Origin of the sequence: Xanthomonas sp. NCPPB 4037 (assembly GCF_041475695.2) — a bacterium.
Lineage (GTDB): Bacteria > Pseudomonadota > Gammaproteobacteria > Xanthomonadales > Xanthomonadaceae > Xanthomonas > Xanthomonas campestris.
Window position 1 is genome coordinate 2,230,051 of sequence record NZ_CM191261.1, and the last position, 57,671, is coordinate 2,287,721.

General features: G+C 63.9%; 37 protein-coding genes, 2 other RNA genes and 3 pseudogenes (2 of these 42 only partly in view). 12 read left to right on the forward strand and 30 right to left on the reverse strand.

Annotation, left to right across the window (positions count from 1 at the left end):
* Window positions 1-744, forward strand: the 3' portion of a protein-coding gene (locus tag ACCQ01_RS09985) for an alpha/beta fold hydrolase (protein WP_228433358.1). 132 nt of this gene lie to the left of the window's left edge; 744 of the gene's 876 nt are visible here — the last part of the coding sequence; the start codon falls outside the window, past its left edge; it ends in the stop codon at window positions 742-744.
* Window positions 745-791: 47 nt separating this feature from the next.
* Here ACCQ01_RS09985 and ACCQ01_RS09990 read toward each other — a convergent pair whose 3' ends face one another.
* From ACCQ01_RS09990 to ACCQ01_RS10120, 27 genes are all read right to left on the reverse strand, one after another.
* Window positions 792-2,972 (reverse strand): sensor domain-containing protein, encoded by a 2,181-nt coding sequence (locus ACCQ01_RS09990; protein ID WP_228433429.1) that lies wholly within the window; start codon window positions 2,970-2,972, stop codon window positions 792-794.
* A gap of 107 nt (window positions 2,973-3,079) precedes the next feature.
* Entirely contained in the window at window positions 3,080-4,156 is a 1,077-nt protein-coding gene (locus ACCQ01_RS09995; RefSeq protein WP_011037036.1) for a protein-glutamate methylesterase/protein-glutamine glutaminase, read from the reverse strand.
* A complete protein-coding gene (gene cheD / locus ACCQ01_RS10000; RefSeq protein WP_024937701.1) occupies window positions 4,153-4,749 on the reverse strand; it encodes a chemoreceptor glutamine deamidase CheD in 597 nt (198 codons plus the stop codon). Before cheD ends, ACCQ01_RS09995 begins: the two co-directional genes overlap by 4 nt.
* The gene (locus ACCQ01_RS10005; RefSeq protein WP_228433356.1) at window positions 4,746-5,612 is read right to left on the reverse strand and encodes a CheR family methyltransferase; all 867 of its coding nucleotides are present in this window, start codon (window positions 5,610-5,612) and stop codon (window positions 4,746-4,748) included. The genes cheD and ACCQ01_RS10005 overlap by 4 nt, the downstream gene beginning before the upstream one ends.
* A gap of 215 nt (window positions 5,613-5,827) precedes the next feature.
* The gene (locus ACCQ01_RS10010) at window positions 5,828-8,203 is read right to left on the reverse strand and encodes a methyl-accepting chemotaxis protein (RefSeq protein WP_228433353.1); all 2,376 of its coding nucleotides are present in this window, start codon (window positions 8,201-8,203) and stop codon (window positions 5,828-5,830) included.
* An 81-nt stretch (window positions 8,204-8,284) separates the two neighbouring features.
* Complete coding sequence (locus ACCQ01_RS10015) at window positions 8,285-8,668, reverse strand: hypothetical protein (RefSeq protein WP_003486337.1); 384 nt, start codon at window positions 8,666-8,668, stop codon at window positions 8,285-8,287.
* Window positions 8,669-8,981: 313 nt separating this feature from the next.
* Complete coding sequence (locus tag ACCQ01_RS10020; RefSeq protein WP_046962576.1) at window positions 8,982-9,464, reverse strand: chemotaxis protein CheW; 483 nt, start codon at window positions 9,462-9,464, stop codon at window positions 8,982-8,984.
* A gap of 121 nt (window positions 9,465-9,585) precedes the next feature.
* Window positions 9,586-10,371: a flagellar brake protein gene (locus ACCQ01_RS10025; protein ID WP_228433351.1), complete on the reverse strand. Its 786-nt coding sequence runs from the start codon at window positions 10,369-10,371 to the stop codon at window positions 9,586-9,588.
* Window positions 10,372-11,094: 723 nt separating this feature from the next.
* Complete coding sequence (locus ACCQ01_RS10030) at window positions 11,095-13,767, reverse strand: methyl-accepting chemotaxis protein (protein WP_228433349.1); 2,673 nt, start codon at window positions 13,765-13,767, stop codon at window positions 11,095-11,097.
* 328 nt (window positions 13,768-14,095) lie between these two features.
* Window positions 14,096-14,168: non-coding RNA, sX9 sRNA (locus ACCQ01_RS10035), on the reverse strand.
* A gap of 61 nt (window positions 14,169-14,229) precedes the next feature.
* A complete protein-coding gene (locus tag ACCQ01_RS10040; protein ID WP_228433347.1) occupies window positions 14,230-16,488 on the reverse strand; it encodes a methyl-accepting chemotaxis protein in 2,259 nt (752 codons plus the stop codon).
* Between the two features lie 753 nt (window positions 16,489-17,241).
* The gene (locus tag ACCQ01_RS10045; protein WP_228433346.1) at window positions 17,242-19,716 is read right to left on the reverse strand and encodes a methyl-accepting chemotaxis protein; all 2,475 of its coding nucleotides are present in this window, start codon (window positions 19,714-19,716) and stop codon (window positions 17,242-17,244) included.
* An 88-nt stretch (window positions 19,717-19,804) separates the two neighbouring features.
* Entirely contained in the window at window positions 19,805-22,051 is a 2,247-nt protein-coding gene (locus ACCQ01_RS10050) for a methyl-accepting chemotaxis protein (RefSeq protein WP_228433344.1), read from the reverse strand.
* 467 nt (window positions 22,052-22,518) lie between these two features.
* A complete protein-coding gene (locus ACCQ01_RS10055) occupies window positions 22,519-24,777 on the reverse strand; it encodes a methyl-accepting chemotaxis protein (RefSeq protein ID WP_228433342.1) in 2,259 nt (752 codons plus the stop codon).
* A gap of 229 nt (window positions 24,778-25,006) precedes the next feature.
* Window positions 25,007-27,385, reverse strand: coding sequence for a methyl-accepting chemotaxis protein (locus ACCQ01_RS10060; protein ID WP_228433340.1), 2,379 nt, complete (start codon window positions 27,383-27,385; stop codon window positions 25,007-25,009).
* Between the two features lie 12 nt (window positions 27,386-27,397).
* Window positions 27,398-28,159: a transporter gene (locus ACCQ01_RS10065; protein ID WP_228433338.1), complete on the reverse strand. Its 762-nt coding sequence runs from the start codon at window positions 28,157-28,159 to the stop codon at window positions 27,398-27,400.
* A 293-nt stretch (window positions 28,160-28,452) separates the two neighbouring features.
* Window positions 28,453-31,239, reverse strand: coding sequence for a methyl-accepting chemotaxis protein (locus ACCQ01_RS10070; RefSeq protein ID WP_228433336.1), 2,787 nt, complete (start codon window positions 31,237-31,239; stop codon window positions 28,453-28,455).
* Between the two features lie 59 nt (window positions 31,240-31,298).
* A complete protein-coding gene (locus ACCQ01_RS10075) occupies window positions 31,299-33,470 on the reverse strand; it encodes a methyl-accepting chemotaxis protein (RefSeq protein ID WP_228433334.1) in 2,172 nt (723 codons plus the stop codon).
* A 759-nt stretch (window positions 33,471-34,229) separates the two neighbouring features.
* Window positions 34,230-34,763, reverse strand: a complete 534-nt coding sequence (locus ACCQ01_RS10080) for an MCP four helix bundle domain-containing protein (RefSeq protein WP_228427323.1) — start codon at window positions 34,761-34,763, stop codon at window positions 34,230-34,232.
* A 237-nt stretch (window positions 34,764-35,000) separates the two neighbouring features.
* Entirely contained in the window at window positions 35,001-37,271 is a 2,271-nt protein-coding gene (locus ACCQ01_RS10085) for a methyl-accepting chemotaxis protein (RefSeq protein WP_228433332.1), read from the reverse strand.
* 228 nt (window positions 37,272-37,499) lie between these two features.
* A complete protein-coding gene (locus ACCQ01_RS10090) occupies window positions 37,500-39,512 on the reverse strand; it encodes a chemotaxis protein CheA (RefSeq protein WP_076036891.1) in 2,013 nt (670 codons plus the stop codon).
* 33 nt (window positions 39,513-39,545) lie between these two features.
* Window positions 39,546-39,911: a response regulator gene (locus ACCQ01_RS10095; protein ID WP_002806565.1), complete on the reverse strand. Its 366-nt coding sequence runs from the start codon at window positions 39,909-39,911 to the stop codon at window positions 39,546-39,548.
* Window positions 39,908-40,216: an STAS domain-containing protein gene (locus tag ACCQ01_RS10100; protein ID WP_011037055.1), complete on the reverse strand. Its 309-nt coding sequence runs from the start codon at window positions 40,214-40,216 to the stop codon at window positions 39,908-39,910. The genes ACCQ01_RS10095 and ACCQ01_RS10100 overlap by 4 nt, the downstream gene beginning before the upstream one ends.
* A gap of 97 nt (window positions 40,217-40,313) precedes the next feature.
* Entirely contained in the window at window positions 40,314-41,543 is a 1,230-nt protein-coding gene (locus ACCQ01_RS10105; RefSeq protein WP_228433330.1) for a chemotaxis protein CheW, read from the reverse strand.
* Window positions 41,540-42,322 (reverse strand): ParA family protein, encoded by a 783-nt coding sequence (locus ACCQ01_RS10110; protein ID WP_011269794.1) that lies wholly within the window; start codon window positions 42,320-42,322, stop codon window positions 41,540-41,542. Before ACCQ01_RS10110 ends, ACCQ01_RS10105 begins: the two co-directional genes overlap by 4 nt.
* A gap of 1 nt (window position 42,323) precedes the next feature.
* On the reverse strand, window positions 42,324-43,298 hold the full coding sequence (motD, locus tag ACCQ01_RS10115; RefSeq protein ID WP_012438310.1) for a flagellar motor protein MotD: 975 nt from the start codon (window positions 43,296-43,298) through the stop codon (window positions 42,324-42,326).
* A gap of 7 nt (window positions 43,299-43,305) precedes the next feature.
* The gene (locus ACCQ01_RS10120; RefSeq protein WP_012438311.1) at window positions 43,306-44,046 is read right to left on the reverse strand and encodes a flagellar motor protein; all 741 of its coding nucleotides are present in this window, start codon (window positions 44,044-44,046) and stop codon (window positions 43,306-43,308) included.
* An 863-nt stretch (window positions 44,047-44,909) separates the two neighbouring features.
* On the opposite strand from ACCQ01_RS10120, the gene ACCQ01_RS10125 reads away from it, so the two are divergent.
* The 6 genes and pseudogenes from ACCQ01_RS10125 to ACCQ01_RS10150 all read left to right on the forward strand — a co-directional run bounded on the left by ACCQ01_RS10125 (window position 44,910) and on the right by ACCQ01_RS10150 (window position 52,220).
* Window positions 44,910-48,011: a TonB-dependent receptor gene (locus ACCQ01_RS10125; RefSeq protein ID WP_228433328.1), complete on the forward strand. Its 3,102-nt coding sequence runs from the start codon at window positions 44,910-44,912 to the stop codon at window positions 48,009-48,011.
* A gap of 80 nt (window positions 48,012-48,091) precedes the next feature.
* Window positions 48,092-48,226 (forward strand): annotated as a pseudogene (locus ACCQ01_RS10130) (TonB-denpendent receptor); the annotation flags it as partial.
* Window positions 48,227-48,542: 316 nt separating this feature from the next.
* Window positions 48,543-49,457, forward strand: a complete 915-nt coding sequence (locus ACCQ01_RS10135; RefSeq protein ID WP_228433326.1) for a DEAD/DEAH box helicase family protein — start codon at window positions 48,543-48,545, stop codon at window positions 49,455-49,457.
* The gene (locus ACCQ01_RS10140; RefSeq protein ID WP_006449292.1) at window positions 49,444-50,250 is read left to right on the forward strand and encodes an IS5 family transposase; all 807 of its coding nucleotides are present in this window, start codon (window positions 49,444-49,446) and stop codon (window positions 50,248-50,250) included. Before ACCQ01_RS10135 ends, ACCQ01_RS10140 begins: the two co-directional genes overlap by 14 nt.
* Before the next feature lie 93 nt (window positions 50,251-50,343).
* Window positions 50,344-51,183, forward strand: coding sequence for a DEAD/DEAH box helicase (locus ACCQ01_RS10145; protein WP_372358870.1), 840 nt, complete (start codon window positions 50,344-50,346; stop codon window positions 51,181-51,183).
* Between the two features lie 231 nt (window positions 51,184-51,414).
* Window positions 51,415-52,220, forward strand: a pseudogene (locus ACCQ01_RS10150) (IS5 family transposase).
* 132 nt (window positions 52,221-52,352) lie between these two features.
* On the opposite strand, the pseudogene ACCQ01_RS10155 reads toward ACCQ01_RS10150, so the two are convergent.
* Window positions 52,353-52,844: pseudogene (locus ACCQ01_RS10155) on the reverse strand (transposase); the annotation flags it as partial.
* A 351-nt stretch (window positions 52,845-53,195) separates the two neighbouring features.
* Between ACCQ01_RS10155 and ACCQ01_RS10160 the strand changes: the two are divergent.
* From ACCQ01_RS10160 to ACCQ01_RS10170, 3 genes are all read left to right on the forward strand, one after another.
* Window positions 53,196-53,465, forward strand: a complete 270-nt coding sequence (locus ACCQ01_RS10160; protein WP_228434355.1) for a hypothetical protein — start codon at window positions 53,196-53,198, stop codon at window positions 53,463-53,465.
* On the forward strand, window positions 53,462-53,878 hold the full coding sequence (locus ACCQ01_RS10165) for a SymE family type I addiction module toxin (RefSeq protein WP_228434352.1): 417 nt from the start codon (window positions 53,462-53,464) through the stop codon (window positions 53,876-53,878). Before ACCQ01_RS10160 ends, ACCQ01_RS10165 begins: the two co-directional genes overlap by 4 nt.
* A gap of 85 nt (window positions 53,879-53,963) precedes the next feature.
* Window positions 53,964-54,581, forward strand: a complete 618-nt coding sequence (locus ACCQ01_RS10170; RefSeq protein ID WP_228434349.1) for a hypothetical protein — start codon at window positions 53,964-53,966, stop codon at window positions 54,579-54,581.
* Between the two features lie 4 nt (window positions 54,582-54,585).
* Here the strand turns inward: ACCQ01_RS10170 and ACCQ01_RS10175 are convergent.
* Window positions 54,586-54,660: non-coding RNA, sX9 sRNA (locus tag ACCQ01_RS10175), on the reverse strand.
* A gap of 237 nt (window positions 54,661-54,897) precedes the next feature.
* Here ACCQ01_RS10175 and ACCQ01_RS10180 point away from each other — a divergent pair.
* Entirely contained in the window at window positions 54,898-55,536 is a 639-nt protein-coding gene (locus ACCQ01_RS10180; RefSeq protein WP_115572950.1) for a hypothetical protein, read from the forward strand.
* Between the two features lie 185 nt (window positions 55,537-55,721).
* On the opposite strand, the gene ACCQ01_RS10185 is transcribed toward ACCQ01_RS10180, so the two are convergent.
* Window positions 55,722-56,520, reverse strand: a protein-coding gene (locus ACCQ01_RS10185) for an IS5 family transposase (RefSeq protein WP_372358808.1) whose coding sequence is annotated in 2 segments (ribosomal slippage) — window positions 55,722-56,250 and window positions 56,249-56,520 — 801 coding nt in all. Because the reading frame shifts where the segments join, the coding sequence is not laid out codon by codon here.
* Between the two features lie 161 nt (window positions 56,521-56,681).
* On the opposite strand from ACCQ01_RS10185, the gene ACCQ01_RS10190 reads away from it, so the two are divergent.
* Window positions 56,682-57,671, forward strand: partial view of an XVIPCD domain-containing protein gene (locus ACCQ01_RS10190; protein ID WP_228432912.1) — the 5' portion only. Its footprint extends 210 nt past the window's final position; the window shows 990 of its 1,200 coding nt (coding positions 1-990); its start codon is at window positions 56,682-56,684; the stop codon falls past the right edge of the window.

The following is a 57,671-nucleotide window of genomic DNA, read 5'->3' on the forward strand; positions in this document are numbered from 1 at the left end:
CACTATCGCGTCGTCGTTCCCGAGTTGTGGGGGCACGGCGCATCGGGGCCGCTGCCGGCCGGCACGCAGACCATCGGTGACCTGGCGCAACAGATGCTGGGATTGTTGGATACGTTGCAGATCGAAGAGTGCGCCGTGGTCGGGCTGTCCGTTGGCGGCATGTGGGCCGCGGAACTGGCGTTGATGGCGCCAACGCGCGTGCGCAGCCTGGTGCTGATGGATACCTTTCTGGGGGCCGAACCGCAGGTGACGCGTGAGCGCTACTTCGGCCTGCTGGATGCCATCGCCACGGCGGGGCAGGTGACGCCGGCGCTGGTGTCGGCGATCGTGCCATTGTTCTTCCGCCCGGCGATCGATCTGGCCTCGCCGCTGCCTGTGGCGTTCGCACAACGCCTGGCGGCGTTGTCACCCGACCAGTTGCGGGACACAATCGTGCCGCTGGGGCGATTGATCTTCGGGCGCGAGGATGCGCTGAAACGCCTTGCACATCTGAATCCGGCCACCACGCTGCTGATGGGGGGCGAGTACGACATTCCCAGGCCGGTGGAAGAGCTGTTGCTGATGGCCGAGGTGATCAACTGCGATTACGAGCTGGTTCCCGATGCGGGCCACATCGCCACATTGGAGAACCCGGCCTTCGTCAATGCGCAGTTGCTGGGCTGGTTGGGACGGACATTGGATCGAGAACGGTTCGTCGCCGCGCGTCGCGCGTCGATCGCCTTGATCCGGCAAGTGGCAAATTAAAGCGCCACCAGTTGCAGCGAGCGCGCGTGCCGGCCAACAGGCAACTGTCAGGGCTGTGCGCCCAGCCAGGCTTCCAGGGCGGCGGCGGGCAGGGGGCGCGAGAACAGATAGCCCTGGAGCACTTCGCAGCCCAGATCGGCCAGCAGCAGGCGTTGGGCTTCGTTCTCCACGCCTTCGGCGACCACGTGCTTGCGCAGGTGCTCGCCGATGCGCAGCACCGAGGTGGTGAGTGCGCGCGCGTCTTCGCTATGTTCGATGTCGCGCACGAAGCTCATGTCGAGCTTGAGTTCGTCGATCGGCAGGCGGTGCAGGTGGCTCAGGCTGGAATAGCCGGTGCCGAAGTCGTCCAGCGACAAGGAGATGCCGGCTTCGCGGATGGCGTGCAGGTTCTCCAGCACGCCGGGCTGGCCGGAGAGCATCACGCTCTCGGTCATTTCCAGCGTGAGGTCCGACGGCTGCACGCCCATGTCGTCGATCAGGCGCAGCAGGTCGGTGAGCATGCGCGGGCTTTCGAAGCTGCTCGCCGACAGATTGACCGAGACCCGCGCCACCGGCACGCCGCGTTGGCGCCAATCGGCGACCTGTTCGCAGGCGCGACGCAGCACCCAGTCATTGAGCTGCGGCATCATGCCTTGCTCTTCGGCCACCGGCAGGAAGCGCGCGGGCGACACGGCGCCCAGTTGCGGGTGGTTCCAGCGCAACAAGGCTTCCACGCCATACAGCGCATGCGGCGCCTGGCTGAGCAGTTGCGGTTGATAGTGCAGCTGCAGTTGATTGCGGCCGATCGCCTGGCGCAGCTCTGCTTCCAGCGCCACGCGCTCCTGCGCCATGCGGTTCATGTCCGCACTGAAGAAGCGGAAACGCCCGCCGCCTTCCTGCTTGGCGCGGTTCATGGCCAGATCGGCATGCCGCAGCAGGATGTTGATGTCGCGCCCGTCCTCGGGAAACATCGCCACGCCGATGCTGGCGGACGGGTGCACGGTCATGTGGCCCACCGGCAGCGGGCCGGCGATGGTGCCGAGCAGGCGTTCGGCGGTGGCGCTGGCCTGCTCGGCGCTGCATTGCGGCAGGGCCAGGGCGAATTCATCGCCGGCCAGGCGCGCCAGCATGGCGGTGGCGGTGAGCTGTTCGCCGATGCGCAGTGCGATGTCGCGCAACAGGCCGTCGCCGGCCGCGTGGCCCTGGCTGTCGTTGATCAGCTTGAAGCGGTCGATGTTGATGAACATCAACGCAGCCGGCTCGCCGGCATATTCGGCATGCGTCAGGGCTTGCTCGGCGCGGGCACTGAACATGATGCGGTTGGGCAGGCCGGTGAGTGCGTCATAGAAGGCCAGTTGATGCACGCGCTGGCGGATCTGTTCGCGCTCCAGCGCCAGGGTGCACAGCTGCTGGCACAGGTCAGTGAGCTTGACGTGCCAGGCATCGGCGCGCCGCACACTGCGGTAATACAGCGCAAAGGTGCCGAGCACGCGCGAGCTGTTGGCGCGGATCGGCGTGCTCCAGCAGGCGCGAAGGCCCATCGGTAACAGCAGATCACGGAAATTGGTAAACAGCGGATCGTTGGCGATGTCTTCCACCATCACCGCGCGGCCGCGCCAGGCAGCGGTGCCGCACGCGCCGGCACCGGGGCCGATCTTCAGGCCATTGACCGCATCGGCATACTCGGGCGGCAGGCTGGGCGCGGCCAGCGAGTGCAGGCAGCCGTCGTTGTCGGCGCTCATCACCGTGGCCAGCACTTCCGGGGCGATGCGTTCCACCTCGGTGCAGATCAGCGTCATCACCTCGATCAGCGGGCGCTCCTGCACCAGCGCTTCCAGCACGCGGTGCTGCAGCACTTCGTGCATCTTGGTTTCGGTGATGTCGGTGAGCACCGCGACGTAATGCGATGGGTTGTGCTGGGCGTCGTAGATCGGGTTGAAGTTGAGCGAGATCCACAGCGGCGTGCCGTCCTTGCGGTACACCAGCAGGTCGGCCTGGGTCTGCTGCAAGGCATCGGCGCGTTCGCGGATGCGCGCAACCTCGGTCTGGTCACTGAGCGCACGGGTCAGCACGTGCGAGGGCCGCTGGCCGACCAGTTCGGCTTCGGTGTAGCCGAACATGCGCTCGAAGCCATCGTTGGCGTACAGCAGGCGCGATTGCAGATCGCAGATCAGGATGGCGCTGCTGCTGCCATCCAACGCCTGGGCGAGCAGACGCGAACGGGTGTCCGACGCGCTCTCTCCCGGCATGGCATCGATCTGTGTCGGCGTTTCCGCATGGCCGGCCGCGGCGGATCCCGGACTGCCGGGGTCCGCCGCGGGGTCGGCTGGATGCGGGGGAGGTGCGGTCATACGCTTCAGCGTGCCTGTGCCGACAACGCGATGAGGCGTTCGGCCACGCGTTCCAGTGGCACCACTTCCTGCGCAGCGCCCAGTTTGTAGGCAGCCCCGGGCATGCCCCAGACCACGCTGCTAGCTTCGTCCTGCACCAGCGTGGGCGCACCGGCCTGCAGCATTTCCAGCAGGCCGCGTGCGCCGTCGTCGCCCATGCCGGTGAGGATGGCGCCCACCGCATTCGGGCCGGCGTTGGCGGCGACGGAACGGAACAGCACGTCCACCGCCGGCTTGTGGCGGTTGACCGGCGGGCCGTCGTCGATACGGCAGCGCCAGCGCGCACCGTCACGGATGATGCGCAGATGCTGGCCGCCCGGCGGCAGGTAGGCGTGGCCCGGCAGAATGGCTTCGCCGTCGCTGGCTTCGCGCACCGACATTGCCGAGTGGCGATTCAGGCGCTCGGCAAACGCGGTGCTGAAGCTGGCCGGCAGATGCTGGGTCATGACCACTGCAGGGGCGTCGGCCGGCATGTGTTCCAGCACCACGCGCAGTGCCTCGGTGCCGCCGGCAGAGGCCCCAATGGCAATCAGGCGATCGGTGGTGCGGAAACGCAGCGCGCTACCCGGCACGGGCGCGGACTGCATGTCCAGGGTGATCTTGGGCGCGCTGGGACGATTGAGCGCGCTCACCTTGGCCTTGGCGGCCATCTTGACCTTGCTGACGATCTCCTCGGCGTAGCCTTCCAGGCCGCGCGCAACGTCGATCTTGGGCTTGGAGATGAAATCCACCGCGCCCAGCGACAGCGCCTGCAGCGTGGTGTCGGCGCCGCGCTCGGTCAGCGAGGAAATCATGACCACCGGGGTGGGGCGCAGACGCATGAGGTTTTCCAGGAACACCAGCCCGTCCATGCGCGGCATTTCCACATCCAGCGTGATCACGTCTGGATTGAGGCGTTTGATCTTTTCGCGCGCCAGCAACGGGTCGGCGGCCGAGCCGACGACTTCGATGCCGGGGTCGCGCGAGAGGATTTCGGTGAGCATCTGACGCACAACCGCCGAGTCGTCGACGATCAACACACGCACAGGAGTTTCCAGCGTCATTCGAACAACTCCACGCCACCGGTGACCGGGGCTTTGGACAGACGGGCGCGCACGGCCGATTCGGCGGCGGCGACTTCGGCTTCGTGTGCGTGCGGCAGACGCTGCACTACAACGCGGCCAGTCGTCGGGAAGAACCACACCTTGCGCGGATGGATGCCGCACAGATCTTCGGCAATGATGGGAATGTGTTCGGCCTGCAGGTACTGGCGGACGAACTCGGCGTTGCGGGTGCCCACCGGGTTGCTGGTGAAGCCCTTGAGCACGTTGGCGCCACCGAAGACCTTGGCCTCGATGCGCTTACGGTGCGCGCCGCGCTTGAGCATGTCGTTGATCAGCAACTCCATTGCGTAACTGCCATAGCGCGCGGGTGCGCCATCCCCGACCTGACCTTCTGGCAGCAGGAAATGGTTCATGCCGCCGATCTTCAGCACTGGGTCGCGAAGACAAGCCGCAACGCACGATCCCAAGGTGGTCGTCAACGCGGTGTCGTCATCGACCACCAGGTATTGGGTGGGCAGCAGCTTGGCGGTGATGGTCTGGAACCGCGAATCGCGGTAGCGCATGACATCGTCGACTTGCACGGCGGTGCTCATGATCCGGCTCCTGCGCGCGGGGCGCGCCGATACAGCGTGCGCCCGCACGGCTGGATCAGGTCGGCCGCATGCAGGTAATTCTCCGAATGTCCGGTGTAGAGCAAGCCGTCGTCGCCCATGTGGGTGACCAGGCGCGACAGGATGCCGCGTTGGGTGGGCTTGTCGAAATAGATCATCACGTTGCGGCAGAACAGCGCCGCATACGGGCCGCCGACGTCGTAGCGTGAGGACAACAGGTTCAACTGGCGGTATTCGATCAACTGGCGCAGTGCGGGAATGACCCGGCACTTGCCTTCGTTGGGGCCGCTGCCGCGCTGGAAATACTTGCGCTTGATCGCCGTATCCAGCGAGGCCACGCGGTCGATGGCGTAGACGCCGCGCGAGGCGGTTTCCAGCACCTGGGTGTCGACGTCGGTGGCGACGATGCTCACCGGCGGGGTGAGCGTGCCGAAGGCTTCGCAGGCAGTGATGGCGATGGAGTAAGGCTCCTCGCCGGTGGAGGCGGCGCACGACCAGATCTTCAGCGGTGCCTGCGAGGCACGCTTCTGCAGTTCTTCGCGCAGCTTGTCGAAGTGGTGCGGCTCGCGGAAGAACGAGGTGAGGTTGGTGGTCAGCGCATTGGTGAACGCCTGCCATTCTTCATCGTCGTTGCCGGATTCGAGCTGGTCCAGGTAGTCGCGGAACGAGCGCAGGCCGAGCACGCGCAAACGGCGCGACAGCCGGCCGTACACCATGTCGCGCTTGGCCGGCGCCAGCGAAATGCCGACGCGCTGGTAAATCAGGTCGCAAACGCGCTTGAAGTCGCGGTCGCCGAAGTCGAATTCGCGCGTGTCTGAAGCAGGAGTCGTAGTCGTCATATCCATACACGTCGTGAGCTATTACTGGATATCGGCCATGTAGTCATGCAACTGAAGCGCCAATCCACCGATCGCTGCGGTTGGGTTCGGTGTCGCATCGACGGTGCGGCGCGGCGGCGTGCAGGGACCACGCGGCGGGGTGAAGACTGCCTGTCGTTGCGAGAGGCACAAACGCAACGCCCCGGCGGTGCCGGGGCGTTGCGGGCGACAGCGGTGAGGTCTTAGAACTCTTGCCAGTTACCGTCGGCCAGTGCGGCCTGTGGCTTGGCAGTGCGCGCTGGCGCTGCGGCCGCACGCACGGCTGGCTTGGCCGCGGTCTTGACCGCAACCGGGCGCGAGGCGACCGGGCGGACACGTGCTTGCGCAACCGCGGCCGACTCGTCCAGCTTGAACACCGACACCGCCTCGGCCAGATGACCGGCCTGCTCTTCCATCGAGCGGGCGGCGGCGGTGGCTTCTTCCACCAGCGCAGCGTTCTGCTGGGTGGTTTCGTCCATCTGGGTGATGGTCTGGTTGACCTGCTCGATGCCGGCCGACTGCTCCTGCGAGGCAGCGGAGATCTCGCCCATGATGTCGGTGACGCGCTGCACGCTGGCCACGATCTCGGCCATGGTCGCACCGGCCTTGCGCACCAGCGCCGAACCTTCGGCCACCTTGTGCACGGAGTCGTCGATCAGGCCCTTGATCTCCTTGGCCGCACCGGCCGAGCGTTGTGCCAGCGTGCGCACTTCCGAGGCAACCACGGCGAAGCCGCGACCCTGTTCGCCGGCACGTGCCGCTTCCACCGCCGCGTTCAGCGCCAGGATGTTCGTCTGGAACGCAATGCCATCGATGACCGAGATGATGTCTGCGATCTTCTTGGACGAGGCTTCGATGCCGGACATGGTGGTGACCACCTGCGACACCACTTCGCCGCCCTGCGAGGCCACACCGGTCGCGCCGATAGCCAGTTGATTGGCCTGACGTGCACTTTCGGCGTTCTGCTTGACGGTGGAGGTGAGCTCTTCCATCGAGGCGGCGGTTTCTTCCAGGTTGGCGGCCTGCTGTTCGGTGCGGTGCGACAGGTCGCTGTTGCCCGAGGCGATTTCGCCGGCTGCCGAGTTGATTGCGCTGGAAGAGAGCTTGATGCGGCCGACGATGTCGGCCAGCTGCTCGGCGGTGGCATTGGCATCGTCACGCATCTGCGCGAACACGCCGCTGAACTGCCCGTGCATGCGCACGGTCAGATCGCCGCGCGACAACGCAGACAACAACGCGGAGATCTGCTCCAGGCTGCCGGCGTTGGCATCCAGCAAGCCGTTGAGCTGCTGCGCCAGCTGCAGGAAGAAGCCCTGCTTGCCGTCGGTGTCGACGCGGCCGCTCATGTCGCCACTGGCGGCGGCGCGCACGATGCGGGCGACTTCTTCTTCGACCTGGACTTCGATGGTGCGGTCGCGCCATTCGCAGACTTCGCCGGTGGTTTCGCCTTGCTCGTTCTTGATGCCGGTGACGGTCTGCGCCAGCACGACTTCGCCGAAGCGCTCCTCGAAGCTGGTGACGCCGTCGCGTTCCAGCGCAGCGATGGCCTTGCGCACGGTCGCATCCGACAGGCCCAGGTAGCTGATGTGCTGGCCGATGACCTTGCTCGCATCGAACTCGGGCGATGCCAGACGGATGCTGCTTTCGTACTGCGTCACGATCTTCTTGAAGGCGTCGTTGGCGTAGATCATCACGCGGTCGGGATCGGTGATGAAGGTGCCGGTGGACGACTTGTCCAGTGCGGTGCGGATGCGCAGGTTCTCGTCGGCAATCTTCTGATCGCGTTCGATGCGCTCCTTCAGGTCGCGCTGCATGCGCTGCATCGAGCGCATCAGTTCGCCCACTTCGTCCTGGCCCTGCACGTTGATCTGACCATCCAGCTTGCCGCCGGCGATCTCGGTGGCGGTGCTTACGGCGCCGCGCATGCTGCGCACGATGGAGCGAGCGAACAGGAACGCCAGGCCCAGGCCGCCGGCGATGCCGATCAACAACACCATCAGGGTCAGGCTGACCGAAGTTGCGTGGACCTTTTCGGCCTTGGTCTTGGCTGCCTGCGCCAGCAGGTTGTCTTCGGCGATCAACGCAGCCAGCGAATCCTTGGCCTTGTTGTGCAGGGTGCGGGTCTCGCCGACAAAGGTGTCGATGGCATCGTCGGGAAGGTTCAGCTCGATCATTTCATCGACGCTGGCGTACGAGGCCGAGGCCTTTTTCCAGTCGGCGACGAACACCTCGAAGAGTTTTTTCTGCTGCGGACTTTCGATCAGGCGGGGGTAGCCCTTGATCGTGGCCTCGATTTCGCCGTGCAGCTTCTTGGCGCGGACCTTGGCTTCCTGCTTGACCGTATCGCTGGCGCGCACCAGATTTTGATAAGACGCATTCCGGTATTCGCCCAGCATGCCGCGCAGATCGCCGGCTTCGCGCACGCTGGACATGGTGTTGCCGGCCAGGTCGCGGGTCACGTTGTTGAGCGATGCCAGCCCCGAGTACGCGATGATCCCCTGCACCAGCATGATCAGCAGCACGATGCCGAACGCCAGCATCAGCCGCGGCATCAATTTCAGATTATTGATCCATTGCATTGACACGATTCCCCATAAAAGTCAGTCCGCATAATCCAGACAGCACATCGCCACGCATGGGCGTGGCGATGTGCGATGCGATTACTTGATGGTGGCGAGCTTCAGGCTGGCCGGGGAGCTGACTTCGATTTCGGCGCGCGAGCTGTCGCGCTGGATCTTGCCCAGAACGCAGACGTCCTTGCCTTCCAGGGTTTCCGGGGCAAAGCTGAACTTGCCGCGGTTGGCGCCGTCGATACGGGCCGAGAAGGTATGGCGCGGGAACATGCCGCCCATGTACAGGAAGGTGGGCTCACCCTCCGAGCTCTGCGCGTACTTGGCCTTTTCGACCTTGCCGCAGACCATGCCGTCCTTGCCGACGAAGCGGGTGGCCATCTCCGGCGGAATCATTTCCTGCGACTGGGCCGACAGCGTGGGAGCAACGATCACGAGAGCAGCGACGGGGAGGAGCGAGAGCAGGAACTTCATTGGGGATTCTCCAGAATCGAAAGTCGAACGGTGACCCGCTTATGAACGCGGGCTTCTATTCAGCTATCGGCTATCCGGGGTTCAACTTGAATCCAAAAAACGTGAAGCGGATCGCACTTCGCTTTAGCGGTGCGCCGCGTGTCGGGAAGCTCCTGACACCGGATGGTGGTATGCGTTTAGGGCATAAATCACTGCGGCCGTCAGAAGGCTGCCGGAGACACAGGCGCGGCGATGCATACCTGTTGCATCGCCGCGCCTGCCGATCACCGCATCCCTCTGACGACCGCCGGTCGCCGCACGCAACCACCCTGAATCAGGCGGCTTCTTCGGTCAGCTGCTGACCGAGCTCGGTGCTGTCCAGCAAGGTCTCGATATCCAGCAGGATCAGCATGCGATCGTCCTGGGTGCCGATGCCCGAGATGAAGCGGGTGTCGACCGAGGCGCCGAATTCGGGGGTGGGGCGGATCTGGTCGTCGTTGAGCGGGATCACGTCCGAGACGCTGTCCACCACGATGCCGACCACGCGGTCTTCGACGTTGAGCACGATCATCACGGTGAAGGCGTCGTAGCGCGCTTCTTTCAGGCGCAGCTTCAGGCGCAGGTCGATCACCGGCACGATGGTGCCGCGCAGGTTGATCACACCCTTGATGTAGTCGGGCGCGTCGGGCAGGCGGGTGACCGAATCGTAGCCGCGGATTTCCTGCACTTTCAGGATGTCCACGCCGTAGTGTTCTTCGCCCAGGGCGAAGCTGAGGAATTCACCACCGGTGCCGGTGGCAGTGCTTTTGTCGTTCATGGAAACTCCGGGCGTTTCGGCTGAGTGTCAGGTTGCGGCACTGGGTTGAAGAGGCTGCCATAGCAACATCGGCGCGGCGCTACGCAACTTTAGGTGCGTGGCTGCCGTGGTATGGTCGGGTTCAGAACACGCCGCTCTTGCGCGCATTGCGTTGGCGGTCGACCCGGAAGATGTAGCGCTGGATGGTTTCGTCGGCGCCACGCGGCAGGTCGCTGAATTGCATGCCCACGCGGAAGCCTTCGCTGCCGTTGGGCAGGGTCTGTTTGTGCTGGCTGCAGACGGTGAGCGGCAGCGAAATCGGCGCGGTGTCTGGCAGCTGCAGGGTGCAGTTGCGGTAGGTGCGCTGCGGTTCCAGCAAGGGCATGCCGGCAGTGAGCGAGACCGCCAGGCCGCCGCTGCTGATATCGATCACGCGCAGCTGCAGGTTGAGATTGCCGCCCTCGGCTTCGTCCTGGCGGATGATGCAGACCGGCGAGTCGGTGATCGGCGTTTCCAGCCGGTACGACTCGCGGCGTTGCATGTGGTACATCGCTTCGGGCAGGTCGGCGCGGAAGGCGACATGGATGTCGCGTTCGATGCGCTCGGCCTTCTCCAGCCGGAAGCGTACGTTGACCCGCTCCAGCTGCGCATAGCAGAGCAGGTACTTGGCATCTTCGATGGCGCGGTTGGAGGTGTCGTTGTGGCTGCCGTCCAGGATCACGCAGTCGTCGTCTTCGTCCACTTCCAGCACGGCGGTGGGCACGGCCATGTCGCGGCCGGCCACATGCATGGTCACCACAGCACGCTGGTCGATCAGTTGTTGCAGCAGGCCACGGATCTGCCGCTTGTTGCGCAGCAGATAGCGCTCGTCACCTTCGGCGAGGTGATCGGCGTCGTGGTCGAGCTCTGAGGTATCGCCTTCGGACATGGGCACAAGCACAGTGGTAGCGGGAAGACGCCCGGAGGGTTGTCCCGGCGTCGCCTTGATATCGGCGGCAAAGCGAAATCTTTAAGCGCCGCCGACAAACGCGTCTGCCTGTCGCTGGTAAGGATCAGTCGCGATGGTCGATGCGCGGAGCTCTCAACGCAGCAACCAGCACGGTTCTGGCGCGATGTGTTGGTTCTTCGGCAAGGCAACTAGCCACCTGCCTGGTGCGGTGGGCGGGGACCGATGGCGGCATGGATGCCGCCATCGGTCCCCATGGATGGGTTCACTGCGTGTCCCGCGAGCGGTGAGGGCATCGCGCATTCGACGCTGCAAGTGTGCTGCAGGGCCCTTGCCCGCCCACCATCGCAGGACACGCTGCAAGTACGTCCCTGTAAGCTCCGTGGCGGCATCCATGCCGCCAAGGGTCCTGCGACGGTGAGCGGGCAAGGACCAGTCGAGATGGTCGGTGCGCAGAGGCTGAGCAGAGCAGTTGGCAACTGTGCCGCCCGGTTTGCTCGCTCTTCAACACACCACCAGCGAACTATCTGGTGCGGTGTCCTCGCCGATTGCGGGACCGTTGGCGGCATGGATGCCGCCATCGAGCCCCCATGGACGGGTTAATGGCGTGTCCCGCGAGCGGCGAGGGCACCGCGCACTCGACGCTGCAAGTGTGTGGCGCGGCTCTTGCCAGTCAACCCTCGCGGGACACGCTGTAAGCACGTCTCAGTGATAGGCGTGGCGGGCGTTGGCTAGCAGCGTGCTCAGGCGGTCTTCCTGTTCGAGCCGGAACACGGCCACCGCGTCCACCAATTGCGCGGCCTGCTCTTCCATCGAGCGGGCAGCAGCGGTGGCTTCTTCCACCAGTGCGGCGTTCTGCTGGGTGGTTTCGTCCATCTGGGTGACGGTCTGGTTGACCTGGGTGATGCCGGCGGCCTGCTCGCGCGAGGCGCTGGTGATCTCGCCCATGATGTCGGTCACGCGCTGCACGCTGCTGACCACCTGCTGCATGGTGCTGCCAGCTTCCGAGGCCAGCGCGGCGCCGTTGCCGATGCGCGCCACCGAATCCTCGATGAGGTGTTTGATCTCCTTGGCGGCGCCGGCCGAACGCTGGGCGAGGGTGCGCACTTCGGAGGCGACCACCGCAAAGCCGCGGCCCTGTTCGCCAGCACGCGCGGCTTCCACCGCGGCGTTCAAGGCCAGGATGTTGGTCTGGAACGCAATGCCGTCGATGACGCTGATGATCTCGGCGATCTTCTTGGACGAGGCGTCGATGTCGGCCATGGTGGTGACCACGCGGCCGACCACATCGCCGCCTTGCGCGGCCACGCCGGCGGCGTTCAACACCAGGCGGTTGGCCTGGTCGGCGTTGTCGGCGTTCTGCTTGACGGTGGCGGTGAGCTCTTCCATGGAGGCGGCGGTTTCTTCCAGCGCGGCGGCCTGCTGTTCGGTGCGGCGCGAGAGGTCGCTATTGCCGGTGGCGATCTCGGTGGCGGCCGAGTTGATTGCCAGCGAGGAGTCCTTGATGCGGCGCACGATGCCGGCCAGCTGGTCGGCGGTGGCGTTGGCATCGTCGCGGATGGTGGCGAACACGCCTTGCAGATCGCCATCCATGCGTGCGGTGAGGTCGCCCTGCGACAGCGACGACAGCAGTGCGGAGACCCGCGACAGGCCATCGGCGTTGTTGTCCAGCAACATGTTGAGCTGCTGCGCGAGCTGCAGCAAAAAGCCCTGCTTGCCGGCGGTGCCGACCCGGCCACTCAGATCGCCAGCGGCGGCAGCCTGCACGATCCGTGCGACTTCTTCTTCGACCTGCACTTCCTGGGTGCGGTCGGCCCACTCGACCACGAAGCCCATGCGTTCGCCGGCGGGGCTGACGACCGGATTGACGATCAGGCGCATGGTGCGGCCACCGACCACGATCTGTGCGGTATGCGTGCTGGTGAGCTGATCCAGCATGCGCGCCTGATGCTCGGGTTTGCGATGGAACTGATCGATGCTGGCATCGATCAATGCGTCTGCATCGAAGTGCGGCAGGTCACGACGCAGGTCGTCCTTGGCATTCTTGAGCATGCGCTGCAGGGGGCGGTTGACATAGACGATGCGGCGATCCGCATCGGCAATCATGACATTGGTGGTGACATCGTCGAGCGCCACGCGGATGCGCAACGCTTCGTTGGCGATCAACTGGTCGCGCTCCAGGCGCGCACGCAGGTCGTCGCGCATGGTGCGGGCGCTGAGCAGCAGGCGGCCCAGTTCGTCCTGGCGATCGACCTCGATGGTGCTGTCCAGACGGCCGGCGGCCACGTCGCCCAGCACGCGCTCCACGGCGAGCAGCGGGCGGGTGACCATCTTGCGCGCGGCCACGAACACCACCGCGATGCACAGCACCAGCACCACCAGCGAGAGCAGCAGCATGTTGCCCATCAATGCATCCAGCGGGCCGTCAATCGCCGTGCGCGGCTGGGTGCCGATCACCGCCCACTGCCACGGCGTGTAGCGCTGCGCGGTGACCTCGTAGGCCTGGCTGGCGCCTTTGGCGTCGCGCAATTGCAGCGTGGTGCTGGTCAGTTTGCTGTCCAGCACCGACTGCAGCTGGGCCTGTTGTTCGGCCGGTACCAGTGCCGCCAGCGTGGCCGGTGTGCCGGCCGGTGCGGCGATGACCTGGCCCTGGTGCTCGCCGGGGGCCATGTCGACGATGACGAAATAGCCGTCCTGGCCCAGTTTGGTGGTGCTGACCTGCGCCTTCAGTGCGGCCAGGCCCTGGGTGTAGTTGCGGCCGACAAACAGCGCGCCGATCACTTCGCCGGCGGCATTGCGCAGCGGCTGGTAGTGGGTCATGTACTGGTCGCCAAACAACTGCGCCTGGCCGGTGAAGGCCTTGCCTTCGGCTAGCGCGGCGTAAGCCTTGCCCTTGCGGTCGAGCAGGGTGCCGATCACGCGCTCGTTCTGCTTGTTGCGCAGCGAGGTGGTGATGCGCACGAAGTCGTCGCCGGTGCGCGCGAAGATGGTGGCGACGCCGCCGGTGGCCTGCGCAAAGCGGTCCACTGCGGTGAAATTGAGGTTCTGCGCCTGCGTGCCGGTGCGCAGGGTCGGGGTGTCCTGGTCGCCGATCTTCACCGTGGTGGTGGTGTCGAGCTGGCGCGCCCCGCTGCCGAGCATGTCGTCGAACACGCTGCCCAGGCGCTGGGTGCCTTCGGTCAGGGTCACGTCGTACATGCCGACCGACTGGTTCATCAGTCGCGTACTGGACAGCAGCTCGGCCTTGACCTGCGATTCGATGTCGCTGGCGGATTGGCGATAGATCATCAGCGCCAGGGCGCCAAGCGAGAGGGCAATGACCAGCGTCAGTAACGCGGACAAGCGGGTTCCGACGGAAAGTCGGTGGAAGGAATGCATAGGTCTCGACCTTGCCCGGGGGAGGGGCGTTACGAATGTGTGAAACTGATAGCGGCTGCCTTTGGAAGAAATTGATATGAACTATGAAGAATTCAGCACAATTGTTGTGCTCGGTCACAGTGTCGCGACCCGGTCTGGCTGGTCTGTGACGCCGCGCATGGATGTCCTGGCGCGTTGGCAGGCCTGATTTCGCTTAAAGACATGTCCGTGGCGTGTGCCTGCATCCGTCGTTTTTGCCACAAAAAAAGCCGCCTCCCTCGCGGGAAGCGGCCTGGCCGGGCCGCTGGAGCAGACCGGTACAACACGGATGACGCGCTGGGTTTACAGCGGCTAACAAAGCGTAGCCAGCAGCCGTCAGGTGGTTACGGCCGACGCGGAGGAACCGGAGCACCGCAGTACATATCGATTCCGATCACTGGTCGCGCCCGCCTGACGGCCGCGCAGTCGTTTTGATGGCTGCTCTTAGAACTCTTGCCAGTCGGACTGATCGGCAGTGGTGGCAGGTGCGGTGCGCACCGGGCGCGGCGCTGCAGCTGCCGCAGTGGTACGCGTGGCCGGGCGTGCGGCGGAGCGGGCATTGCCTGGTGCACTGGCAATGGCCGAGAGCTGGCGTGCCACCGGTGCCTGTGCGGCGAGCTTGAACACGGCCACCGTTTCGGTGAGCTGCTGGGCCTGTTCTTCCATCGCGCGGGCGGCGGCGGTGGCTTCTTCCACCAGCGCGGCGTTCTGCTGCGTGGTTTCGTCCATCTGGGTCACGGTCTGGTTGACCTGCTCGATGCCCGAATACTGCTCCTGCGAGGCAGAGGAAATCTCGCCCATGATGTTGGTCACGCGCTGCACGCTGGCCACGATATCGGCCATGGTGGTGCCGGCCTGATCGACCAGTGCCGCGCCCTGGGTGACCTTGCCCACCGAATCATCGATGAGGTGCTTGATCTCCTTGGCCGCACCGGCCGAACGCTGGGCGAGGGTGCGCACTTCAGAAGCCACCACCGCAAACCCGCGGCCTTGTTCGCCGGCGCGCGCCGCTTCCACCGCTGCATTCAAGGCCAGGATGTTGGTCTGGAAGGCGATGCCGTCGATGACGCTGATGATCTCGGCAATCTTCTTCGAAGAGCCCTGGATGTCGGCCATGGTGGTGACCACCTTGGCGACGACTTCGCCACCTTGCGAGGCCACGGCCGCGGCGCCGATGGCGAGCTGATTGGCCTGGCTGGCGTGCTCGGCGTTCTGCTTCACCGTGGAGGTGAGTTCTTCCATGGAGGCGGCGGTTTCTTCCAGATTGGCGGCCTGCTGCTCGGTGCGCTGCGACAGGTCCTGGTTGCCCGAGGCGATTTCGCTGGAGGCCAGGCCGATTGCGTCGGCGGCATGCTGGATGCGGCCGACGATGCTGGCCAGCTGTTCGGCGGTGGCATTGGCGTCGTCGCGCATCTGTGCGAACACGCCCTGGTACTGGCCGGTCATGCGTGCGGTGAGGTCGCCGGCGGCGATCGACTGCAACAGGCTGGACAGCGATTGCAGGTTGCCGTCGGCAGTGGACATCAAGGTGTTGAGGCTCTGCACCATCAGGCGGAAGTCGAACTGGAACTTGTCGGCATCGCCGCGTGCGGTGAAGTCGCCGCTGGCCGCGGCCTGCGCCAGGTGCTTGATCTGCTGGTTCATGGTGGACAGGTTGGTCTTGACCTGATCCATCGCCGCGGTGATGGCGGCCTTTTCGCCGGGCAGGCGCGGCATGTCTTCGCTCAGGTCGCCGATGGCGTAGCGCTCCACCAGGTGGATGGTCTGCATCTTCACCTTGATGTGGCTGGCCACCAGTTCGTTGGTATCGCTGGCCATGCGGCCGAAGTCACCGGGGAATGCGGCGGCATCCATGCGGAAGCTGATCTGGCCTTCTTCGTGGCGCTTGGCCATGTTGAGCTGTGCGGTGATGAGGTTGCGCACCTGGCTCTGCATGCGGTCCATGGCGTGCAATAGGCGGCCGGTTTCATCGTTGGCGGTGCTGCGCACATCGTTGTCGAGCGACCCGTTGGCGATCGCCTCGGCGGCCAGCGTGGCCTGGCTGAGCGGGCGCACCAGGCTGCGGGTGATCATCCAGCCGAGCAAGCCACTGAACAACAGCACGGCAATGCCGCCGCCGATCAACATCGCGCGGCCACGTGCCATTGCGGCGGTGGCGTCTTCATAGGCGGTCTTGGCGCGCTTGCGCTGCAGTGCCGAATACTCGGCCAGGGCGCTCTGCCACGCTTCGGTGGCCGGGGCGGCTTGCTGCATCAGGGTGGTCAGCGCTTCGTCTGCCTTTGACGCCAGCCCCAGCTCGGTGACCTGCGCATTGGCTTTGACGGCTGCGGCGCTGGCGGTATCGATCTTGTCGCGGATCGCCTGGGCTTCCGGCGATGCCGAGAATACGTACAGGGTCTGGCGGGTCTGCTCATAGGCCTTGGACTTGTCCTGGATCAAGGCCGCAAAGCGCAGATTGTCTTCCTGCGAAGTGGGCAGTACCAGGTTGCGCAACTGCACGGCAATCACCGAGGTGTCGTCGGTCATGTCCTGCAGGTGCTGCATGATCGTGATGTTGCGGTTGACCACGGTGTCCAACCGTTCGCGTGCCTGCGCTAGCGTGTAGAGGCCCGCAGCCACCAGGGCGCAGGACAACAGGATCAGTGTGCCGAAGGCAAAGCTCAGGCGCGTGCCCACGTTGTAGCGTTGAAGGAAAGCGATCATTTCGGGTCTCAAGCAGGTGGCATGGGAGGGCGGTAGCGCCCTGGCCAGGCACGCGCAGGGGAGGCGCGGCTGTCCGGAGCTGGGCAGACGTGGCGGCCGGGGCAGGAGCGCGCGGTGTGCACGTCTTGCCGCGCCGGTGCGCGTTTGCTTGTGTCCGGTAACGGCGCTGCGCTTGAGCACTGAACAGTCGTGCCCGTTTCCATATGGTTCAGCGTCACGGAGGTGAGCGGCGTGTGTAGATACGTGCCGAAATGCCGTGTTTTCAGGCGTTTTCAGGGGTGAGCGCTGCAATGGCCGTGCACGCAGTGCTCACGACGCGCATCACGGTTTGAGTGCGGCTGCTTGGGCAAGGGGCGGCGTCATGAGGCTTGTGCGGGTGCACTGCCGATGCGCACGCGGTGGCGTGTGCATGTCGCGTAGCCGTACCTGTAACGGTGCTGCTGCAACCGCAGCTGTTGCGGCATACGCCGTTAGGAACTGCAGTGCCAATGTTGCGAGGGCAGGGGCGGCATGCGTGTTGGCGTGCTTGGCGTCTGTGCAAACGATCCGAAGTGCGCCTCAGACCAAGCAAGGCTTGCCCTGCGCAGCCGGCTTGATGCGATCGCGCCAGCGCTGTGCTGCGCGTTGTGCTTTAACGCAAGCGGCCCGGCCTTGCTGCAGGCCGGGCCGATTCTGAGGGTGATTCGGCTGGATCGCCGGTCATCGGGAGGAAGCAACTGCCAGCAATCGCTTTGCAAGCGCCGGCAGCGTGGCTCAGGCCGCGCGCCCCAGCGCCGGCCGTGCCGTTGCGGCCTGCAGCCGGAACACCGAAACCGCATCGCGCAGCTGCTGGGCCTGTTCTTCCATCGCGCGGGCGGCGGCGGTGGCTTCTTCCACCAGCGCGGCGTTCTGCTGGGTGGCCTGGTCCATCTGGGTGATGGTCTGGCCCACCTGCTCGATACCCTGCGACTGCTGCTGCGAAGCAGCGGAGATCTCGCCCATGATGTCGGTCACGCGCTGCACCGAGCTGACGATCTCCTGCATGGTCTGGCCGGCCTGGCCCACCAACTGGTTGCCGTGTTCGACACGCTGCACCGAATCTTCGATCAGCTGCTTGATCTCCTTCGCCGCACCGGCCGAGCGTTGCGCCAGCGTGCGCACTTCACTGGCGACCACGGCAAAGCCGCGGCCCTGTTCGCCGGCACGCGCGGCTTCCACCGCGGCGTTCAAGGCCAGGATATTGGTCTGGAACGCGATGCCGTCGATCACCGAGATGATGTCGGCGATCTTCTTCGACGCTGCCTGGATGCCGGCCATGGTGCCGACCACCTGGCTCACCACCTCGCCACCTTGCGACGCCACCTGCGCCGCGCCCAGCACCAGCTGATTGGCGTGACGCGCGTGGTCGGCATTGTTGCGCACGGTGGAAGTGAGTTCCTCCATGGACGCGGCGGTTTCTTCCAGGTTGGCGGCCTGCTGCTCGGTGCGCTGCGACAGATCCTGATTGCCTGAGGCAATTTCGCTGGCGGCATCGTTGATGGTGTCGGTGGAGCGCTGGATGCGGCCCACGATATCGGCCAGCTGGCTCACCGTGGCATTGGCGTCGTCACGCATGCGTGCAAACACGCCATGGAACTCGCCCTGCATGCGCGTGGTGAGGTCGCCGGCGGCGATGGCCCGCAACACGGCGGACAAGGCTTCCAGGTTGCCGTCGGCAGTGGCCATCAAGGTGTTGAGGCTCTCCACCATGGCGCGGAAGTCGTACTGGAAGCGCTGTGCATCGCCACGCACGCTGAAGTCGCCATTTGCCGCGGCCTGCGCCAGCAATTTGATTTCAGAATTCATCGCCGAGAGGTTGGCCTTCACCGTGTCCATGGTGTCGGTGAGCACGGCCTTTTCGCCGGGCAAACGCTGCATGTCCTGGCTCAAATCGCCGATGGCATAGCGCGACATGATCTGCGCCAGCTGCATCTTCACTGCGATATGCGAGCCGACCAAGGCGTTGGTGTCGCGCACCATGGTGCCGTAGTCGCCGGGGAAGCTGTCGGCGTCCATGCGGTAGCTGATCTGGCCGGCGTCGTGGCGCTGCGCCATCTCCGACTGCGCTGCCAGCACGCGCTGCAGTTGCTCCTGCATCTTGCGCATGTTGTCCAGCAGCTGGCCGGTTTCATCCTGGCTGGGCGGCACGATGTATTCGTCCAGCTGGCCGCGGGCAATCTGCGCAGCCACGCCGGCGGCGCGCCGCACGTTGCGGGTGAGGGCGGAGAGCGTGTACCAGCACAGGCCGGCGATCAGCAAGGCCAGCAACGACAAGCCGGCAATGGCTTGCCACATCGCATTACGGGCGTCCTCAAGATGGCGCTCGGATTGCCGCTGCAAGGCCTGCAGCGAGACGCTGCTGAGTTGCTGCAGCGCCTGGCCCACCGCATCCAGTGCCGCATTCCATTGCACATCGGCCTGGGCATCCTTGCCGTCCAGGGCAGCGCTCAATGCGGCCAGTGCAGTCTTGGCCTGGGCTGCCTCGGCTTGCGCTGCGGCTGCCAGCGCGGGGTCGGGTTGTTCCAGCAAGCCCATCGCCTTTTCCAGCTCATGGCGGAAACGGGCATGGTTGCGTTGCAGCTGGCCCAGCTGCTCACGCAGCATGGCGGTGCTTTCGCCGGCCTGCGACGGGTCGCTGGCGGCATCCAGGCGGGTCAGCGACTCGGTTGCGTCCGGGCTGTAGATCAGGGTGGCCACCACCAAGTGGTAGCTCTCGATATAGGGGGTGTAAACCAGCTGGCTGTCATCGCGCATCGCATCCAGTGCGGCGAAGGCGTGTTCGCTCAGGCCGGTGTAGGCCGCTGCATCCTTGCCGGCGCTGCGCTGCTGCTGCAAGGCGGTGAGTGCCTTCTGGCTGCGCTCGAACCCTTCCAGCGTGGCGGTGGTGGTCAGCAGGGCCTGCAGATCGCTGTCTGCGCGTGTTGCGGCCGCGGTGGCGGCGTCGCCGCTGTCCACATGTTCTGCGTGCAGGTCGGTGATCAGACCGAGCATCCTGGCCAATGGGCCATAGCTGCGCAGTTCGTTGCTGCTGATGGCGACGCTCTCATTGAGCTTGCCGCTATACAGCACTACCGGGATGACCAGACCGACCAGGGCCAGCACCCCGATCAAGCCGAGTTTGCGGCTGATGCCCAGGTCGTCCCATGGGTGCGTCCAGCGACGTGGGGGTGAGAGAGCGGGCTTGGACGACAGCGCGGGCGACGTGGTCATGAAGAATTCTCGTAGGCGTACGCAGCGTATCGGCGGCGCCCGGTTGCCCTTGAGCCAGCCGGCCAGGAGGCCGGCTGGCTTCATTCAGTCAGAATTCCTGCCAGCTGGCCTCGTTGCTGGCAGTGGTGACGACGGCGCGCGGCTTGGACGCCGGCGTGCGGCTGGCAGCGGCCACTTTCGCCTTGATCGCCGGGGTGACCGCCGGGCGTGACGCATGCGGCAGCGGTGCAGCCACATAGCCGGCGTCGGTCTTGAACACGGCCACTGCTTCGGTGAGCTGCACGGCCTGTTCTTCCAGCGAGCGCGCGGCGGCAGTGGCTTCTTCCACCAGCGCGGCGTTTTGTTGAGTGGTCTCGTCCATCTGGGTGATGGTCTGGTTCACTTGCTCAATGCCGGCAGACTGCTCCTGCGAGGCGGCAGAGATCTCGCCCATGATGTCGGTGACGCGCTGCACGCTGGCCACCACTTCGCCCATGGTCTTGCCGGCGGTGTGCACCAGTGCGGAGCCTTCGGCCACGCGCTGCACCGAGTCGTCGATCAGGTCCTTGATCTCCTTGGCGGCGCCCGAGGAGCGCTGCGCGAGCGTGCGCACTTCAGAGGCGACCACGGCAAAACCGCGACCTTGCTCGCCGGCACGCGCCGCTTCCACCGCAGCGTTCAACGCCAGGATGTTGGTCTGGAAGGCAATGCCGTCGATGACGGAGATGATGTCGGCGATCTTCTTCGACGAGGCTTCGATACCGGACATGGTCTCGACGACCTTGTTGACCACTTCGCCGCCCTGCACAGCCACGCTGGCCGCACCAATGGCCAGCTGATTGGCCTGGCGCGCACCTTCGGCGTTTTGCTTGACGGTGGAGGTGAGCTCTTCCATCGAAGCTGCGGTTTCTTCCAGATTGGCGGCCTGCTGTTCGGTGCGCTGCGACAGGTCCTGGTTGCCGGCGGCAATTTCGCTGGCCGCGCCCTTGATCGACACCGCCGAGGTCTTGATGCTGCCGACAATCTCGGCCAGCTGCGTGGCGGTGGCGTTGGCGTCATCGCGCATCTGTGCGAACACGCCGCGGAACTCGCCACTCATGCGTGCCGTGAGGTCGCCGGCAGCGATCGACTGCAACAGGCTGGAGAGCGACTGCAGGTTGCCATCGGCGGTGGACATCAAGGTGTTGAGGCTGTCCACCATCACCCGGAAGTCGTACTGGAAGCGCTCGGCATCGCCACGTGCGCTGAAGTCGCCATTGGCGGCGGCCTGCGCCAGGTGCTTGATTTCGTGGTTCATCGCAGACAGGTTGACCTTGACCTGCGCCATCGTCTCGGTGAGCACGGCTTTTTCGCCGGGCAGCTTGTCCATGTCTTCGCTGAGATCACCAATCGCATAGCGGCCCATGATCTGCGCCAGGCGCATCTTCACCGCGATATGCGAGCCCACCAGATTGTTGGTGTCGTGCGCCATGCGGCCGTAGTCGCCGGGGAATGCGGAGGCATCGATGCGGAAGCTGATCTGACCATCGTCATGGCGCTTGGCCATGTCGGTCTGTGCGGTGATCAGGCTGCGCAACTGGTCCTGCATCTTGCTCATTGCTTTGAGTAGACGCCCGCTTTCGTCGGTGGCTTGCGTATCGACATCGTTATCGAGCTTGCCGCCGGCAATCGATTCGGCTGCGCGGGTGGCTCGGCTCAGCGGCTGGGTCAGGCTGCGGGTGATCAACAGGCCCAGCGCACCACTGAGCAGTACCACCAGGACGGTACCGGCGACGAGCATCTTGCGCGAGTCATCCATCGACTGCAGCGCACCGGCGGACGCGTCGGCCGCCAGCTTGTCTTGCAGGGCGATGTTCTCGTTGATCTTGTCTTGCCAGCTTTGCAGGGACGGTGCGGCCTTGGTCAGCAACAGAGCGAGTCCTTCATCGGCATGTCCGCCCAGGCTCAGTTCGACCACCTTGTCGTTGAGCACCTTGGTCTCTGCGCGGCGGCGGTCGATCTCGTCGCGGATCGCCTGGCCCTGCGGGTTGGTCGGCATCGCGTAGAGCGTGTCACGCGCTTTGGCGTAATCGGCGCGCGCCTGCTTGAACGCGGCCAAGAACTTGACGTTCTCTTCGTCGCTGGTAGGCAGCACGATATTGCGCATCTGCATCGCGATGACGTAGTTGGCATTCACCATGTCGTTGGAGAGCCGAATCTTGGCCATGTTCGAGTTGACGATATCGTCGACAAGCACGCGCGCCGAACTCAGGCCGCGGTAACCGATAAAGGCGATGACGCCGGAGAGCACGATCAAAATGGCAAATGCGCTGGCCAGTCGTGGGCCAACGTTGTAACGCTGCAGGAGTGCATTCATGACGAAGGTCCCGTGAGACGAAGCGAAAGGTGGCGTTGCATGCGCGGCCGCTGGGTCGTGACACGCGCTGCTATGTGCAGTAGCGGCCTCCGCCTGCCAGAACTGAATACCTGCATGCTAAAAAACGCATAACTACGGTTATGCACATGAAGGCTAAAACTGCTTTAGGAATAGCAACTTACGCCGGAAGCGTTACCAAGCGATCGCGACCGAAAGCGCTGCGATGCAGTTTCTGGCGAGCTGGACAAGCGCATGCAGGTCATTGCGCCGCGTTGCCGCCGGCACGATCAAACCACCATTGGTAACGCCTGGCGCCTGAGGCGCTTGCTTGATGGAGAGTGCTCAACACGCGTGTCCCATGACGCTGCGCACTGCAGGAATGCGGCAAACCAGTGCAAAAGAAAAGCCGCGTTTCCATCAGAAACGCGGCTTTGTCTTGTCAGCACTCGACGTTGCGGCTGGGGCGCTTAGAACTCCGCCCAATCCGATTCGTTCGAGGTCGTCACTGCCCGCGGCGCGGCACGCACCACCGGCTTGCTCTGCTTGGCGGGGGCAGCGGTCTTGGCAGCAGGGCGGGCCACTGCGGCTTGCGCACGTACCACCGGCGTCGCACGCGTCACCGATTCGAGTTCGGTGGACAGGCGGAACAGCGCCACCGCTTCGGTGAGCTGCTGTGCCTGGTCTTCCATCGAACGTGCCGCAGCGGTGGCTTCCTCCACCAACGCCGCGTTTTGCTGCGTGGCTTCGTCCATCTGCGTCACGGTCTGGTTGACCTGCTCGATGCCGGCCGACTGTTCCTGCGAGGCGGCGGAGATCTCGCTCATGATGTCGGTCACGCGCTGCACCGAAGAGACAATTTCACTCATGGTGGTGCCGGCCTGGTGGACCAGCGCCGAGCCTTCGGCCACCTTGCTGACCGAGTCGTCGATCAAGCCCTTGATCTCCTTGGCCGCACCGGCCGAGCGCTGTGCCAGCGTGCGCACTTCACTGGCGACCACGGCAAAGCCGCGGCCCTGTTCGCCGGCACGCGCCGCTTCCACCGCGGCATTCAAGGCCAGGATGTTGGTCTGGAACGCGATGCCGTCGATGACGCTGATGATCTCGGCGATCTTCTTCGACGAGGTTTCGATGCCGGACATGGTGGTGACCACCTGGCCGACCACGCTGCCGCCATGCGACGCCACATCGGCCGCACCGATCGCCAGCTGATTGGCCTGGCGGGCGTGTTCGGCGTTCTGCTTAACGGTGGAGGTGAGCTCTTCCATCGAGGCAGCGGTTTCTTCCAGGTTGGCGGCCTGCTGCTCGGTGCGCTGCGACAGGTCCTGGTTACCGGCGGCGATCTCGCTGGCGGCAGTGTTGATGGTCAGCGTGGAATGCTTGATGCGGCCGACGATGTCGGTCAGGCGCTGCACGGTGGCGTTGGCGTCGTCGCGCAGACGTGCGAACACGCCGTGGAATTCACCATCCATGCGCGCAGTGAGGTCGCCATCGGCCACGGCGCCGAGCAGCTGCGACAGCTTGCCCAGATTGCGATCGCTGACTTCCATCATCGAATTCAGATCGGCCACCATCACCGCGAAGTCGTACTTGAAGCGCGCGGCATCGCCACGTGCGCTGAAGTCGCCGGCTGCGGCGGCCTGTGCCAGCTGTTTGATTTCGGTGTTGATCGACAGCAGGCTGGCCTTGGCGGCGTCCATGGCTTCGTGCAGCACGGCGCGGCTGCCGGGCAGGCGGCGCGCGTCTTCGGTGAGGTCGCCCTGGGCGTACTGGTTGAGGATGCGCACCGAATCGATGATGGCGTCCAGGTGCTCGAAGATCATCGTGTTGATGCCGCCGGCCAGCGTGCCGTACACGCCGGGGAAATCTTCCGGCATGCGGTGGGTGATGTCTTCGGCAGCATGCAGGTGCGACATGCGCGCGGTTTCGTCGGAGAAGCGGCGCAGCATCTGCGTCATGCGGCCGGTGGCCTCGAGCATCTGGCCGATTTCATCGTTGCTGGTCTTGCCGACCTGCACGCTCAGATCGCCGCGCGAGACCGCCTGGATGGCGCCCAGCGCCTTGGACAGCGGGGTGGTGATGCTGCGGGCGATCAGCCAGCCAAAGGTGACCGACAGCGCGGCCATCAGCAGCGTGCCGAGCAGCAGTACCGCACTGGTGAACTTGAACGATGCGGCGCTGGCGGTGACCATGTCGCCGAGTGCCTTGGACTGCTGCGCGTACATCTTGTCGACCGAGGCAAACAGTTCCTTGCGGATCTCGCCGGACTGCTTGCGCGAGAATTCCATCGCCGCGGCGCGGTCTGGGTCTGCATAGAGCTTGCGCAGCTGCTGGTTGGCCGCGAAGTAGCGTGCGCTGGCATCGGTAAGCTTGGCGTACTCGGCCTTCAACGGCGAGGCGGCGCCGATCTTGGTGTCCAAGACTTTTTGCGTTTCGACGTATTTGGCCTGGATCTCGTCCATGCGCTTGAAGAACATCGCATAGCGTTCCGGATCTTCCAGATTGACGAACTGGCCCACTTCATAGACGCGGAATTCGCCGGCGAAACCACGCAACTCGGACAGGCGGCTCAGCACCGGCACCACGTCCTGATTGATCAGGTCGGTTTCCTGCTGCATCTGCTTCATGCGTGAAAAGCCGAGTCCACCCAGCAGGGCAGTCAGCACGGCGCTCAGGCAGAAGGCAAACATCAGTTTGCGGCGGATCGGCCAATCGTTGAACTTGTTCATTCCTTACTCCAGGGTGTTGCGCAGAGACAATGTCCTGGTTGCTAACGGCCCGTGCCCTGGATTCTTTACGCGCGGTGCCTGAACGCTCCATCGCAGCGGCGAGGGCTTCAGTTGGGGATGACGGGCCTTTGCGTGTCTTCATTTGCCGCGATGGTGGGGCAGGGCGAGGCCGGCCCCCTGCAGCCGGTGCGGCGTGCGCTGCTGCCGGCCGGCGTGAGCAGCCAGCCTGTCAGAAGTCCTGCCACTGCTCCTCGTTGCCGTGACGTGCGGCGGCCACCGTTGCCGGTGCCGCTGTGGCGGTGCGCGTGCGCTTGACCGGTGCCGGTGGGCGTGCCGTAGCCGGTGATGAGGCCGTTACGCGGCGCGACGAAGCACCCTGCGGTGCGGTCGCTGCCGTCGAGCTCAGCGTAAACACCGCCACCGTGTCACGCAGCTGGCTGGCCTGCTCTTCCATCGCACGTGCGGCGGCGGTGGCTTCTTCCACCAGCGCGGCGTTCTGCTGGGTGGCTTCGTCCATCTGGGTGATGGTCTGGTTGACCTGCTCGATGCCTGCGGATTGTTCCTGCGAGGCGGCTGAAATCTCGCCCATGATGTCGGTGACGCGCTGCACGCTGGCCACGATCTCGGCCATGGTCTTGCCGGCCTGGTCCACCAATGCCGAGCCTTGTGTCACCTTGCTCACCGAATCATCGATCAGGTGCTTGATCTCTTTGGCTGCACCGGCCGAGCGCTGGGCAAGGGTACGCACCTCGCTGGCCACCACCGCAAACCCGCGGCCCTGTTCGCCCGCACGCGCGGCTTCCACCGCGGCGTTCAGCGCAAGAATATTGGTCTGGAAGGCAATGCCATCGATGACACTGATGATCTCGGCGATCTTCTTCGAGGAGACCTCGATGCCGGACATGGTGGTGACCACCTGCGCCACGACCGCGCCACCGGTGGAGGCCACGCCCGCCGCACCGATCGCCAGCTGATTGGCCTGGCGTGCGCTCTCGGCGTTCTGCTTGACGGTGGAGGTGAGCTCTTCCATCGAGGCGGCGGTTTCTTCCAGGTTGGCCGCCTGTTGTTCGGTGCGTTGCGACAGATCCTGATTGCCTGCCGCAATTTCGCTGGCGGCGGTATTGATCGAGACGGTTGCGTGCTGGATGCGGCCGACCACGCCGGCGAGCTGCTCGGCAGTGGCGTTGGCATCGTGCTGCATGGTGGCGAACACGCCGTGGAAATCGCCCTGCATGCGCGCGGTGAGATCACCGGTGGCCAATGCGCCGAGCAGGCGGGAAACCTCGGCGATGCTGATCGCGTTGGCGTCCAGCAAGGCATTGAGTTGTTGCGCCAGCAGCAGGAAGAAGCCCTGCTTGCCGCTGCTGTCCAAGCGCTTGGACAAGTCGCCGGCCGCGGCGCTGCGCACCACATCGGCCACTTGCGCTTCGATCTTGGTTTCGGCAGTGCGGTCGCGCCACTCGCAGACAAAGCCCACATGCGCGCCGGCCTCGTTGCGGATTGCGGAGATCTGTTGGGCAATGCAGGCGTCGCGGTACTGCACTTCGCGCTGCGCCGCGCTCTGGCGATCCAGGCGTTGATAAATTTCGGCGTCCTGCGTGTTGCCGACTTCCAGCAGCGAGACCGGCTTGCCGACCAGATCGGTGCCGCGATCAAAGGCAGGTGCGCAGGCGCGGATGTCGTCGGCATAGGTCTGCAGCAAGGTCTGCAGCGCGGTGTTGGCGTAGACGATGGTCAGGTCCGGGTCGGCGATGTACATGCCGGTGGAGGCGTTATCCAGCGCGGTGCGGATGCGCAGGTTTTCCGCGGCTACCGCACGCTCGTGCTGCAGGCGTTCGCGCAGGTCGCGCTGCATGCGCGCCAGGGCGGCCATCAGGCTGTTGGCGTGTTTGGCGGCAACCGGAATCGGCTGATCCAGGCGGCCTTCGGCGATGTGCTGGGCGGCGGCCATCGCCAGGCGCGGTTCGCCCCCCAACAGACCGGAGACCGAGCGCAGGATCCAGCCTGCGGCCAACGCCAGGCACACCATGGCCAGTGCCACGGCGCCGCCTTGTTGCCACATCACCTGCCGGCTATACGCTTCGGCATGTGCGTGATTGGACTGGTTCAGTGCGGTGATGTGCTCGCTGATGGCGCCCATGCGCGTTTCCAGCGCTTCGAATTTTTGCGTGAAGTCCGCATAGGCCGCGTCGGTCTCGGAGCCGGCTTCCACCAGCGTCATTAGCTGGTCGGCGGCGCCGATATACGCCTGCAGGGTGGGGCTGACGTCTTCCAGTTCCTTGCGTAGCGCCGGGTCCAGCGGCAGGGCGCGATTGGCGGCCAGTGACTGGCGGAAGTCGTCGGCGTGCTCGCCCAGCGAAGCGCGTGCGGCAGTGATCGCCTGTGCGTCCTTGCGCGAAGCGGCCAGCAGTGCAGTGGTGACGTCGCCACGCAGGGCGTCATGCATCATGTCCGCCTGCATGTGGTTGCGCAGCGCATCCGATGAAGTCACCTGTGCGGTGATCTCGTCCAGCAGACCCCGTTGCCCGCCGTAGCCGACGCCGCCCAGCGCGAGCAGTGCGATCACTGCCACCAGGACCAACACGCCCAACATGTGCATGATTTTCATTGGGTGGCCTGATCAGAAGCGAAGGGACAGGCCCACGCCGAGCGCGTGGTCCGGTGAGCGGTCATTGAGGCCGTAGCTGTACACCGCATCCAGTTGCACGTCGTTGCTGAGCAGCCAGGCCGAGCCGACATCGAGCAGCGCGACGGTGCCGCCATCTTCGCTGCGGGCGATCTGCGGCAGCGCCACTTCAACGAACGAGCGCACCTGGTCGTTCCAGGATTTGCCGATCACCGCGCCGAAAATGCCAGCGGTGTGGCGGTTGCCTTCACCGTCGTCATCCCAGATCACGCCTGGCATCACGCCAGCGGAAATACTGTCGCTCACGTCCCATTCGGCCACCAGGCGGAACGAGGGGCGTGCACCGTGGCCACGCAGGGCGCGCGCTCCGGTGGGCAGGTCCACGTGCAGCAACCAGGCCAGCGAGGCCTTGCCATCATCGGAACCGGCCAGGTGATGCTTCACGCCCAGCGCAACGTCGGACATGCCGGAGACCTTGGCGTCATTGTCCACGTCCAGCCGTTGCCAGCCGTCGGTTTCCAGGCGCAGTTCCCAGGTCGGGCCCAGCCCGTAACGAAACAGCGTGGGTGTCGCGAATCCATCCAGGCCGTCATCGCGTTCGGCGGCCATGCTGGTTTCGATCTGCAGCCGCTGATGGCCCACGGTGAGGCTGGACTCGACAAAATCCGGGCGGTCGGTGGCGATCGGATCTTCGGCGCGGGCAAGCCCGGTGACACCGAACATGGCAAGACAGCTGGCAAGCACACATGGCTTCATGGCGACCCCTGGAACGTTGAACGTCCTGACGCAGAGCGCTGGCATTGGCTGCCACGGCGGCGGTGCGCGTACCGATCGGCGATTGCGTGGTGCGCAGGCGGCCGATGTTATTGACGCTAACGGCGGCGCCTGTCAGTTCTTGAAGCGTGTCCGACAAGCGGAGTGGGCAGGGCGTCGCACCGGATGTTGCTGTGTGCGGCCGCGTTCGCTTGTGTGTCAGGCAGGCTCAGTCGGGCGATGGCTGCCGCTTAGCTGGCCTGCGCAGGCATCGCCATGCGCAGGCCGGCGCAGGATCAGAAATCCTGCCACTGGCTGTCGTTGCCGCTGCTCTGGCTGGGCGCCGGCTTGGCGGCGGTGCGACGTACCGGCGCCACGCTGCGCTTGGCTGCCGCAGCCGGGCGCTTGATGCCTGGTGTCGCCGGCCTGGCAAGCGTTGCAACGGCAACCGGCGCGGTGGCGTTGCTGAGCTTGAACACCGCCACCGCATCGCTGAGCTGGCCGGCCTGTTCTTCCATTGCACGGGCGGCGGCGGTGGCTTCTTCTACCAGGGCAGCGTTTTGCTGGGTGGCCTCGTCCATCTGGGTGACGGTGAGGTTGACCTGCTCGATCCCCGCAGACTGTTCCTGCGAGGCGGCGGAAATCTCACCCATGATGTCGGTGACGCGCTGCACGCTGGCCACGATCTCGGCCATGGTGGTGCCGGCCTGGTGCACGAGCGAGGAGCCCTGCGCCACCTTGCTCACCGAATCGTCGATCAGGTGCTTGATCTCCTTGGCCGCACCGGCCGAACGCTGGGCAAGCGTGCGCACTTCCGAGGCCACAACGGCAAACCCGCGGCCCTGTTCGCCGGCACGCGCGGCCTCCACCGCAGCGTTGAGCGCCAGGATATTGGTCTGGAACGCAATGCCGTCGATGACGCTGATGATCTCGGCGATCTTCTTCGAAGACACTTCGATCCCGGACATGGTGGTGACCACTTGCGCCACCACCTCGCCGCCATGCGAGGCCACGCTGGCCGCGCCGATTGCGAGCTGGTTGGCCTGGCGCGCGCTTTCTGCGTTCTGCTTGACGGTGGAAGTGAGCTCCTCCATCGAGGCGGCGGTTTCTTCCAGGTTGGCCGCCTGTTGTTCGGTGCGCTGCGACAGGTCGTTATTGCCAGCCGCGATTTCGCTGGCGGCTGCATTGATCTGCGTGGCCGAGGTCTGGATGCCGGAAACGATGCCGGTGAGCTGGGCCACGGTGGCATTGGCGTCGTCGCGCATGCGCGCAAACACGCCCTGGAAGTCGCCATCCATGCGCACGGTGAGGTCGCCCTCGGCCAGCGCGCTGAGCAGGCGCGAGATGCGTTCCAGCCCTTGCGCGGTGGTGTCCACCAGGTCGTTGAGCTGGCGGCCGAATTCCAGATAGAAGCCGTGCTTGTCCTGCAGCGCCAACCGCTGAGTGAAGTCGCCGAGCAACGCCGACTGCACCAGGGCGGCCACTTCGTTTTGCACGCTTACCTCGGCGCTGACATTGCGCCACAGCAGCATGCTGCCGCTGCGGCGGCCATCGCCGGCATACAGCGGGGTCATGGTGAGGTCCAGCGTCACCGGGCCGAAGGTGTAGCGCTCGGAGACGGTGGCGGTGAGTTGCTGCAGGCGCTGCGTGCGCGCCTTGCCGTCGGCATCGCTGCCGAACACGTACTCCAACGGCTGGCCGACCACCGCATCGGCGCTGAAGCCGGTCTGGCCCTTGGCGTGAAAGGCGGCTTCGCCGTGCTTGAAGGAGGTGTGCAACGCCTCGGTAATGAACACCGCAGTGTGGTGTTCGTCGGCCAGCAGCACTTCCATCTCCGAGTGCTCCAGCGCGGTGCGGATGCGCAGGTTCTCGTTGGCGATCTGGGTGTCGCGTTCGATGCGCTGGCGCAGATCGCTCTGCATGCGCTGCATGGCGCTCAGCAGGCGGCCCACTTCGTCCTGGCGCTGCACGGTGATCTGGTTGTCCAGCTTGCCCGAGGCAATGGCATCGGCCACGCGTGCGGCGGCATCGAGCGGGCGCACCACCTGCCGGCGCAACAGTGCGAACAACGCGATGCTGAGCACCAGCGCCGAGCCCAGGCCCACCAGCAGAATCGTCCACAGCAGGCGATGCGCCTGCTGCATGATGGTGGCGTACGGCACCACCACGCCCAGTGCGAAGCGTTCCTGCGCCTGGCCGATCTGCAGCGGCACATAGGCGCTGACGTTGCCAACCGCGTCGGGTGTGAAGTCGAGATAGTCCTTGCCGGCCTTGGTTGCTTCCAGCAAGGCGCGGTAGTTGGCGCCGTCGGCCGGCTTGCCGATGCGTGCAGCGTCACGCGATGCAAGGATGACGCCCGCAGGCGAAATCAGCTCCACGTAGCCGCCCTCCATCGGGCGCAGGGTGCTCAACCGTTCCTGCAGTGCGGCCAGTGCAAAGTCCACCGACACCACGCCCACGTACTTGCCTTGATCCATGATCGGCGTGGACAAGGTGGTCATCAGGACCGGCTTGCCGCCGATCTCGTAGTCATACGGCCCGGCCACGATCTGGCGGCCCAATGCGCGCGGCTTGAGATTCCAGTCGCCGTCGCCAGGTTTTTCGTAACCGACCAAAGGCTCGCGGATCAGCGAAGACCCGTTGTGTGCCCAGTAGGTCATGAAGCGGCCCGTGCTGTCGTGGCCCTTGGCATCGATATAGGCGCTGTCCTTGCCATCGAAGGCCTGCGCCTCCCACAACGTGCCCATGCCCACCCATTCCGGGTGGTTCTGCAGTTGATCGTGCACGATCGCGGCCGCTGCATCGCGACTGATGCCGCCATTGGCGCGCTGCGCCAACAAGGCGCTGGCAACCGACTGGCCGGTGGTGAAGGCTTGCCCCAGTTCGCTGCCGATTTGCTCGGCCTGATAACGCGCAGCACTCTGCATCGACGTTTGTGCCGAGGCGATCAGGGCGCGGCTGCTTTGCCAGTAGGTGATCGCGGCAGTCAGGCCGAAACACAGCAGTGCCACCACCGCCGTCCCCAGCATCAGACGATAGGCCAGGCTGGCGCCGCGACGTGGGGAAGAGAGCGTAGAGGTCATGGAGCTGATCTGCATGGTGGGGAGAAAAGCCCGCCGTGCCGGCGGGCGTGACACGTCACTCAATAACTGGCAAGCAGGGCATCGGTGTGCTGGGCGGCGCGTGCGCGCAGCGACGGCACCGTGGCGGTGACGCGGAACGAAGACACCGCATCGTCCAGCTGCTGCGCCTGCTGCTGCATGGCATTGGCCGCAGCGGTGGCTTCTTCCACCAGCGCCGCGTTCTGCTGGGTGCTCTCATCCATCTGGGTGATGGTGAGGTTGACCTGCTCGATGCCGGCGGACTGTTCCTGCGAGGCGGCGGAGATCTCGCCCATGATGTCGGTCACGCGCTGCACGGAAGACACGATGTCGGCCATGGTCTTGCCAGCCTGGTCGACCAGCGCCGCGCCCTGGGTGACCTTGCCCACCGAATCGTCGATGAGGTGCTTGATCTCCTTGGCTGCACCAGCCGAGCGCTGGGCAAGCGTGCGCACTTCCGAGGCGACCACCGCAAACCCACGGCCCTGTTCGCCGGCGCGCGCCGCTTCCACCGCCGCGTTCAAGGCCAGGATGTTGGTCTGGAACGCGATACCGTCGATGACGCTGATGATCTCGGCGATCTTCTTCGACGAGGTCTGGATGCCGGACATGGTGTCCACCACCTGGCTCACGACATGGCCGCCCTGCGAGGCGACACCGGCTGCGCCGATCGCCAGCTGGTTGGCCTGGCGGGCGCTTTCGGCGTTCTGCTTGACGGTGGAGGTGAGTTCCTCCATCGAGGCAGCGGTTTCTTCCAGGTTGGCGGCCTGCTGTTCGGTGCGCTGCGACAGATCATTGTTGCCGGCAGCGATTTCGCTGGCCGAGCCGGTGATCGATTGCGCGGCCTGCTGGATGCGCCCCACGATGCCCGACAACTGCAACGCGGTGGTGTTGGCATCGTCACGCATGCCTGCGAACACGCCGTGGAAGTCGCCTTCCATGCGCGCGGTGAGGTCGCCTTCGGCCAGTGCAGCCAGCAGCTCGGACAGCTTGCCCAGGTTGCGGTCGCTGACGTCCATCATCGCGTTGAGGTCGTTGATCATCCGCGCGGAGTCGTGCTTGAAGCGGGTTGCATCGCCACGCTGACTGAAGTCGCCATTGGCCGCGGCCTGCGCCAGGCGCTTGATCTCGGTGTTGATCGCCAACAGGCTGGCCTTGGCCGCATCCATGGCTTCGTGCAGCACCGCGCGGGTGCCGGGCAGGCGCGTGGCATCACGCGACAAATCGCCCTGTGCGTATTCGTTGAGAATGCCGATTGCATCGACGATGGCATCCAGGTGTTCGAAGATCATGGTGTTGATGCCACCGGCCAGTTCGCCGTACACGCCCGGGAAATCGGTCGGCATGCGGTGGCTGACGTCTTCGCCGGCATGCTTGTGCATCATGACCTTGGTCTGCGCGGAGAAGCGCTCCAGCGTGTGCACCATGTCGTCGGTGGCCTTGAGCATCTGGCCGATTTCGTCATTGCCGTGCTCGGCGGTGCGCACGCTCAAGTCGCCGCGTGCCACGCCCTTGATGGCGGCCAATGCGCGCGCCACCGGCTCCAGGATCGAGTTGCCGATCAGCCAGCCCACCAGCAGGTTGACCAGGACCAGCACGCCGCCGGCGAAAGCCACGATGCCGGTGAACACCAGCGCCTGCGACTGGGTGTCGTCCAGGTACACGCCGGTGCCGATCACCCAGCCCCACGGCTTGTACAGCGACGCGTAAGAGGTCTTCTGCACCGGGTCCTTTTCACCGGGCTTGGCCCAGGTGTAGTCGACATACCCGCCGCCGGCCTGCGCGGCGGTGACGAAGGCCGGGAAGATGCGCTTGCCGTCCGGGCTCAGCACATCGTTCAGCGGCTTGCCGTTGAGGTCGGGGCGGGTGGGGTGCATCAGCATCACCGGCGCCTGGTCGGTGACGTAGATGTAGTCCACGCCGCCGCGCGCGCGCATGGTGGAGAGCGTCGCCAGTGCGCGGCTCTTGGCGGTGTCCACGTCCATCTCGCCCTTTTCGGCGCGTTCCTGATAGCCGTTGACCACCGCCATGGCCATCTCGATCTGGCTCTTGAGGCCATCGCGACGGGTGTCGGTGAGATCCACGTATTGCATGCGCGCGGCGATCACCGCCAACGCAATGATGCCCAGCGCCACCAGCGCCGTCTGGGCGAGGAACTTGCGCTTGAGCGGTACGTTGGCCAGCGTTTTTGCAATCGTGGTCTTGAACGTCATGACGGGTATCCGACTAGGGAATGTATGACAGGCTTAAGTCGAATAGCGACCAGGTCGCAGAAATGTTGAGCGCGACTTGACACTCAATGTGCTAACGCATTACGCATTCAGCGGCTGCGTGGTGCCAAACGGCCTGCGGTGCACCAATCGATTGCAAGCAGCGCACTGAACATAGGCGCCGTGGCGGCCTCGGCTATTGAAGGTGTGCAGCACACTTGGCATCCGCGTTGGCATCGCTGGGTGGCTTGTTTGCTGCCGCAGGAAATTTTTTGGGCGGGTAACGCAACGCACTGAAACCCGGCGCGCGTTTGCGTCATCAGGGCGCTTGACGACCGGTGCACGCATGCCAGCGCTCGTCACGGCAGACACCTATCGGAGCAGCCGTCTCGTGACGCACTGACATCTTCGTGCGGCTGCTGCACGGACGCTGGATTTCGCAGCGAAGTCACGCGTTACCCACTTGGCAAGCAGTCGCTGCCAGTGGCGCGCGACATCTCTGACCTACGCGTCTGAGCTACGAGGCGAGGGCGATCGGCAGGGCTAAAGGTGGCTCCGCCTGCGCGTTTGTTGATTGCAAGTCCTGCCGCGTGGTCGGCAGCACCGTGAATCCATCGCTGGTTACGCTGCGCAACCGCAACCGCAACCGCAACCGCAACCGCGCACGTGCTTCGAGCAAGGGCTGGCGTGGCTCGGCAGTGAGCGCTGCATCCATTGCGATGGCAGGGGCCGCGCGCGATGCGCCGCGGCCTTGCCGCGACCTCAACGGCGCGGCGTGCTGCTCACACTGGCGACCGACTGCTGCAGGGTCTGCAGTTCGGTCCACAGCAGGTGCCGCGTGTCGCCGGCATAGCCCAGCGACAACGCCTGGGCAGCATGCAGATCGCCATCGTGCAGGGCGCGATTGGCTTGCCGGTGTTGCGCCAGGTACTGGCCCAGTTGCTGCTGCACGCGCGCGAATTGCTGCGCCTGTGCGCCCTGCGGCACGGTGGCCTGGACGTAGCCTGCATGGCGCGCGATGCGTTGACGCAGATTGCCCAGGCGTTCGTCGTAGGCGTCAATGCGTGCCGGGTCGTGCGCGGCGGCAAGCTGTGCACGCTGCGTGTTGCGCAGTTGCACCAGGTCGATCGCCAGTGACTGCAGCGCGCCCACCGGGACGTTGTCCAGCAACACCGATGCCGGCGCCGCCGGCGTTGCCAGTGACGGCGGCAACGATACGCAAGCCGCCAGCATGGCCACGCCGAGCGCACAGCCCAACAGATGGTGCGCAGAACGAATGGACTTGGTGGTGTGCATGCGGGCTTCCTCGACGTGGTGTGGGCCAGACAGCCCTCATTGCTGTCTGTATCGGCCGCAGGAGGGTGTGCTTGATCACCTTTCGACCAACGGCACGGTCAAGGAATACCGGCTGCCCGGGCGCAGACCATCGTCCGGTCGCCGCCACATAGCAAAACGCCCCGACAGGATCGGGGCGTTTTGAGCTGCGCTGACACTCCCGTCTTGGCGACGGCCAGGCAGTTGCGCGGTTACCGCTTAGAACTCGTGCCAGCTCGAGTCGCCAGCCGAGGCCGTTACGGCGGCCACCGGACGTGCCGCAGCTCGCGGCTTGGCAGACGCTGGCTTTGTGCTCGCAGCCTGCTTGCTTGCCGGCGCCTTGCCGGCAACGCGCGTGGCCGTGGGCCGGCTGGCAATTGCCATCGGTGCACTCTGCTGCTGCAGCTTGAAGATCGACACCGCATCGGACAACTGGCCGGCCTGTTCTTCCATCGAACGCGCAGCCGCAGTGGCTTCTTCGACCAAAGCGGCGTTTTGCTGGGTGGCTTCGTCCATCTGGGTGACGGTGAGGTTGACCTGCTCGATGCCGGACGACTGCTCCTGCGAGGCGGCAGAAATCTCCCCCATGATGTCGGTCACACGCTGCACGCTGGCGACGATCTCGGCCATGGTGGTACCGGCCTGGTCCACCAGCACCGAGCCTTCGGCCACCTTGCTCACCGAGTCGTCGATCAGGTGCTTGATCTCTTTCGCCGCGCCGGCCGAGCGCTGGGCCAGCGTGCGCACTTCACTGGCGACCACGGCAAAGCCGCGGCCTTGTTCGCCGGCACGCGCGGCTTCTACCGCTGCGTTCAGCGCCAGGATATTGGTCTGGAATGCGATGCCGTCGATGACGCTGATGATCTCGGCGATCTTCTTCGATGACACTTCGATGCCGGACATGGTGGTGACGACCTGCGCCACCACCGCGCCACCTTGCGAGGCGACCGATGCCGCGCCAATCGCCAGCTGGTTGGCCTGGCGCGCATGCTCGGCATTCTGTTTGACGGTGGAGGTGAGCTCTTCCATCGAGGCAGCGGTTTCTTCCAGATTCGCTGCCTGCTGCTCGGTGCGCTGCGAGAGATCGTTGTTGCCGGCCGCGATTTCGCTGGCGGCCGCATTGATCGATACCGTGGCGTGCTGGATGCGCCCGACAATGCCGGACAGCTGCTCGGTGGTGGCGTTGGCGTCGTCACGCATCTGCGCAAACACGCCGTGGAAGTCGCCGTGCATGCGTTCGGTCAGGTCACCGGCGGCGATCGCCTGCAGCACCTTCGACAAGGCGCTCAGGTTGCCATCGGCGGTGGCCATCAAGGTGTTGAGGCTCTCCACCATGGCGCGGAAGTCGTACTGGAAGCGCTGCGCATCGCCACGCACGCTGAAGTCGCCGTTGGCCGCGGCCTGCGCCAGCAAGTTGATTTCGCTGTTCATCGCCGAGAGGTTGGCCTTCACCGTGTCCATGGTGTCGGTCAACACGGCCTTTTCGCCGGGCAAGCGCTGCATATCCTGGCTCATGTCGCCGATGGCATAGCGCGACATGATCTGCGCCAGCTGCATCTTCACTGCGATATGCGAGCCGACCAAGGCGTTGGTGTCACGCACCATGGTGCCGTAGTCGCCGGGGAAGCTATCTGCGTCCATGCGGTAGCTGATCTGGCCGGCGTCGTGGCGCCGCGCCATCTCCGACTGCGCCGCCAGCACCGCCTGCAACTGCCGCTGCATGCCCTGCATGCTGTGCAGCAGCTGGCCGGTTTCGTCGCGGCTGTCCACGCTGATTGGGTTGTCCAGCTTGCCTTGGGCGATCGCGCCGGCCACGCGAGTGGCGCGGCCAAGCGGGCCGGCAATGCTGCGGGCGATGAACCAGCCGGCAAACGCGGCCAGCACCACCGCCAGGGTCATGGCGGCCAGCATGATCTTCCAGGAGCGTTGATAGCCCGCTTCGGCGCTGGCGATTTCTGCATCCATGTGCGCGGCGTTGAACTTGGTCAACTCCACCAACTTGGCGAACAGGTCGCGGCGCAGTGGGCGCGATTGTTCGTCGGACACCTTGCTGGCAGCGACGAAATCACCGGCACGCACCGCATCGCCCATCGCCGCGTTGGCCTGGTAGTAGGCGGCCAGCTTCTGTTTGACCGCGTCATACAACTCGGTCTCCTTGCCGGCGGTGGTGGTCTTGGCATACGCCAGCTGGGTGGCATCCACGTCTGCGCGGGTCTTGGCCATGCGCTCGAAGTAGTTCTGCACTGCGTCGGGATCGTTGGCACGCGCCAGCTGGGCGAGCTCGTAGGTGCGGAATTCGCCGAGCAGGGCGCGCATCTCGCCCAGCTGCTGCACGGCAGGGGCCCAGGTCTGGCCGATATCGCGCAGCAACTGCGCATTGGCCTGCATGCGCAACAAGGCGAATGCGCCCAGGCACAGGGTGATCAAGGTGGTGAAAAAGAAGGCAACAGCGAGCTTGCGCGCGACGGCGAGATGACGGAACCAGTTCATGGGAGTTGTTTTTCGACAAGGTCCAATGGAAACCGTGGGCGTCGGCACAGTCGCAACGCTGAAGACGGTCGTTGGGATCAAACACTGGGGCAGTGCGGCCCGACGCATCGCCGCGTGCACAGGGGCAGGGCGGCAGCGCATGCCGGCGGGCCCTAGACCGCCGACGGATGACACGTGTCCTTAGGGACTGACCACTGCGGCATCCTTGCCGCAGCGACGTGCGTTGACTCAGGCCGCCTGCGGCACTTTCAGCGAGCGCACCAGGCCACCGATGTCCACGATCAGCGAGACGCGTCCATCGCCGAGGATGGTGGCGCCGGAGACGCCCGGAATCCGCCGGTAGTTGTTTTCGATGTTCTTGACCACGACCTGCTGCTGGCCAAGCAGTTCGTCCACTTCCAGCGCGATCTTCTGGCCGTCGCCTTCGACCACCACCACCAGCGATTCCTTGGAGGACTGTTGTCCGCCGAAACCGTAGTAATTGGTGAGCGAGAGGATCGGCAGATACTCGCCCCGGACCCGCAGCACCCGGCCGTCACCGGCCATCGAGCGAACATCTTCCGGCGCCGGCTGCAGCGCTTCGAGCACGTAGGACAGCGGCAGGATCAGGGTTTCACCGGCAACCGACACGGTCATGCCGTCCAGGATGGCCAGGGTCAGCGGCAGACGGATCAGCACGCGAGTCCCGCTGCCGGCGTTGCTTTCCAGCTGCACTTCGCCACCCAGGCCCTGGATGTTGCGACGGACCACGTCCATGCCCACGCCACGACCGGACAGGTCGGTGACGGCATCGGCGGTGGAGAAGCCCGGTGCGAAGATCAAATCCCACACCTGCGAATCAGTCGGGTTGTCCGGCACGGCAATGCCGCGTTCGGCCGCTTTTTCCAGGATCTTGGCGCGATTGAGGCCACGGCCGTCGTCGCTGACTTCGATCACGATGTGACCGCCCTGGTGCGATGCCGCCAGGGTGATGGTGCCGGTTTCGTCCTTGCCGGAGGCGCGGCGCGCATCGGGCATTTCCAGACCATGGTCGATCGAGTTGCGCACCAGGTGCACCAACGGATCGGCAATCTTTTCGATCAAGCCCTTGTCCAGTTCCGTGCTTTCGCCAATCGTGCGCAGACGCACCTGCTTGCCGAGGCGGCTGGAGAGGTCGCGCACCAGACGCGGGAAGCGGCGGAACACCGCGTCCACGGGGAGCATGCGCACGCCGATGACTGCTTCCTGCAGATCGCGGGTGTTGCGTTCGAGCAGATCCAGGCCGGCAAACAACTGTTCGGCATGCGCCGGGTCCAGGCCGGTGGAGACCTGCTTGAGCATGGCCTGCGTAATCACCAGTTCGCCGACCAGGTTGATCAGCGCATCGACCTTGTCGACGCTGACGCGGATGGAGCTTTCGGCTTCGGCAGCGGCGGCCTTGGCAGGCGTGGCGGCCGCAGCAGCAGGTTCTGCAGCGGCGGCAGCCGGAGCAGCGGCCACGGCGGTCGGTGCACTGCTTGCGGCAGCGTCCACGGCCAGGCTCGGCGGCGGGCCGGGCACCGCCATCGGGCGGATGTCCAGCTCGCAGTCGTCCACGACCCAGGCAAAGGTGTCTTCGATCTTGCTGCGCGGAATCTTGCCGATCAGGCCCAGATCCCAGGCCAGGTAGGCTTCCAGCGGGTCGATGTTCTCAAAGCCCGGCATGCGCTCCAGACGCGCGGCGATCTGCAGCGGACCAAGATGCTCCAGCTCGCGGATGATGCGCAGCGGGTCGTTGCCGCTCATGAACAGCGACGGCGCCGGGGTAAAGCCGATGTGCCAGGCTTCGGGTTCTTCTTCCTTCGGCTTGGCGACGGCCACGGCGGCCGGCGCTTCGCCGGCGAGCACCGCGTTCAAGCGGGTGTGCACGGCCTTGACCGCAGCCGGGTCGGCCGGGGTGCCGTGTTCGGCTTCGCGCAACAGGGCGCGCAGCACGTCGACCGAGCCGAGCATGGCGTCGACCGCATTGGGTTCGAGCTGGCGCTTGTTGGAGCGCAGCTCGTCCAGCAGCGTTTCCAGCACGTGGGTCAGGCCGGCGACGGCTTCGAAGCCGAAGGTGGCCGCACCGCCCTTGATGGAGTGCGCGGCGCGGAACACCGAGTTGATGATTTCCGGGTCGCGGTTTCCCTCTTCCAGGGACAGCAGCCCGGCCTCCATCGCGTCGAGCCCTTCACGGCTTTCCTCGAAAAAGGTGGCGTGGAAACGTTGCAGGTCCATGCTCATGGGCGTGAAATCCGATCGTGAAACGAGGAAGGGTTAACCTAGGACTTTCTGGACGGTGGCAATCAGCTGTTCGGGATTGAACGGCTTGACCAGCCAACCGGTCGCACCGGCCGCCTTGCCTTCGGATTTCTTGTCGGCTGCCGACTCGGTGGTCAGCATCAGCATGGGAGTGAACTTGTAGTCCGGCAGCTGGCGCAGTTCGCGGATCAGCGAGATGCCATCCATGTTGGGCATGTTCACGTCGGTCACCACCGCATTGAAGCGCTGGCCCTTCGCGCGGCCCAGCGCCACGGCGCCGTCTTCGGCTTCTTCGACGGCAAAGCCGGCAGAGGTGAGGGCGAAAGAGACCATCTGGCGCATCGACGCCGAATCGTCCACCACCAAGATACGTGCGCTCATGCGGCGTTCTCCACAGATTTCAGGTTGTCATTGGATGCGGAAAGTCCGAGCGCGTCAGTGACGCCGAGCAGACGGGCCGCATCTCTAAAAGTGTCGTTGCAGCCATCGAATTCGGTCTGCAGCCCCGCACTGCGGCGGGCCTGCACGAAAGCGCAGAGCAGCTGCACGCTTGCGGTGTGGATGCGCCGGACTTCGCCGGCGTCAAGCACCAGCTCGCCGTCCTGCGTCAGGACTGCAGCCAGTTTTTGCTTGAGGTCGGCGCTGGTCTCGATGCCGAGATCCTCACCCAATATCACTGTGCTCATTGTTGCTCCGAACGGATGGTTCTATGCGTACTAACGGCGGCGGGCGGGAAAGCTTTAACGTTGAATCGGCGCATTGGTGCGCGGCACCATGCGCGCATTAATGCAGCAGGTGGGTGGCGTCGAGCAGGATCATCGGGTGATGGCCCAGGCGCGCCACGCCACGGAACAGGTTGTTGGAAATGCGGCACAGGCGGGCGTTGTCCGGCGGCTCGATCTGGTGATCGGTGAGGCTGGTGACGTCTTCCACCGCCGACACGCGCAGGCCCATGGTTTCGCCGTTCTCTTCCAGCACCACCACGCGGGTGTGCAGGTCCATGTCCACCGGCGAGGAGCCCAGGTGGATGCCCAGGTCGATCACCGGCACCACCTGGCCACGCAGGTTCATGATGCCGAGCATGGCGCTGGGCGTACCGCGCAGCGGCAGCAGCGGCACCGGCAACACCACTTCCTGCACCTTGAGCAGTTCCAGCGCATAGGTCTGTTCGCCGCAGCGCAGACGCAGCCAGCGCGTACTGCGCTCGCTGGCACGGCGCTCGGCGTGGATGTGTTCGGCCTGGCCCGGTGCCAGCAGTGCCTGCAGGCCCTGCGGGTAGACCGGTGCCGGCGCAGCACGCGCGGGTGCGGGTGCCGGACGTGCAGGTGCGGGGACGGCCACCGGTGCGGTGTCCAGCCCGAAGGCCGGGTCCGAATCCAGTTCTGCCAGCAGGTCGGCGGCGATCATGTCCGCGCTGGGTTCTGCGCTGGCGAATGCCGGGTCGGCATCCATCTCGGCCATCAGATCTGCAGTGCTCATAAATGGGCTGGGCGCGGCCGTGGCAAAGGCGGGGTCCGCATCCATCTCGGCGAGGAAATCCGCCGCGATATCTGCAGCGCTCGGCGCAGCTGCCACCGGCGGGCCGAAGGCGGGGTCGGCATCCATTTCGGCCAGGAAATCGGCGGCGATGTCGGCGGCACTGGGTGCCACCACGCGCGGCGCGAAGGCCGGGTCGGCATCCATCTCGGCCAGGAAATCCGCCGCGATGTCGTCCGCGCTCGGCGCGGAAACAACCGGCGGCCCGAACGCCGGGTCGGCGTCCATTTCGGCGAGGAAATCGGCGGCGATCGCTTCGGCGCTGAGCACCGGGGCGCTCACCTGCGCTGCTGCAGTGGCCTGCACGGGTGGTTCCGCCAGTGCCAGTTCATCGGCCTGCGCCAGGTCTGCCTCGGCAGCCACCGGCGCTGCGCTGGCAACGGCGGTGACCGTGGCCACGGCGACCTCGACGCCGGCATCGTGCAGCAGGCCTTCCAGATAATCGTCCAGCTCACCATTGGCGGTGTGGTTGCTCATGCCGCTTGCTCCATCCGCATCGCGTCATCGGCCAGCACCCATTCCAGCGCGCGGCGATACGCGGACAAGCCGCGGCCCTGGTAATCGGTGGTGGTGGCCGGCACGGTGAGGGCGGCGGCGTTGCAGATGCGTGTATCCATCGGCACCGCGTCTTCCCACACCACCGGGCCGTAGGTGGTCTGCATTTCTTTCAGCGTTTCGTTGCCGGCGCGGGTGCGGCGGTCGAACAGGGTCGGCAGGATCGACACCGGCAAATCGCGCCGGCGCGAGCGCTGCACCATGTCGGCGGTGCGCACCATGCTGGCCAGGCCGTGCAAGGCGAGCGGTTCGGCCTGGGTCGGCACCACCACGCGGTCGCAGGCGGCCAGCGCGTTGATCATCAACAGGCCCAGCGTGGGCGGGCAGTCGAGCAGGATGTAGTCGTGCTGGCCGGCATGCCGGGCCATGGCGTTCTGCAGGGCCAGGCCCAGGCCAGGCTGGTTGGCGCTGCGGCGCTCCAGCGTGGCCAGGGCGGCCTGTGCGCACACGTAGGACAGGCCGGGGATGGCGCTTTCGTGCGCCAGGCTGGCCAGGTCGCTCGGCGGCGTGCCGAACAGGTCCAGCACGCCGCGCGGCGGCGGGTCCACGGCCACGCCGAACGCGCGGGTGAGTGACGAGTGCGGATCGAGGTCGATCAACAGCACCCGGTGCCCGAGCGCGGCCAGGCCGCGACCCAGTGCCAGCGTCGTGGTGGTCTTGCCCACGCCGCCCTTTTGGTTGGCGATTGCCCAGATACGCATCTCAGTGCACTCCTTCAATTACGGCGGGGACGGAACTTGTGCCGCTTTCGGTGGTGACGGCCGTTTGGCCGCCGTCAGACTTGGGAAGCTTCGGCGCCCCGGCGGCGGTCGCATGGATCTGCGATGGCGGATCGGGTGCGAGTGAGCCAGCCGAGTCAGCGAGGATGATCAACACCACACGCCGGTTCGCATTCCGTCCCGCCTCGGTGCTGTTATCGGCACGTGCGCGGAATTCTCCATAGCCAACCATCGCCAATCGTTGCGGGGCGACGCCTTCATCGGCGAACAGGTGCACCACGCTGGCGGCACGCGCCGCCGACAGTTCCCAGTTGGAGGGGAACTGCGCGGTGGCGATGGGCTGGTTGTCGGTATAGCCCTCCACGCGCACGCCGTTGGGTGCATCGCGCAACACTGCCGCCAAGGTGGACAGGGTGCCGCGCGCGCTCCCGGCCAGCAGCGCAGAGCCGGTGACGAACAGGATGTCGCTGTTGATCTCCACCTCGATCCACAGATCGCGGCGGCGGATGGTGATGAGTTGCTTGTCGATCAGCGGCGACAGGGTCTTGTTCAACTGCTGCGCCACCGCATCCATCTGCCGCTGCGCGCGCGCCAGCTGCGCCTGATTGCGCAGCGACACCGGCATGCGCATCTGCGCGGCCATCGACGGCAGGATGGTGGGGTCGGTCGGCCCGTTGGAGGCGGCCATCGGTGCGCCGGCCTTGATCACCGAAGGGCGGTCGTAGTCGGCGCCCAGGCTCTGGGTGTTGCCCAACTGCACGGGGCTTGCGGCCTTGGAGGAGCCACCGAAGGCGGTGGTCAGCGCCTGCGCCATCACCTTGTACTTGCCTTCGTTGAGCGAGGAGATGGCGTACATGACCACGAAGAACGCCAGCAGCAGCGTCATCAGATCGGCATACGGAATCGCCCACGCTTCGTGGTTGCCATGGTCTTCGTGATGTTTGCGACGGCGGGCCATGACGGGGCTAATGCAAGTAGCCTGCCAATTTCGACTCGATGTTGCGCGGGTTCTCGCCCTGGGCGATGGCGATCAGCCCTTCGATGGCCATTTCGCGCTCGTTGGTGCTGCAGTGGATGACGCTCTTGAGCTTGGCGGCCACCGGCAGGAACAGCAGATTGGCCGAGGCGATGCCATAGATGGTGGCGGTGAACGCGGCAGCGATGCCGTGGCCGAGCATGGACGGGTCGGCCAGGTTCTTCATCACTGCCATCAACCCGAGGACCGCACCGATGATGCCCAGCGTGGGCGCATAGATGCCCATGCCCTCGAATACCTTGGCGGCGGCAAGATCCTGGCGCTCCTGATTGTCGACTTCGATCTCCAGCATGTGGCGCATGGATTCGGGCTCCACGCCATCCACCAGCATCTGCAGCCCTTTGCGCAGGAAGGCATCGTCCTGGCGGCCGAGCTGATCTTCCAGGCCCAGCAGGCCCTGGCGGCGAGCGATATTGCTCCACTCCACGATGCGCGCCAGCAGCCGCTCGCGGTCGCTGGCCGGCGGCTGGATCACCCAGCGCACAATCTTGAAGGCGCGCCGGAAAACCGCCGGCGAGGTGTGCAGCAGGATCGCGGCCACGGTGCCGACGATGACGATCACGAAGGCGGCCGGCGACCACAGCGACGAAATGCCGGCACCTTTCAACACGCTGCCGCCCACGATCGCCACGATCGCAAGCACCAGTCCAATGAGGCTGAGTCTGTCCATGGAAGCGGTATCGGCCCAGGCCGAGCGGACTTGATAGGTGCGCCCGGTCCAGTGCGCCAGAAAGTTGTCGTTCTGGGGGATGGTCTTCAATTGCCGACTGCGCTGAGAGCGGTAGCGCGGCGGGGGACCGGTCCCTCGGTCGTAAAAGGTCTCGATGAACTCAGTGGTGCCTCAGGTCAGCCCTTGCGTTACCGAGGCGGACATAGAAGACACGACCGATGCGGCACTCAAGCCCCTCTCCCGCCGGGAGAGGGGTTGGGGTGAGGGTACGTCCAGGCGCGGACTGTCGATTGTAGGTTTCGGTGAGGGCGCCATGCGGCCGGGAATCGAATCTTCGGCGCTGCAGACATTGCTTATGACGCGTCATCACGGCACATCCCTGTGATGGCGATAGCAGCCAAGCGGCGTGCGGTTGCCATGTGCTGGAGTGTGCCAACACGCATGTCGATCCTGCTTCTGGCTAAGCTCGGTTGCAAATGATGGAGAGAGTGCAGGGGTTCGGTGAGCCGCTTGCGCCTGGTTGCGGGCGAGTGCGTTTGGCGGGCTGCGATCAAGTTGCTGCGGCAGGCAGGCTCTACCTTGCCGCGTGCAAGCGTGGCGAGCCCGGCCGCCATCGTGGCGCTTGCAACGCCGCGGGCCTGCTGCGCGGCAGAATGCGCTGGCGCATGAGCTGTGCTACTTAGGCGTCCACGGCATTAGAACGATCTAATCGCATCCGCGCAAAAGGGGAGAGAAGAGCAGGGAAACCGGACGCCGCAATGGCGCCGGATATTTTTGCATGACTTCGCGCGGTGTTCTTGTCCGGTCGTTGGATCGATACAAAGCCGCCGAGGCCGATCAATCTTTGGGAGAGCACGATCGAAATGAACTGCATGCCATTCGCACGCAACCACAGCACGCTGTCCGCCGGTATCGCCATCGCCTTGTTCGCGAGCGCTGCCTCCACCAGCGTCTCCGCCCAGCAGGCCGACGGCACGCCGGCGCCCACGGGCCAGGCCGAGGTGCAGGCCACGGACCTGGACGCGGTGACGGTGACCGGCTACCGCTACGCGATCGAAAAAAGCCTGGAGCAAAAGCGCAACGCCAACGCCGTGGTCGATGTGATCACCGCCGAGGACGTGGGCAAGTTCCCCGACAAGAACGTGGCCGATGCGCTGCAGCGCGTGCCCGGCGTGGTCATCAGCCGCGACGGCGGCGAAGGCAAGAACGTCAGCGTGCGCGGCCTGTCCTCGGAGCTCGTGCTGACCGAATTGAATGGCAACTACATCGCCACCGCCGAGTCCAACGGCGACCCGACGCGCTCGTTCAACTACACGCTGCTGCCATCGAACCTGCTGGGCAGCGCGGAGCTGTACAAGACCCCGGAAGCGCGCATCGACGAAGGCGGCATCGGCGGCACGGTGATCCTGCAGACGCGGCGCCCGCTGGAACTGGAGCCACATTCCGGCTTCGTCTCCGCCGAGGGCACCTGGTCCGATACCAGCAAGAAGACCGACGGCCAGTTCTCCGGTTCGTACGCGTGGCACGACAAGGACAACCGCTTCGGTGTCTTCGTTGGCTACACGCAGCAGAAGCGTACCGCGCGCACGCTCAATGCCAGTACCGAGAGCTGGCAGTGGTACGGCCGCGACGAAGTTGGCCCGGCGGTCGACGTGAACGGAAATCCGTCGGACTTCAACGCCAACTGGTGGGGCGGTACCGGTTTCTGGAACCAGGACGGCAATTACTCCACCGGTTTCATGATGCCGACGGCGGTCAGCCTGGACGCCAAACGCGAGGAGCGCGAGCGCAAGGGCGGGCAGCTGACCTTGCAGTTCAAGCCGACCGATGACCTGACCCTGACCGCGAACTACTTCCGCTTCGACCTGTCGCAGAACTCGCAGACCAATACCATCAAGATTCCCGAGTGGAACATTGCCCGCTATAACGGCGACGGCAACTGGCGCGGCGGCCGTCTGCTCGACGGGCTGCAGTTCGATCCCAGCGGCACGATTGTCACTGGCGCCGCCTACAGCCTGCGTCCGGGCAAGACCTACTATTGCAGCGAGGCCCAGGCCGCCGCAGCCGGACTGCCGCCGGGCGGCTGGGGCTCGGATGACTGCACGGTGCCGACGCCACAGATCACCGGCAGCTACAACATCGAGAAATCGCAGTCGCAGACGGTGGACCTGGGCGGCGAATGGCGTGGCGAGCAGGTAGACGTGGCGTTCAAGGCGGGCCGCACCTGGGCCAAGGGCGGGCCGGAGCTGCAGTTCTCCCTGCCGATCAAGCCGCGCCTGCAGAACGCCGATGGCAGCTGGAGCAACGGCAACTTCGCCAGTGCCTGGGACCTGACCGGCACGCCATCCATGACGTTCTCGCCGCAGCTGATGCAGAACCTGCGCGACGGCATCCTGCAGGTCGACCTGGGCTCGACCGGCTCATCCTGGACCCGCAACACCAACCAGCAGCAGTACGCGCAGATCGATACCACCTGGCATTTCGACGGCGAGGTCTTCGACTCGCTGCAGTTCGGCCTCAAGCGTCGCGACGGCGGCATCCACCGCAGTACCGGCAACAACTACTGGGTGTGCCCGGGCACCGACCCGAGCGACTACGACAACCGCTACTGGAACGGGCGCTGCAATGCCATCGCCACCCAGTTCTCGCCGGGCCTGCTGTTCGCGCGGGACAACCTGGCCGGTGGCGTCAACGCCAGCGCGTTCCCGGCGATCAACTTCCCGGGCTACATCGGCTACTTGAATCAAACCTACGGCGCGATGCAGACCCGCAGCGAAGACAACTTCGTCTACAACGTCGACGAGGAGATCTACTCCAGCTACCTGCAACTCAACTTCCACACCGAGCGGCTGCGCGGCAACGTCGGCGTGCGGGTGGCGCGCACCGGCCAGCGTGCCGATTCCACCGACAAAGTGACCGCCTACAACGACTACTTTTTCGACGCCGCCGACGGCAATCCGCTGGCCTGCCAGCAGGGCGCTGCCATGCCCAGCGGCGCTCCGGCCGATACCTATTGCGGAACCGAAGGCTACTGGCGTTTGTCCGACAGCGTGCAACGCACCGAGTCGTTCGTGGTCAGCGGGCTGGACCGCAACTACACCGACGTGCTGCCGAGTTTCAACCTGGCCTACGACCTGACCGAGAACCTGCTGCTGCGCGCGGCAGCCGCGAAGGTGATCGCACGTCCCAGCTACAACGACATCGCCGCGCCTGGCAGCCTGGAGTTCTACAGTCCCGAGTACGTTGCCGACCGGCGCCTGACCGGCGGTGCCAGCGAGCAGGGCTGGTACGGCTCGGGCAGCAACAAGAACCTGGAGCCGTACAAGGCCAACCAGTTCGACCTGGGGCTGGAATGGTATTTCCAGCCGGGCTCGGTGGCAGGTGTGGGACTGTTCCGCAAGAACGTGGAGAACTTTGCGGTCGACGTCATCAGCGACGTCAACATGATGGTCGACGGGCAACCGGTCACCGTGCAGAACTACAGCACCCAGGCCGGCGGCCAGGACGCGGTCTCGCAGGGTGTGGAGCTCTACGCGCAGCACACGCTGCCATTCGGTCTTGGTGTGCAGTTCAACTACACCTACAACGATGCCAGCAAGGCGGCGGTGCGGCTGGAAGACGGCACTGAGGCCGGCGAGACCGCCATGCCGGGCAGCGCCAAGAACCAGACCAACCTCACCGTGTTCTACGAGACCGACAGCCTGCTGCTGCGCGCCTCGTACAACCGTCGCGGCGAGCTGGTGCAAGGCCTGGTCAACGGGTTGAACGTCTTTGAGGAGCCGTACTACCAGGTCGATCTGAACGCGGCATACAACATCACCCCGGCGCTCAGCCTCACCGCCTCGGTGCTGAACCTGACCAAGCAGGAGTCCCGCTCGCACCTGGGCGACGACACCCGCGCCCGCTTCTACACCGGCGGCTACGCAGGCCGGCTGGCGTACCTCGGGCTGACCTACAAGTTCTAGGTCCCAGCGTGTCGCGCCCATGCCTGCCGCGTGGCGGTGTGGGCGCGATGGTAAAGAAGTGAACTTGGAACCGTTATTCCAGCCTCACCGCCTCGGTGCTGAACCTGACCAAGCAGGAGTCCCGCTCGCGCCTGGGCGAGGACACCCGGGCGCGCTTCTACACCGGCGGATACGCAGGCCGGTTGGCGTACCTGGGGCTGACCTACAAGTTTTAGGTCGCAGCGTGTCGTGCCCATGCCTGCCGCGTGGTGGTATGGGGCGCGATGGTAAAGAAGTGAACCTAGAACCGTTAGTTGCGGGGGTGAAGCGAAAACCACGCATGAAGACCGCAGGCTTGGCGGGGCGACGATTGGGCGCAGAAGCAAAGAAGCAAATTCGCATCGCTCCTAGTTGACAACCGAGCTGAGCAACGCAGAAGTGACGGTACACGGCGCTGCAGACTTAGCGCTCCCTAGCGCAGACACTCTCCATCTACTTAGGGCAATCTAGAGAGGCCCCAATCAGGGGTTGAGCTACAGGGGAGCAGGGACGATGAGTTCATTTCAAACGCAGGTCGCAAACGTTATCGGCAACGCAAAAGTCAGAGAACCGCAGCAAGAGTCCTACGCAGCACTTCAACGGTTGAATGCAGATCCAGGATCTCCGAGGGAGGTGGGAATTATCCTTCCCGTTGGCTGCGGGAAATCCGGAGCCATTGCTTTGGCTCCTTACGCATTGGGTTCCGCTCGGGTGCTTGTCATTGCACCGGGCCTAGCGATAGCCGAACAGCTTGAGAAAGACTTTCACCCTGCCAATGGCAACGCATTCTATACAAAGTGTGCCGTTCTCACACCAAATCAATTTCCGGAGTCGAGTCCCATTCGCGGAAAATCCGTCAACAGGGCAGACCTGGACCAAGCAGACGTAATTATTACCAATATCCAACAACTTCAAGGTGCTGAAAATCCTTGGCTAGCGACCCTTCCGGATGACTACTTTGACACCATTCTTTTTGACGAAGGCCACCACAGTGTTGCTGAAAGTTGGGAAGCTCTAAAGACAGCTTTTCCGAAAGCGAGAATAGTGAACTTCAGCGCGACACCTACTCGTGCCGATGGACAGATTATGGCTGGTAAAGTTATATATTCGTACTCGATTTTTAAGGCCATTGAAGCCGGATTCGTAAAGCGATTAAAGGCCATACAGCTAAACCCCAAGACACTCCGATACGTTCGGCATCAGGATGGGAAAGAGATAGAAGTTGGTCTAGAAGAAGTTCGCCGGCTGGGTGAAGAGGACTCTGACTTCAGGCGCAGCATTGTAACTTCCGAGGAAACCCTCGCAACAATTGTGGACGCTTCTCTCCATGAGATTGATCGTTTACGGGCTGAAACTGGAGAAAAAAGACTAGAGCGTGTTATGAACTTTGCCCTTGTCACGATAACGTATACGGATGAAGCCTCGTAAGCCATATCCAACCGATATCTCCGACGAAGAATGGGCCTTCGCTGCGCCATATCTCACACTGATGGATGCGCAAGCACCGCAGCGCAAATACGCGCTACGCGCGATGTTTAACGCACTGCGCTGGATCGCACGCGCCGGCGCACCGTGGCGATTGCTTCCCAACGATTTCCCGCCTTGGGAAGCGGTGTATCAGCAAACGCAGCGCTGGCTGCAGGCTGGCTGCTTTGAGGCCATGGTCAGCGATCTGCGCTCACTCTTGCGTGTGGCACAGGGGAAGAAAGGCCAGCCGAGCGCGGTGATTTTTGATGGCCGGACGCTGCAGTCCACCTGTGAAAGCGGGCCGCGTGCTGGATACGATGGCTATAAGCGCAAGAAAGGCAGCAAGGTGCATATGGCCGTCGATACGCTGGGACATCTGCTTGCCGTCCAGGTCACGCCGGCCAACGAGCAGGAACGCGCACAGGTCCGTTCGTTGGCCCAGGAGGTACAACACGTGACCGGTGAAACGGTCAAGATCGCTTTTGTGGATCAGGGCTATACCGGCCAAGAACCGGCGCAAGCGGCTAAGGAAGAGGGCATTGAGTTGCACGTCATCAAGCTGCAAGAAGCGAAGAAAGGCTTTGTCTTGCTGCCGCGCCGCTGGGTTGTCGAGCGCAGCTTCGGCTGGGTCAATCGCTTCAGACGACTGGCGCGCGACTATGAGCGATTGCCGGAAACGTTGGCCGGTTTGCACTTTGTCGTCTTCACGATCCTGATGCTTGGAAATGCAGCCGCTCTATTTCAAAGTTCATAACACGCTCTAAAGGTGATTGCGTCAGCACTTAACTATCAGCATTGCCAACAAATCGTTCAAGCTTACAGATCTAGGGGCCGAGCTGCGGACTACGTGCACTCAAGAGAAGATGCAAAAAGCAACAGAACAATAATGCAAAAGCTTGAGAATCACGAGCTAGATGTAATTGTTCAAGTAAGAAAATTGGGTGAAGGCTTTGATCATCCTTACCTGGCAGTGGCTGCCGTCCTAAGTGTGTTTTCTAACCTTGCGCCTTTTGTGCAGTTCGTTGGGCGAATTATGCGCGTTATTAAGCAAGATGCGCCACATGATCCCATCAATAACGGAACGGTTATATTCCATGCGGGGGCAAATATTGCGCGACAATGGGCTGACTTTCGGCAGTTTAGTGATGCTGACCAGAGCTACTTTGAACAGCTGTTGCCCCTGGAAGGGCTCGAGCCAACATCAACAGAATTCCAGCGCGAGTACGAACCACGCCCTATGGGCAACGATCACGAAGTCAAATCGCAGGGCGATGTAAGACTAGAGGAGCTTCCTCTAGTCTCTCAAGACGCAGCCGAGGCCATTCGTCTATTGCAAGCCCAAGGAATGATTGCGCCTGACTTTGATCCGAGTACCCAGATTCTGCAGCCCATACAGACCAGGAAAGTAGATGTTCGCCGTGCCTCACGCCAAGCGCTTGACGAGCGAATCAAGCACACGGCTGGCCAGCTCCTCCTGCAACAAAAGATCCCATTTGATGGAAAGGCTCTGGATAAGAAACGACTAGGCCGAACGAACTATCAAATCGTTGTTGGAGCGCTAAGCGAGCAAGCAAACATCTTGGTCGGCCGTGGTGCACGCGAGCGAAGTGAGATGACTCAAACAGAGTTAGATACCATTGCAAGCAACTTCGAAGAAATTGTGCAAGCAGTTGCGGAGAAACTGTAATGGGCACAAAGTCGCTGCTCACGACGGCAATGGTAGATCACGCTGTTAAATCCCACAACTGCCAAGCTAGCAAGTTGCATCGAATCAATATGGGTGATGCTCGCCTGAAGATAAGAAATGAGCGCAGCTGGGACCACTACTGTGTAAGCTGTGCCAGGAAAATTATTGCTAAAGATCGCGCGGCTCTAGAGCGTGTTATGAACTTTGCCCTTGTCACGATAACGTATACGGATGAAGCCTCGTAAGCCATATCCAACCGATATCTCCGACGAAGAATGGGCCTTCGCTGCGCCATATCTCACACTGATGGATGCGCAAGCACCGCAGCGCAAATACGCGCTACGCGCGATGTTTAACGCACTGCGCTGGATCGCACGCGCCGGCGCACCGTGGCGATTGCTTCCCAACGATTTCCCGCCTTGGGAAGCGGTGTATCAGCAAACGCAGCGCTGGCTGCAGGCTGGCTGCTTTGAGGCCATGGTCAGCGATCTGCGCTCACTCTTGCGTGTGGCACAGGGGAAGAAAGGCCAGCCGAGCGCGGTGATTTTTGATGGCCGGACGCTGCAGTCCACCTGTGAAAGCGGGCCGCGTGCTGGATACGATGGCTATAAGCGCAAGAAAGGCAGCAAGGTGCATATGGCCGTCGATACGCTGGGACATCTGCTTGCCGTCCAGGTCACGCCGGCCAACGAGCAGGAACGCGCACAGGTCCGTTCGTTGGCCCAGGAGGTACAACACGTGACCGGTGAAACGGTCAAGATCGCTTTTGTGGATCAGGGCTATACCGGCCAAGAACCGGCGCAAGCGGCTAAGGAAGAGGGCATTGAGTTGCACGTCATCAAGCTGCAAGAAGCGAAGAAAGGTTTGTCTTGCTGCCGCGCCGCTGGGTTGTCGAGCGCAGCTTCGGCTGGGTCAATCGCTTCAGACGACTGGCGCGCGACTATGAGCGATTGCCGGAAACGTTGGCCGGTTTGCACTTTGTCGTCTTCACGATCCTGATGCTTGGAAATGCAGCCGCTCTATTTCAAAGTTCATAACACGCTCTAGATGCGCTTGAGAAAGAGCTGCCGTAATGACTGGGGGGCCGTCGAGTTACGGCCCCCCGATCTTAGTGCGAAGAATTGAATCGCGGCGAATAACGGGGTCAGATTCTTAGGTATCCCCACGTTTTACAGCACCAGTGTCATTTGCTCGCACACTGCGTCGGACAGTGTGCGCAAGCGATCTAGCCAGCGTGAGACCGGTTTCATAGGCCAGCGCCTACCCAGCGCCTCGCGGCCGACGCGCGGTGTCGAGTAGAGCATGCGTGTGCTGCTGCGTGGCGATAGCTACTAGGCGATACCGGTGGCTTCGCATCCCAGTCCTGCCAGCCAACTGGCGAAGGTGGTCAGCGTATTGAGCAACAACAGGATCTGCAGTCGCTCACCGCGTTGGGCGGGCAGGCTGTCTTCCATCGCTTGGCCGTAGCGATGTGACTTCAGATTGCGAAATGCCAGCTCGATCTGCATCCGTCGTGCATACAGGTTGACCAATTGCTTCACGCTGGGTGCTTGTAACTGCGGAGAGGCAACGATCAGCCATGGCTCGCGCTCACGCGCTGCTGCTTTCAAACTCGATGATGCACGCGAGACTTTGGCGGGTGAGCGTCGATTGCGTTGCTGCCACTTATCAGGCAACGGCGCTCGGCTCGCGTGGCCCGTATGGAACTGCGCCAGCGGCGCACACAGCCGCGCGAGACCCGCCAGCGTGTATTGACACGCCAGACCGTGCACTTGCAATCTAGTCCCAAGGAGCGTCGAAACTCCTCTAAGAGCGGTACCCACCTCCGTCAAACCGGTGGGTTTTTTGTGCCTGCATCCTGCAGGTACAAGCCGATGCGATGCCTGCGTCGGGAGGGCGGCTAATACAACACCCGCAAGGGGAATACGCCCGCCGGCTCTTAGCGGTTTCGAACCTCCCGACATCCCGTCGCCTTGGCGGCGGTTCTTGGGTTGTTCCAGGAGGGCGTTGCCATGTCTACCGCACCATCCATACCGGCATCTGTGCCGGTTGATCTGTTGCCAGCTTCCGCTCACCGCCTGCGGTGGGATCTGGGCGAGGTGCTGTGCCGGCTCGCCGCACTCGCAGCTGTTGAGCAGGTGCGCGACTCTTCTACGCATCTATTGAGTCGCCAGCTCGCTGTACTGCCGCGCACCTCGGGTTGCAGGTCAGCACGTAGTGCCGTGGGGTTGCAGCAGTACGTCGCTGCAACCATCACCCGCTATCACCCGGAGGCGCCATGACACGCCGCCGCCCACCCACGGCATCTGCCAGCGCACGGCCCACCCGCACACGTACGCGCCCCGCGCCGCCCAAGCGGGTGCAGTGGGTTGTTGTGGAGCCCGACCGCACCAAGCTGCCACCGATGCTGCCGCCCGACCCGGACGCCTCCCCGCAAGGCCCCGGCACGCTACGCGCACCCCGCCGCGCCCGCCGCCCGCGCCAATGCACCGTCAGCTACACCCATTACCCCGGCGCCCACGACCGCGCCGGCGACCAGCACGTGCCCCACGTCCGCCTCAGCGGCCTATGGCTGGAACAACTGGGCTTTGTCATCGGCACCAAGCTGCGCATCACCGCCAGCGCGGGGCAGTTGTTGATGGAGGTGTTACCGCCAGCGGAGGCGCCGGCCAGGGCGCGCAGCGTGCGGCGATGATGGTGCGGGTGACAGAGACCTGCGATTGACCTCAGTGCCGCATGCCACTAGCGTCGCAGCGACATCAGCGCACTACGGACGCTTCATGATTGCGCGCCCTCTCTACGCCTTGCTCGCCACCCTGGCTCTGGGAGCTTGCGCCCACGCGGCGGGCGGCGCAGCTCCGGCAACCGTCACGGAGACATCCGCCCTGAGTTCATCCAGCCCTGCCACTGTGCCGCCTGGTAAGCCCACTGCTGAGGGTTTGCTTGGCCAACTGCTTGCGTTGATCAAAGGTAGCCAGACCATTTCCGACTTCACTACCGAGCGTCTGAAGTCGGCAGTGGGGCAGGTCGTTCAATTCGTAAAAGACGATGAACGCCGATATCGTGCCTTCGGCCCGCTCACTAAGGATTGGAGTTATGGATTTGGAGTCGATGAAACCAAGCTTGATGGCAGATGGTTCGAATTCCGCTTCGATCGCAATGTGGCCGGTGCATCGCCTGCGATGACCGAAATTTGTCGCCTGGACTTTGATCGTTTTACCCAGCAGCTTGAGCAGATGGGATTTGCGCGTGAGCGCAACATCGTCGAAGACGGGCGCTGGATGAGTGATTTCTTTACGCGCCCAGGAATGCGAGTAGAGGTTTTTCCGCGTGGTGAGGCTGCGGAACCGCAAGAGTTAGTGGCGCACAAATGCGTCGAATGGGTCTACATCCGTTAAGAGCGGCTAACAAAACGTAGCGAGCAGTCGTCAGGTGGGTGCGGACGGCGCGGAGGAACCGGAATGTACGTGGGTACATGCCGATTCCGAGCACCGGCCGCGCCCGCCTGACGGCTGCGCAGTAGTTTTGATAGCTGCTCTAAGTCCAAGGAGCGGACATGTCACTCAGTCCTGATGCTTTGAAAGTTTTGAATGATTTCGGCAATGAGCCTGGAGTTACCAAGTGTCACGTCGATCACTGCCAGAAGCCTTGCGATTGACCTCAGCGCCCGATGCCACTAGCGTCACAGCCACACCAGCGCACAACGGACGCTTCATGATCGCGCGCCCCCTCTACGCCTTGCTCGCCACCCTCGCTCTGGGCGCATGCGCCCACATGGCGGCCACCCCAGCCCCGGCAACCGTCACGGAGACATCTGCCATGAATTCCTCAGCCGAATCCAAAGTCACTCCCGCTGGCAGTGAACCCAGTGGGCCGATACGAACGGCAGAGGATGCGCTCACCCGTATGCTTGCATTGATTCAAGCTATTGATGGACTGGACGATCTGACACCTGACTACCTGCAGTCCAAAATGGGGGTTCCGGTGACGCGTGCGGCAGCTGATCCCAAGCGTTATGGCGCCAGTGCTCCGCTTACCAGTGAGTGGGGTTACAGCTTTGGCATGGACCAGACGCCTACTGCGGGGCGTTGGTTCGAGTTCACTTTTATTCCAGCGCAGGCAGGTGCTTCCCCGTCCATGGCGGAGATCTGCGGGATCGATTTCGATACGTTTACCAAGAAGCTGGAAAACATCGGGTTTGTACGTCAACGCAACATGGTGGAAGACGGGCGGTGGATGAGTGACTTCTTCAGCCGGCCAGGCATGCGCGTGGAGGTGTTTCCACGAGGTGAGGCTGATGCACCGCAGGAGCGGGTGGAGCACCACTGCGTCGAATGGATCTACATTCGTTAAGCCAAGGAACGGTCATGCCATTGAGTCCACAGGCACAAGCCATTGTTGATGACTTCGGGCGCCAGCCAGGCGTCACCCCCGAACATGTCACCAATCTGCAGGGTGTGCTAACCGCATCGCCCGTTCTGCTTGACCAATTCAATGATGCGGTTGCCAAGCAACGCGTTCTCAGTCTAAGAACCTGTTCACGATCTTCTGAGTAATAGGGCCAAGAAGGCCAAATGGATGAACTGCAGGCTGGTGTTGAGTTTGCGCTCGCAGTTCTTCCATAGCCTTCGGTTCTTCTCCAGCCAAGCAAAACTACGTTCGACGATCCATCGCTTGGGCATGACCTTGAAGGTGTGCAGTTCGCTGCGCTTGGCAATCTGCACCGTGAGCTGCTCGCCTAAAATCTCTCGCACGCCGTCGGCGAACCGTACTCCGGTGTAACCGCTGTCGCACAGTAAGCTTCGTACATGCGTCAAGTTTGACTGGCAGCGCTCCAACGCCTGCAGCGCACCTTTGCGGTCGGTCACCTCCGCCGTCGTCACCGCGATTGCATGGGGCAATCCCTGAGTATCAACAGCGACATGCCGCTTGATGCCCGACACCTTCTTGCCCGCGTCATATCCCTTTTGCCCTGCTGTGTCCGTGTTCTTTACGCTCTGCGCGTCCACGATCAAGAACCTGGTGCAGGCGTTGCGCTCCTGTCTGGCGCGGGCCACGCCAACCTGATTTTTTAAGTGCCTGCTCCAGCAGGCTCACTCCCTCATCGTTGCACTCGCTCCACTTGGCAAAGTACGAGTGCACGGTCCGCCACTTCGGAAAGTCGCTGGGGAGCGCTCGCCATTGGCAACCGGTTCGCAGCACGTACAACACTGCGCACCACACCTCATACACATCCACACGGCGTGGCTTGGTGCGCTTACGCGCTTGTTCAAGGATCGGCAGCACGTGTTCGAACTGCTCCCGGCTCATGTCGCTCGGATAGGTTTTTTGGCGCATCCGCATAGTCTGCACTGATCAGGAAAGATCGTGAACAGGTTCTAAGACCTCTGACTGATCCGAATGCAGGCGGGACGTTCACGCCGGATGAGAATTCCATCCGGCTGCCTCTGTCCAGGCTTTCCAATGGGCATGGTGGCAAGTTGCTTGATTCCGGTGACATGACGTTTGTGCTGGGGCATGAGCTGCAGCACGCCATGTACAGCCCAACCGCAGCTGCTTCCCGTAAGGCGTTCGAAACCGCTGCGGTGCAGATAGCCAAGACCACGCACGATTATTCGGACGCAGCGGAGAAGGTTTTATCGAGCAACCGTGTAGATGAAGCAAGCGCAGAAATTGCAGGCTGGAATGCAACCGTCAGCAGGGTAAAGCAAGCAAAGCCGGATGCCTCACTGGAAGATATCTTTCGGGAAGCACCCGGCCGTATGCACGACTTCATTGATCGAACTGGCGGAATGCCGCAATTCAATTACGCGCTCAAGTCCAACCTTACCTTGAACGCAGATATGACGATGCCCGTCACTCCTGCCAACGTCGAGGCAATGGGTGCAAACTTCTTCGACAAGGACGCCAAGAGCACTCGCATCGGCTATACGGGTCAGTCCGACTACGTCAATCACTACGGCCCGTGGGTAGTTGGAACAGCTGCCATCTACGAGCGCCACTACAATAAGCAAAAGCCCGGAGAGCCAGAACAGCCGATGATTCTGGATATGCGACGTCTGGGATTGAAAGAAGAAACACTCGAGCGCAATGGTATTGATCTGGGCAGCAATACGCGCCCGATGCCTTACCTGGATAGCAGCACTCAGCCCCCGACGCCGGGCTTGTTCCAGCACAGCAAGAACACTCATCTGCATGTCTCGCCGATCTCTGCACAAGAGCTGGAGCAGGAGCTCCGTGCGCGTGAATCCCCATCGCAAGGGACGTCACCTCACCTTCTTCCGTCAGATCCAGGCCATGCGGATCACGCGCTATACCAGCAGATCAGAGGCGGGGTGCAAAAGCTCGATAGCGCACATGGCAGGCAGTGGGATGCATCGAGCGAGCGCATGACAGCTAGCCTGCTTGCGCTGGCAAAAGAGGAAGGGTTGTCGCGGGTGGATCATGTGGTGCTCAACAACCCAACGGCTCAGCTGGCTGGCGGCGAA

What these genes read in the sequence shown, in the direction of transcription:
- ACCQ01_RS10165 (WP_228434352.1), top strand. Translation starts at nt 53,462, where the DNA reads ATGACACGCCGCCGCCCACCCACGGCATCTGCCAGCGCACGGCCCACC.
- ACCQ01_RS09990 (WP_228433429.1), bottom strand. Translation starts at nt 2,972, where the DNA reads ATGCCGGGAGAGAGCGCGTCGGACACCCGTTCGCGTCTGCTCGCCCAG.
- ACCQ01_RS10100 (WP_011037055.1), bottom strand. Translation starts at nt 40,216, where the DNA reads ATGAGCACAGTGATATTGGGTGAGGATCTCGGCATCGAGACCAGCGCC.
- ACCQ01_RS10070 (WP_228433336.1), bottom strand. Translation starts at nt 31,239, where the DNA reads ATGACCTCTACGCTCTCTTCCCCACGTCGCGGCGCCAGCCTGGCCTAT.
- ACCQ01_RS10005 (WP_228433356.1), bottom strand. Translation starts at nt 5,612, where the DNA reads ATGGATATGACGACTACGACTCCTGCTTCAGACACGCGCGAATTCGAC.
- ACCQ01_RS10045 (WP_228433346.1), bottom strand. Translation starts at nt 19,716, where the DNA reads ATGACCACGTCGCCCGCGCTGTCGTCCAAGCCCGCTCTCTCACCCCCA.
- ACCQ01_RS10015 (WP_003486337.1), bottom strand. Translation starts at nt 8,668, where the DNA reads ATGAAGTTCCTGCTCTCGCTCCTCCCCGTCGCTGCTCTCGTGATCGTT.
- ACCQ01_RS10110 (WP_011269794.1), bottom strand. Translation starts at nt 42,322, where the DNA reads ATGCGTATCTGGGCAATCGCCAACCAAAAGGGCGGCGTGGGCAAGACC.
- ACCQ01_RS10105 (WP_228433330.1), bottom strand. Translation starts at nt 41,543, where the DNA reads ATGAGCAACCACACCGCCAATGGTGAGCTGGACGATTATCTGGAAGGC.
- ACCQ01_RS10120 (WP_012438311.1), bottom strand. Translation starts at nt 44,046, where the DNA reads ATGGACAGACTCAGCCTCATTGGACTGGTGCTTGCGATCGTGGCGATC.
- ACCQ01_RS10135 (WP_228433326.1), top strand. Translation starts at nt 48,543, where the DNA reads ATGAGTTCATTTCAAACGCAGGTCGCAAACGTTATCGGCAACGCAAAA.
- ACCQ01_RS10170 (WP_228434349.1), top strand. Translation starts at nt 53,964, where the DNA reads ATGATTGCGCGCCCTCTCTACGCCTTGCTCGCCACCCTGGCTCTGGGA.
- ACCQ01_RS10160 (WP_228434355.1), top strand. Translation starts at nt 53,196, where the DNA reads ATGTCTACCGCACCATCCATACCGGCATCTGTGCCGGTTGATCTGTTG.
- ACCQ01_RS10125 (WP_228433328.1), top strand. Translation starts at nt 44,910, where the DNA reads ATGAACTGCATGCCATTCGCACGCAACCACAGCACGCTGTCCGCCGGT.
- ACCQ01_RS10025 (WP_228433351.1), bottom strand. Translation starts at nt 10,371, where the DNA reads ATGTCCGAAGGCGATACCTCAGAGCTCGACCACGACGCCGATCACCTC.
- ACCQ01_RS10095 (WP_002806565.1), bottom strand. Translation starts at nt 39,911, where the DNA reads ATGAGCGCACGTATCTTGGTGGTGGACGATTCGGCGTCGATGCGCCAG.
- motD (WP_012438310.1), bottom strand. Translation starts at nt 43,298, where the DNA reads ATGGCCCGCCGTCGCAAACATCACGAAGACCATGGCAACCACGAAGCG.
- ACCQ01_RS09995 (WP_011037036.1), bottom strand. Translation starts at nt 4,156, where the DNA reads ATGACGCTGGAAACTCCTGTGCGTGTGTTGATCGTCGACGACTCGGCG.
- ACCQ01_RS10050 (WP_228433344.1), bottom strand. Translation starts at nt 22,051, where the DNA reads ATGAATGCACTCCTGCAGCGTTACAACGTTGGCCCACGACTGGCCAGC.
- ACCQ01_RS10090 (WP_076036891.1), bottom strand. Translation starts at nt 39,512, where the DNA reads ATGAGCATGGACCTGCAACGTTTCCACGCCACCTTTTTCGAGGAAAGC.
- ACCQ01_RS10060 (WP_228433340.1), bottom strand. Translation starts at nt 27,385, where the DNA reads ATGAAAATCATGCACATGTTGGGCGTGTTGGTCCTGGTGGCAGTGATC.
- ACCQ01_RS10085 (WP_228433332.1), bottom strand. Translation starts at nt 37,271, where the DNA reads ATGAACTGGTTCCGTCATCTCGCCGTCGCGCGCAAGCTCGCTGTTGCC.
- ACCQ01_RS10075 (WP_228433334.1), bottom strand. Translation starts at nt 33,470, where the DNA reads ATGACGTTCAAGACCACGATTGCAAAAACGCTGGCCAACGTACCGCTC.
- ACCQ01_RS10080 (WP_228427323.1), bottom strand. Translation starts at nt 34,763, where the DNA reads ATGCACACCACCAAGTCCATTCGTTCTGCGCACCATCTGTTGGGCTGT.
- ACCQ01_RS10055 (WP_228433342.1), bottom strand. Translation starts at nt 24,777, where the DNA reads ATGAACAAGTTCAACGATTGGCCGATCCGCCGCAAACTGATGTTTGCC.
- ACCQ01_RS10020 (WP_046962576.1), bottom strand. Translation starts at nt 9,464, where the DNA reads ATGAACGACAAAAGCACTGCCACCGGCACCGGTGGTGAATTCCTCAGC.
- ACCQ01_RS10180 (WP_115572950.1), top strand. Translation starts at nt 54,898, where the DNA reads ATGATCGCGCGCCCCCTCTACGCCTTGCTCGCCACCCTCGCTCTGGGC.
- ACCQ01_RS10040 (WP_228433347.1), bottom strand. Translation starts at nt 16,488, where the DNA reads ATGATCGCTTTCCTTCAACGCTACAACGTGGGCACGCGCCTGAGCTTT.
- ACCQ01_RS10140 (WP_006449292.1), top strand. Translation starts at nt 49,444, where the DNA reads ATGAAGCCTCGTAAGCCATATCCAACCGATATCTCCGACGAAGAATGG.
- cheD (WP_024937701.1), bottom strand. Translation starts at nt 4,749, where the DNA reads ATGAGCACCGCCGTGCAAGTCGACGATGTCATGCGCTACCGCGATTCG.
- ACCQ01_RS10030 (WP_228433349.1), bottom strand. Translation starts at nt 13,767, where the DNA reads ATGCATTCCTTCCACCGACTTTCCGTCGGAACCCGCTTGTCCGCGTTA.
- ACCQ01_RS10065 (WP_228433338.1), bottom strand. Translation starts at nt 28,159, where the DNA reads ATGAAGCCATGTGTGCTTGCCAGCTGTCTTGCCATGTTCGGTGTCACC.
- ACCQ01_RS10010 (WP_228433353.1), bottom strand. Translation starts at nt 8,203, where the DNA reads ATGCAATGGATCAATAATCTGAAATTGATGCCGCGGCTGATGCTGGCG.